Source organism: Verrucomicrobiia bacterium, assembly GCA_035574275.1.
Taxonomy (GTDB): Bacteria; Zixibacteria; MSB-5A5; order DSPP01; family DSPP01; genus DSPP01.
This window is the reverse complement of sequence record DATLYY010000070.1, coordinates 1-49477: the sequence shown is the minus strand read 5'-3', so window position 1 is coordinate 49477 and position 49477 is coordinate 1. Positions and strand designations below refer to the sequence as shown.

Here is a 49477-nt window from a genome sequence, read left to right as displayed (position 1 = left end):
CACCAATATTTTTAACGTCGGCGCAGGCGGCGCGGGAGGTTCGTCACCCGGAGTTTCGGGTGCGCCGGGAATATCGGCCCCGATAGTGGGAGCGGCAACGGAGGCCACCCCCAGCATCACTTTGGTCAGCCCGGATTCGGGAGAAGCGGGGGATACGGTTACGATTTTAGGTTCAAATTTCGGCCCCACACCGGCTGACAACAAGGTTTGCTTTGGTTTGGGACAGGCCGCTGTTCTTTCCGCCAACACCGATTCACTTACGGTTGAAGTTCCCGCCGGCGCTTCTTCGGGGCGAATTAAGGTGACCGTCGATTCATTGGAGACGTATTCGCCGGCTTTTTTCACCGTCGGTTCGGGCTGTGCGGGAGCGAAGGGGGATATGAACGCCAGCGGGGGGTTGTCGCCGGCGGACGTGGTGCTGATGCTGAACTGCGTGTTTCTGGCCAGCGGGAGCTGTGATTTGTGTTTTGCGGACGTGAATTGCAGCGGAGGCTTGAGTCCCGCCGATGTGGTCATCGAGCTGAACATGGTGTTTTTGGGGGCGGGGGCGGGGTGTTGAGGAGATTCGGGATTTTACTGGCGGTGGCGGGAGTCGCAGGCGCCGAGGCGGAGGAGGGAACCAGCGGCCGCGTCCAAGCGGACGCGGTGCTGAAGCAATTTGGGGGGACGAGCGGGATTGTACAGCATGTAAATTTGACGCAAGGGAACACACCTGAAAAAACGGCGGCCGCCTTCACGGTCATCACCACGGGGGATAATTCGGATTACCTCGCGGGGGACGGGCTTTGCGGGAAATTTCAAATTTCCCCGCCGATTTTCGTCCCCTGCTCCTTCCGGGCGGCGATTGAGGAGGCGAACGCCAATCCGGGATTGGACATCATCAACTTTGGCATCGGCTCCGGACCGCAGATGATTGCCCCGGCCAGTCCCTTGCCCACCATAACCGATCCGGTGATTATCGACGGCACGACCCAGCCGGGGTTTTCCGGGACGCCGATTATCGAGTTGAACGGCGCCAATGCAGGGATAAGCGCCAATGGTTTGCACATAACTGCCGGGAACAGCACGGTGAAGGGGTTGGTTATCAACCGATTTAACGGCGGCAGCCTTTCTTCAAGCGGGATACTGATTGAGAACAACGGCGGCAACCGGATTGAAGGAAACTTCATCGGTACGGATGTGAACGGGACAACGGCCCTGAGCAACCGGAATGGCGTTATCATCGACGGCTCGGACGGCAATATGGTTGGGGGAACGGCGGCGGGCGCCCGCAACGTTATCTCGGGCAACCGTTTTTACGGCATTTTTTTGGACAGCTCGTCCAGCAACGACATCGCCGGCAATTTCATCGGGACGGACGTGAGCGGCACGGTGGCTTTGGGGAATGATCTGGGAGTTCGTCTATTGAACAGCAGTTCCAACCGGATTGGGGGATTGGCGGCCGGGGCGCGAAACATCATTTCGGGGAACACCAACACGGGCGTTTACCTATCCTTGGGCGGCGACAACGACATTTTGGGAAATTTCATCGGCACGGACGTTTCCGGCACGGCGGATTTGGGTAACACCGCCAACGGCGTGCGAATCGACAATTCGACTATAAACGATATTTTCTACAACGTCATATCGGGGAATGACGTTTTCGGCATTTTTATCGCCAGCCCCGGCTCGACGCGCAACGAGATGCTGGGGAACTTAATCGGCACCGACGCTTCCGGCACAATGGCACTGGGTAACGGCAATGGCATTCTTATTGCCAGTTCCTCCAACAATGTCATCGGGGGGTATTCCGGCGAGTATACGAATACCATCGCTTTCAACAACTATGAAGGTGTTCGGATTTCCGGCTCAATTTCATTTCCGGCCACCGGCAACTTCTTCGTCCAGAGCTCCATTCATTCCAACGGGGGGCTGGGGATTGATTTGCGGCCGGAAAGCTTCGACGGCGTGACGGCGAATGATTCCGCCGATGCGGATTCCGGAGGCAACAACCTGCAAAACTATCCGGTTTTGAGCGAGGCGTTTGGCTGGGGGGGAAGTACAACCGTCATCGGAACGCTCAACAGCTATGCCAATGCGCCTTTCCGCATCGAGTTTTTCTCCAACGACTCCTGCGACACTTCCGGCTACGGGGAGGGGCAAACCTACATCGGGACGGATACGGTCATAACGGATGGAAGCGGAAACGCGGCCATCCACGTTACTTTTCCACTTCCTCTTCCGGCGGGGAAATTCATCACCGCCACGGCCAGCGATTCGGCGGGGAACAGTTCGGAATTCTGCAAATGCCTGGCCGCGTGTTCGGCGGAGAAGGGGGATTTGAATGTTAGCGGGGGGCTTTCGCCGGCGGACGTCGTTTTAATGCTCAATTGTGTGTTTCTGGGCACGGGAAGCTGTGATTTGTGCTTTGCGGACGTGAATTGTTCCGGGGGGCTCTCCCCGGCGGATGTGGTGATTGAGCTGAATATGGTGTTTTTGGGGGCGGGGGCGGGGTGTTAACCTAACCCCTTCCCGACACGGGAAGCGGAGGGCACAACAGCGTTGTGCCCCTACAAAAAGGCCCGCAACTGAAGTTGCGGCAACCAAGGGGAAAGACGGGCGAACACGGAGGTTCGCCCCTACAAGAAACACTTGGAAGGGGATTTCGGCTTGACAAACAGGGAATCGGGGCGATATTGGGCGGGTATAAGAATAGGGTTGAAAAATTGTTGAAAAGGAATCGGGAGGTACAATGAAGCGGTTCGGATTAGTATTGGCTTTTTTGGTTGCGAGTTTCGGCCCGGCCTTCGGGCAGGAGAAAACGAAGGAGGCGCTTTCCCCCCTCACGAGTTTGAAGCCGTGGGAGGTGCCGTACGTCCCCATCCGCATCAACGACACCATCGGCGCGGTGGACACCTTCTATATGGAGATGCAGAAAGGGGGCAAGGAGGGGGAGTGGGTGCTCCACTGCTCCATTTTCAACGACGAGCCGCTTTTTGCCCTGTCGTTCCCGATCCGGCATGATTCGCTTCTTTCCTTCGATTCCATCAGCCTTTTGGGGACGCGGATCGATTTTTTCCAGACCAAGATGGTGAACAAGCCGCAAAACGTGCCGAACACGGTGACCGTGGGGCTTTTTTCGGCCCTGAATCCCGAGGCGCCGCCCTTGGAACCGGGGCGGGGGCTAATCATGAAAATGTTTTTCCGGGCGCCTGCGGCGCGGCCGGTTTCCATCCGCTCGGCAGCCCCCCTCAACATGCCGCCGGGGCTGGAGTTCGTCACCCCGAAGGGGCTGCCCATCCACCCGGCCGTGGTGCGCGTAGGAGAAGCGGCAGCGGCCGCGCCGGCAACCAAACCGGCCAAACCGTCCGGCAGTTCCGTCAAGAATAAGAAGGGATAGTTTTCGGCGGCCACCGGCCGCCTTGGAAAATCCGTTTCAGACGAGCAACAAAAAACGGCCCGATGACGGGCCGTTTTCGTTTTTATCCGTGCGGGGCAGGCCGGGCGGGCTTTACTGTCCCGTGAGCATCCGCAAAAGGGGACCCGCCTCGGCCGGGGGGATTTCCCCCTCATAGAGCTTGGTTATTTTTTTGTCCGGGCCGACCAGAACCAAGGTCGGGAAGGTCACCCGCCGGTAGTCCGGCACCAGTTTTTGTTCCACATCCAACAGAACCGGAAATATCAGGCCGTGGCGTTTTTTGAAGGCCAGAACGGCCGATGCCGAATCCTTTGAAATCCCCAAAACGTTCAACTCCGGGCGGAGCTGGGCGAAGCGCTGGATTTTCCGGGCCTCCTCCGCGCAGGCGGGGCAGGCGGCGTCCAGAAGCAAAACGACGTTTTTCTCCCTGGAAAGGAGGGCGCGAATCTCGTAGCGGTTCCCCAGGTGGTCGGCCACCGTCAGGCGGGGGAACTCCAGCCCGGGGGCCAGGCGGCTTTTGACCTCCAGCTCGAGCGAAGCCTGTCCGGCAACCGGAACCGGCGGCGTTTGGGCCGTTTCTTTCTTGTCCCCGGCACAGGCCAAAAGCAGAAGGAGCGGGAGGGACAACCCGGCGCGCACCAACGTTTTCACCGGGGGTAAAGATAATGGTTTTTTTTCCGATACTCAAAGGGAACCGTGGGGGAGAGATGAACATTTGCAAAAGCTGCGGCGTCACCATACACGAAGAGGGGAAAAGTTTCTGCCCGGCGTGCGAGGTTTCCGCCCGGGAGGCCAAGGAAGTCGGCCTGGCCGGGGAGGGGCCTTCGTCCGAAAAACGGGAAATGAGTTTTGATGATGACACGGCGCGGGTTTCGGTTGTAAAACTTTCCAAAAATCCGGAAGAGACGGGGTCCAAGGAAGAGGATACGGACAAGGTCAAGGCGGAAGCGTCTTCGGAGGGGGAAAACAAGAGCGACGTCCCGCCGGCGGTGAAACCGGCCGAGGAGGATGACCGGCTTTCCTTTTCTGAATCCCCTTTTTCCGCCGGCTATGGCGCTTCCGAAGCTCCGGGGGAGCCGTCCAGGGAAATTTCCAAGGAGGAGCCGGCCACCCTTTCGGACGCCATCGAAAAGAGCGGGCCGAAAAGCTATCTTTCCGCCGAGGAGCGGAAGGCGCTTCTTTCCGATTTGAGCGCGGCGCGCAAGGCGTCCGGCGCGGCCGTCAAGGAATCCCCGGCGGCCCTGCCTTCCAAGCTGAGCCTCAAGCGGGGGGAGGCCGCCAAACCGGCCCGCGAAGCCCATCCTTCCGGCGGCGCCGCCGAGCCGCTCCGCATGGAGCGCCCGGCGCTCACCGCGGTGGCGCGGGGGATCGCCTATTTTTCCGGCACGCATATTCATTTGGTCGGCGGGGCGCATTTGGCCTCCGGCGAGGAGCTCGTCTTCAAGGACCGGGTTTACGTTTTGAAGGAGAAACCGGGATCGGCGGGAGGCGGGCGCTGGATGTACGTTTTTCCGATGGTTCTTTTGCTTATGGCCGGGGCCCTGCTCTACTTGATTTCCCGCCCGAATCCGGGCGGCATCGCCGGGCTGGCCTTGGACAGCCGGACCCGTTCCACCCTGCCGGGGGCGAAAATCCGCCTTTTGGAAAAGGGGCAGACCGCCGTCGCCAACGAGGCGGGATTTTTCGTTTTGCCCAAGGTCACGGCCGGGAGCTACAATCTCCAGGCGGAGGGGCCGGGGGTGGAGGGGCGGGCAATCGTCGAAGTTTCCGAAGGGGGAATCGCCCCCATCATTCTCACCCTTTCCCCCACGCAGGAGGAGGTTTTGAGCCAGCTTCCGGTGGTGGAAGCGCCCCCCTTGCAGCCGCCGCCGGTGGAGGCGCCCGCGGCGGAACAGAAGCTGGCCGGTTTGACTTTGACCATCGATCCGCCGGACGCGGAGGCGTTTTTGAGCGGGCAGCCTTTGGGGAGCGGCGGGATTTTCAAGGATTTGCCGGCGGGAAAGCATACGCTCAACGTCAAGCGGGAGGGGTATCAGGACTGGCAGAATCAAGTGGAGTTGAGGGCCGGACGGCCGAACCGGGTGCGGGTTTCCCTCGTGCCCATCAAGACCGTCCCCGCCGTCTCCCAGCAGCCGGAGCGGAAGGGGTTCGACGAGTATTACAAAGAGGGGCAGAATTATCTGGGGAAAAACGAATACGCCAAGGCCGCGGAGGCCCTTTCCGAGGCGGTGAAAATCCGCCCCGGCTCGGCTTCCGCGCACACCCTGCTCGGGGAGGCGTACTGGGGGAGCCAGGACGTGAAGAGCGGGAACAACCATTTCCTCAAGGCCGCGCGGATTTACCGCGAGGCGGGCTCGTATCCCAAAGCGGAGGAGCTTTACTTGAAGGTTTTGGACGCGGACCCGAACCTGGCTGCGCCGCTTTTGGAACTGGGGAACCTGTACGAGGGGATGGGGAACACGAAGGCGGCCCGGGAGACCTATCAGCTTTACAACAAAAACTTCGGCAACACGCCGGACGGCTATTACGCCCTCGGAAAACTGGAATACCAGGAGCGGCGCTTTAAAGACGCCGCCAAGGCGTTCGAGAAGGCGCTGGACTCCAGCACGAAGCCGGCGATGATTCACGGATACTTGATTTTGAGCCACATCCAGTCCAACAACAAACGGAAGGCGCAGGCCTCCTACGACACGTTTATGAAACTGGCGACGCCAACCGAGCTTTCCACGTTGAAAAACCACCGGGACTGGTCGCGGGTTTTGGCGGAGCTTTCCGTGCGGGAGTGAAAATTTTCGCTTGAATTTGAAAAGGCGGCGGAAGCCGCCTTTTTTGTTGGCATTTTGTTTCGTTGCCGTCCAAGGGCGGATTTTTTATACTGCCGGCTTGAATTGGATTGAAAAAAGTCCGCACTTGAAAATTTCCGCGGCGGCCGGTTCGGCCGCTTTGCTTCTCGCCTTATGGACGGCTTTTTCCCATCCGGGAAGCTGGGAGGATGACGCCTACATTTTTTTCCGCTACGCCGGGAATTTTGCCGCCGGGGAGGGGCTGGCGTTCAATTCCGGCGAGCCGAGCTTTGGGATAACCAGCGTTTTGTGGACGCTTTTGCTCGGCGTTTTTACTTGGGCCACCGGCCTGGAGAGTCTGGCGGCGGCAAAAATCCTCTGCGCCTTGTTGTTTTCCGCCGGGGTGTGGATTTTTGCCGGACTGGTCCAAAAGCGCACGCAAAATCCGACTTTTGCTTGGTGGGCCGGTTTGCTTACGGCTGCCTGCCCGCCGCTTGTTTTTTCCTCTGTATCCGGGATGGAGATTGCTCTCAATTTTTTTCTTTTGACCGTTCTTTCGGCCAGTTTTTTTCTTTCGCCGCAAAAAAAGTATTGGGCCGGGGGGATTTTGGCCGGGTTTTTGTTTCTGACGCGGCCGGAGAATTTGATTCTTCTGCCCGTCTGGGGATTTTTGGCTTTTCTTGAAGCGGAAGGCCGGGGCAGAAAGATTTTGGGGCTTTTCTTGGGGTTTGCGGCGGTTGCGCTTCCCTGGCAGATTTTTCTTTATTCGCAGACCGGGCTTTTTCTGCCGCCGACGCGGACGGGAAAGCTTCTGCTTTTTCTGCCGGGGCAGTTCGGCGTTACGCTGGAACAGTTTGTCCGGCTCGGGCTTTTGGAGCGGCTGGAAATCGCGTTCCGGTCGGTTGCGGTTCTGTTCAAGACCAAGAATTTTTTGGTCTTCGGGCCGTTTTTGGTTTTGACCGGATACTTTATTCTTCGGGGGCGCATCGTTTTCACGCGGTTCTGGCTGGCGGGGAGCGTGTATTTCCTCGGGTTAATTTTTATGTTCGGGTTTTTCTTTCCCCTAATCAAGCTGCGGTATTTCATACACGTCTATCCCTTTTTGATATTCGCCTCGGTTTTGGGGTGTTATCATCTATGGTTGGACATCCGAACAAGATGGCCGGTTTTTGCCCGACCGGTCTGGGCGCGGGCCGGACTGGTATTTCTTTTCTTGAGCGTTCCGGTTTTGGGATTTCTGACGGCGCGGAAATTCGCCGCTTCGACGCAACAGCAGGATATCCGCCGCGAAATTGGAGTTTGGCTGAAAGAAAACACGCCCGCGGAGGCGCGGATTGCCCTCGAGCCGATCGGGGCGGTTGGCTATCATTCGGAACGGTTCATCCTCGATTTGGGTGGATTGGTGCAGCCGGAGGTATGGCCGTATATGAAAGAGGGGGCCAATTCCAACCCGGATTCGCTTTTGGCGTTTTTAGAACGAAAGAGGGTTGATTACGTCATTGACTACAGCCATCATCCCTGGGCGGGCAAAGTGGTGGATGTCTTTCCGGGAAAGTTTGAACTGTCCGCCAAAATCCAATCCCCCCATCCGCCGCCGGGGGCCGATTTGTACGATATTTTCCGCCGGTAAAAACGAGGGCCGGCGGGGTCCGGCCGTCTCCGGGAATTTATTTTTGGTAGGCGAAAACCAGGTTGCGAAGCGGAAGATAGGAAGCCCCGATTTCGCTTTCGTCCAGCGGCCTGAAGCGGGCGTCCAGCCCGGCTTTAATTGCGTCATCGACCCTCGGCAAATTGCCGTTCAAAAGCCAGATTCGTGCCGGGGCTTTTCCGATTTGCGCCTCGACGCGGTTCAACAGGGCGTCCGCCTCGTTTTTCAAGTACGGCTCCGTCCAGCGGTTCAAGTCGGGCCAGCAGGGGTGGGCAGCCACCTCGGCGGGAAAGGGGAAACGGATGAAGCGGTTTTGTTCACCCAGCCGCTTGAGATAGTACTCCGTTCCGCCCCAAGCCGAAGCGGGAAGCAAAAGGAGATCGCCGGGGCGGCTTTTTTCAAGCAGAAATTCGGTCAACGAGCGGATGGAATCGGGAGGGGGGTGCAGGCGCCGGCCGGTAAAGTTTCCAACTGTGACCATAAACAAGAGGGTGCAAAAGGCGGGGAGCAAAATCCGGTCGCCGAAGCGGGCCAGGAAGGGGGCGATTAGAAGCAGAACGGCAAAGAGGGCCAACATCGTGTACTTGGTCGCTATATAGATTGGATTGAACTGGGAGATCAGCCAGGGGGTTCCCAGCGAAACGGTCAAAACGGCAAGCAAAATCAGAATTTCCTTCCGCCGGAGGAACTCCGTGAAGCCGGCCGGGAGGCGGAATTTCAGCATCCCCCCTTCCAGACGGATGAAGAGCAGCGCCAGAAAAGCGCCGTATAGAAAGGCCGCTTTTTTCCCCCCGCCCCAAAAGATGAGCAGGGTTTCGGCCAGGACTCCCGCACCGGGGCGGGTGATTCCGGAGGTGCCGCCGTTGGTGGCCTGCATCCACAACACCGGCGTCCAGAGCAGGAAAAAGGGGGCCAGCGAGGCCAGCATCGCCAGGGCGAAGGACTTGAAGGAGGATTTGGAGAAGAGCCACAGATAAACGATTCCCTGCGCCAGAAGCAGGAAGAAAAACCAGTAGTGGGTGAAAGTGCCGGCCACGTTAACGGCCACATAGACGGCCCAGTTCTTTTTTGATGCTTGTCCGGAAGAAAATTGCTGCACAAAGAAAAGTGTAGACAAGATGGCCAGCAAGCCCAACAGAGAATACATCCGGGCGAACTGGGCGAACTGGACGGCCATCGGGTTTGCCAGAAAAAGAAAGGCGGCGAGGAGGCCGGTTTTCCGGTCAAAAAGGGTTTTTCCGAGAAAGTAAACCGCCGGGATGCTGAATAGATAGAAAAGGGCCGAGAGCGAACGGGCGCCGGCCTCATCGGCGCCGAAGAGGGCCATCCAAACCTTCAGCAAAAAATAGTATAAAGGGGGGGTGTGGGCGTTGGTTTTCAGGTTCTGGATGATTCCCGACCAACTGGTGTTGGCAATCTCCACGCTGCAGCATTCGTCAAACCAAAAGGAGCGGTGGATGCCGAAAAAAGAAAACCACAGGGCGGCGGCGGCCAAAACCGAAACGGCGGCAAACCGTAAAATCCTGCGCGCTTTTTCGTTTTCCATCGTTGGAAAGTCCGTCCGCCGCTCCCACCGCGGACGGGGCGAATATCCGGCGGGGGGTTCTGCCTGTCAAGCCAAAACCCCCCTTTGTTTTCCGGCTTCGACGGCGGCATCCGGCTTTTCGCCTTCGAGGGGCAGCAACAGCAATTCCGCGAATTGCCCGCTCAAAGCCCGGTTCATATATTCGGCCCGGTGTTCAAAAAGCAGGCAGCGTTTATGGGCGGACTGGCGGGGGTTTTTCTCTCTCCCTTTCTTTTTGAACCGCTGGCTGAAATCGTTCGGAATTACGCCCCTTCGGGCGCGCGGCCCTCCGATTGGTGGACGTACCACCTCGTATTTTGGATGCTTTCTTTTGTCTGGGCAATTTATTTCGGGGTCTGGGCCCACCGGTCGGAGTGGGGCTGGTTTTCGACCGGAGATTTGAAAAAGAAACTCCTCTGGATTTTGACCCTCGGGACGCTCCTGCGGCTTTTGGTGGTGGTTTTCATTGACATCCCGCCGGCCTCCGACGCCAAGGCATACGACTTATTGGCGCAGGAGCTGGCGCAAACCGGGAGTTTTCAAGACGGCGGCGTTTCCACGGCCTTTCGGCCGGTGGGATATCCGGCTTTTTTGGCGGGGATTTACAAGGTTTTCGGTTACCACCTTTTTTTGCCCAAACTGGCCAACGTGTTTTTCGATTTTCTATCGTGGCTTTTGCTTTGGCGGCTTTTTTCCCGCTGGAAGGATGAGCGCACGGCGTTGAAGGCCCTGGCCATCGTCGTTTTTTTCATCCCCGAGCTGTATTCCACCCAGTACCTTTTGGCCGAACAGCTTTTCGTGTTTCTGTGGGTGCTCAGCCTTTACTTTTGGGAAACCGGCGGCACGCAGAAATATCGACCGTTCCTTTCCGGGGCGGCTTTCGGGCTGGCGGCTCTGGTGCGTCCGGTGGTGCTTTTCTGGATTGGGCTGCCGGTTCTATTCGACCTTTTCAAGAAACGGCGGCTGGCGGCCCTCGCCCTTGTTTTGGGTGTATTCGCGGCCCTCGGCCCCTGGATTTACCGAAACCACCAAAAATTCGGGATCTGGGGTTTGTCCGGACACGCGGGCATAAATTTCTGGCTGGGGGCCCATCCCGGGGCCACCGGCTCGGGCTATTTCCCGGAGCTGGAGAAGTACCCCTTTGACGCGTCCACCCAAAAGGAAATGGACCGGAACGCCTGGAGGCTGGGATGGGAGTTTGTCAAAAACCATCCCTGGGAGTATGTCCGACTCGGGCTCATCAAAGAAGCGATGGTTTTCGGTTTTGAGCACAACTTCGTTTTCGACCTCTGGGAACTTCCCACCCACGGGCAGCTTGTCTGGGGGATTTTTGGGCAGGCCTACTGGTGGATTCTTCTTTTTTTTGCGACCGTCAAAGGGGCACGAGTTCTTTTCAACCGCCAAGAGCGGGCAGAAATGGGAAGCTGGCTGCCGTTCTGGACGCTTCTATACTGGGTCGCGGTTCATTTCTTTTTTGTCGGGGCCAGCCGCTACCACCACCCGGTCGTTCCTTTTTTCGCCTACTTTGCCGCACTCACCGTTTTATCACGTCCCAAAGAAGAGAATTCAGGCCGCACGTCCAGTTAGAAGGTCGCGCTTAGGCCAACTCCAGGGTGTTTGGAAAAGGCGAGGAGGAACATGAAGGTGAAATTCCGATACGACCAGCTTGCGGTGGGGTGGAGTTTGACCCCGTCGTAGATAATCAGCGAGGAGAAATTTTTGGGAAAGCGGATATTGACGCCGCCGATGGGGCGGAATTTGTCCTCGTAAGTCCCAAAGGCAACTCCGGCGTAGGGGGCTATCGGGATTTTGGTGTGCGGTTTCAGGTCTTTGCTCAAGGTGCCGTAGAAGGATTGTCCGGTGGGGGTGCCGATTCTATCGGAACTGGTGCCAAAAATCAGGGCGGGGCGAACTTTCGTCTCCTTCACCGCCAGCCAGTTCGCCAGCGGATTTACTTTTTCCTCTTCCGAGAGAAAATTCATCTCAATTCCGGCGGTAAACGTCGGCAGAAACCTAAACACAAGCGTGTTGCGCCAGCGGGCGCGCTTGATTGCGTCCGGAATCACCCGCACGGCGGCAATCAGCCGCCCCTCGTTTTCCCCGGCAGTCCCACGGACCGCCCGACCCTCGCCGGGTCAGAGGGGTCAACTGGGGACCTCCGAGCCCGGCTCTGCGGCGTGCTGGTCGTGGGCGTGTTCATCTTCGCTCTCGCCTTCACCTTCTTCCATCGCCAAGAGATGTTCCTCCCAATGCTCCTCGGTCATTCCGGGGGGCAAAGAGAGTTCCACCGGCATTGAGTCCGTGCGGTCGGAAAGCAGATAATCGAGGCGTTCAGTCAAAACTTCGCGGGTGGCTTCGCCGATGATTCTGAAAACTTTTTGGCCGTTTGTGTCGAAAATGGCCGTGGCGGGCAAAAGCGTGCCGAGTTCCAGGCCGTCCTGGTCGTCGGGGGTGGCGCCCGTCCAGATTGGGAAATTGATTTGGTACTGCCTGGCGAATTTTTCCACTTTCTTTTTGTCCTTGGCGGGGTCGGTGGAGGCCGCGATGAACCGGACGCCTTTGGCTTTGTATTCATTTTGCAATTCGACGAAGAGGGGCATTTCCTTGCGGCAGGGGACGCACCAGGTGGCCCAGAAGTTCAAAACGACGATTTGGCCGCGGTAGTCGGAGAGCTTGGCGGATTCTTTTTTGAGTGTTTGGAGTTCCAATTTGGGAGGGGGAAAGGAATCGGCCAAAAATCCGGCGGCGAGGGTGAGGGCGGTTAAAAGCGGCACGGAAGGAATTAAAACCGAAGTTTATTGACGGTCAAGAAAAAGTTCGGCAGAGCCCTCCTCGCGCACTTTGGGACGTTTAACCTCCCCTTAATCCCCTCCTTCGTAAGGAGGGGAGAAAAAAATAGGAATTCGAAATTGATTGATGTGTCGGGAGTAACTCCCGACACAACGGGTAAATACAAGAATTTTGGTAGGAGTCTTTAAATACAACGGTCCGGGACAGAATACCTTGTAATAAGCGAGGACTGAAAAAGTATGTGCCTGCCTCCATCGGTGGTGAAGCCGGTGAGAGTTTTTTGAACTCCAAAGGAATCATATTGGACGGTGAACTCCAGGCTGAAGCGGGTCGAATAGCCGAGGGGTATGGCAAAAGTCGCAGGACTATTAAGCAAGGTTGAATCCGGTTTAAATTTTACATCACTTTCCCGATTGGGAAGAGATTCGACTGTCAATACCAAGCCCTGACTATAGTACCCAGAGTCGAGGTAGATGAATGCTCCGCTTTTCGGTTCTCTAAGTCTTCCACCGGTTAACACGGAGATGGAACCGGAGATTGTGCCAGCTGGAGGGTTGGGGCATTTTGGCCGAGTCGTATCACCACAACCGAATGCGACCAAAGTTGGAAGTAGAAATAACAAAGTGCGCCGGTTTGATTTTGGCCTGCCCATACGGGAGAATATTCATCAATTATTGTGCCAAAAGCAAATGCGAGAAGGGGTGTTGGCGGACAAGGGGATGGAAATGGAAATCGAACACATCCGGCAAAGGTGCTGGCGGATTTTTGCCGGGGGCGGTGGAATTTGGACGGGATTGTCTTGGGGCACGTTGCAGACCTCACCCCCTGGCCCCCTCTCCGACACGGAGAGGGGGGATGGGCGGTTCGCGAAGTGCCCCTGCAAAGACAAAGGCAAAAACGGGCAGGCACAAGACCTGCCCCTACAAAAACAAACGCAAAGACGGGCAACCATGGTTCGGCTACGCTCACCACAAGCGGGGGAGTTGCCCCTACAAAACACCCCCCTTTCAAATACAGTGATTGGTGATTAGGGATTCGTCCGCCCGGCACAACCCAAGTAAAACGAGGGACAGGAAAGGCAACCTCTCCCTGACCCTCTCCTCAAGGAGAGGGGACAAGACAGGGACACCGTCTTTAGTCAGGCCAAGCGTTGAACCTCCCCAATTCCCCTCCTTCGTAAGGAGGGGACAAAGTGGGCGGGCAGGCAGGGAGGGTTGCCCCTACGAAAAAACAGACGGGCGATTCGCGAAGTGCCCCTGCAAAACACCCCCTCCGGCCCTGCCGCCTCGTCCCCCTTGGCAAGGGGGACAAAAAAAACAGGGCAGGTGGCAACGTGCCCCTACAAAAACAAGAAGAATGGGCGAACGCCGTTCGCCCTACGAAAGTGTCGGGAGTAGCTCCCCACACAACGGGGGGACGGAGGCGCAAAAATTGCGCCAACGAACGGCTTGAACGGGCGTATAACATATGTATGAATGCGCATATGAACAACTCAAGGGGGGCGGCGGCGCTCCAAGAGGGAATCGAGACCTTGAAGGTTCTGGCGGAGCCGGTGCGGCTTCGGATTCTGCGGCTGCTTCTTTCGGCCGGGAAGGAAATCTGCGTTTGCGAGCTGGCGGACTCTTTGCTCGTGCCGCAGTATGCCGTCTCCCGGCACGTCAAGGAGCTGGAGCGAGAGGGGCTTGTCCGCTCGCGGCGGGAGGGGAAGTGGGTCTATTATTCCGCCGAAAAGCCGGGGGGCGGTTTTCACAAAAAGCTTTTGCAGGCGGTTCTGGCGCTGCCGGAGAACTCCGCCCGGGAGGATCAAAAGAATTTCGCCAAACGGCTGAAATTGCGGGCGGGGGGGAAGTGCATTCTCGGAATCCAAAACAAAAATCTTTTGCCCAAAGGAGCATGAAATGAAACAATCCGTCGTGATGGGGTGCGCCCTCTTGATATTTTTTCTGCCCGCTCTTTCCCACTCCCAGGACCAGTGTGGAACTGTTTGTCCGGTGTGCACGGGGGAGCTAAAAAATCCGCAGGAACAAAAGGGTTATCAAGGAATCATACCCCCCGGCCGATTCAATTGGTTTTCGATATACGTTCCCGCCGGACACGACGAGGAGGAAAATGGGTCCACCACTTTTTCCGTGGGGCTTTTTAACCGATTGGAAACCGGAATTACACTTGGTCTCGGCAGCTGGGACTGGAGAGGAAAAACGAGGGTTCTATTGGTGCCGGAAAAAAGAATTACTCCCGCTTTGCTTGCCGGTGTCGGCAATCTAAAACCCTCCGGCTTGGAAACCAACGGCTATGTAATGCTGGCCAAAGGAGCGCCCCTGGGTTCGTCCTATTTTCTGCACGGATACCTTGGGGCCGCCAAGCCCTTTGACGGCCGGCCGGCAGAAGCAATTTTCGGCGCATCCATAGGTTTCGGAAGCCGGATTGCCGCCATGTCGGCTTATGACGGGCAGGAGTTCCATCTTGGCGCGGCTTATCAGCCGTTTTCCTTTTCGAATTTCGGCTTAATGGTTTTGGACGTGGAGGGACACCCGGAAGCGGCTTTGATGGGGGCTTTTTCCGGAAGAATTCCGTTTATGTCCAGCAAAAAGCCGGAGGAAGCGCCGAGCGATTCCTCCAAAATAGAATAGAAACCTTTTAGGGGTTGGAAGTTTTGGATGGGTCGGGAGCGGTTCGGCTTCGCTCACCATAAATGACTCCCGACACAACGATAAGGATTACCGCGCGTCAGCCGTCAAACCGAAAGTTTTTTGCCTTTGGTTTCGGGAAAGGTCCAAATCCAGAGGCCGGTCAGAACGGCAAAGAAGGCGGCAATCGAAATTCCTCCGCCCAGGCCGTAACGGGTCGCCACATGGGCGATAATCACCGGGGTGAAAAACTGCACGCCGCGGGCCAGATTGAAGGCGGAGCCCATGGCGGTGTTGCGGACATCGGTCGGGAACAGTTCGGAGAAAAGCGGGCCGTAGCCGCCGAACATGCCGGTGCCGAAGCCGACCAAAAACATACAACCGAGAATTACCGGCGGGGAGACGGCAATCGTTTCCCAGAGCAAAGTTATCATCACCAGTCCCCCGGCCATCAGGAAGGAGTAAATGGTGTAGGCCGGGCGGCGGCCCAAGCGGTCGGCCACGAAGCCGAAGGTGAAATAGCCCAAAAAGCCGCCGGTTTGGGTGACCAAAATCCAGGCGGCGGATTTGGCCAATGAAAACTGGCGCTGTTGATGCAGATAACCCGGCAGCCAGGAGTAGGTGAACCAATAGGCGGACATGTCGAAAATCGCCAGAACCAAAGCGAGCATGAAAAATTTGCGGTGTTCGCGGGAGAAGAGAAGCAGAAATTTTGATTTTTCCTTGATTTTGGAAGCGTCCGCCATTTCGGAAGTCCGTCTCTTTCTTTCCAGCCAGAGGTCGGATTCGGGGAGCGTGCGCCTAATCACGACCACGAGAAGGGCGGGGAGAACGGAAAGGAAAAAACAGGCGCGCCAGCCGATTTCCGGAGCCAAGAATCCGCCGACCACCGAGGCCAAGGCGATGCCGATGGGGGCGCCGGTTTGCATATAGGCGCCGTAGCGGCCGCGCACGTTGGGCGGGAACGTTTCCCCCACATAGGTCTGGCCGGTGGCCCATTCGCCGCCGACGCCCAAGCCGGTGATGACGCGAAAGAGAATCAGTGTCGGCAGGTTGGCGGAGAAGCCGGAAAGGAAGGTGCCGACGCTGTAGGTCAGAATCGTTCCCTGCAAAACGGCCTTGCGGCCGAAGCGGTCGGACAGGATGCCAAAGACCACGCCGCCGACGGCGGTGGCGGTCAAGGACGCGCCGAGCACGTACGAAAGCTCGACGTTGGAAAGATTCAGCTCCTTGCCGATGGGAATCAAAAGGAAAGTGTAGAGCACCAAATCGTAAAAATCGAAAACCCAGCCGGCCCAGCTTAAAAGCAGGATTTGGTAATGGGAGCGGGTCGGTTTTTCGTATTCGTTCAGCAGTTGCGGAGGTGCAGTCGTGGAAGTCCCGCCCATTGAAGGGGAAATAAGATTACGGAGGGGAGGGCGTCAAGCGGAAAGACACCCCCTTCGGCCTTCCCTCGATTTTGCTCGGGACAAGCCGGCCTCGTCCCCCCTTGGCAAGGGGGGCAAAAAAAACGGGCAGGTGGCAACGTGCCCCTACAAATGCAAAACAAAATGGGCAGACCCTAAAGACAAATACGTTCGGGCAAGCACATCGGTCTGCCCCTGCAGAGACAAACGCAAAAGGGGGCAACCACGGGGAGTTGCCCCTGCAAAGACACCCTTTCCGGCCTGCGGCGCCGTCCCTCTTAAATACAGGGGGAAAGAGAAAGTTCCGGTCAGCAGGCGCAGAGGCGGCCTTCGCGCCAGGTTTCGTACCCTTCGTACAAAAGATAGCCGGCAATCAAAAGGCCGGCGGCGGGGTCGGCCCACCAGATTTGGAAAGAGTAGTTCAGCCAAAGTCCGGCCAAGAGGGCGGCGGAGAGGAACATACATGCCAAAGTTTGCTTGGAGTCGGCCACCAAGCTCTTGCTTTCCAATTTTTTTCCGGTGCGGTATTTCAACAAAAAGAGGACGGGCATTACGATTAAGGAGACGATGGCGATGGCGATGCCGAGGAGGGAGGGTTCGGCGCCCCGGCGTTCGTATAATTTTTGGGCGGATTCGAAAAGGACGTAGGCACCGAGGATGAAGAAGGCGGCGGCGACCAAGTGGACGGCTTTTTTCTCGGACTTCATTTCCTCTTCCTTCGACGCCCATTTTTTGCCGAAGCGCCAGACCATGACGCCCCCGGAGAGGGATTCGACGAAGCTGTCCAGCCCGAAGCCGACCAGCGCGGTGCTTTGGGCCAAAATGCCGGCGAAAACGGAGACGAGCCCTTCCAGCAAATTGTAGCCGAGGGTGAAATAGGAGAGGCGGAGGGCTTTTTTGTGCAGGGCAGAATTTGCCTGGGATTCGGAATTCATACGGGCGCGGTTTGAATTAAGAGGGGTGGAGGGGGGGCGTCAAGGAGAAAATGGAGGTTGAAAGGCAACCTCACCCCCTGGCCCCCTCTCCGGCATGGAGAGGGGGGATGGGCGGTTCGCGAAGTGCCCCTGCAAAGACACCCCCTCCGGCCCTGCGGGCCTCGTCCCCCTTGGCAAGGGGGACAAAAAAGACAGGGCACGTGGCAACGTGCCCCTACAAAGACGGGCAGGCACAAGACCTGCCCCTACAAAGACAAGGCAAAGTTATTTAGGTTTTTTGGGGAGCCAGCGTGGAACAGCTTTCAGATACGATTCGTATTCCGCGCCGAATTTTTGTTTTAAGGCGGGTTCTTCGTAGAGGATGACGAAGAGGTGCTGGATGGCCCAGACGCAGGCGGCGAAGATGAAAAGCGTCCAGGATTCGAAAAAGATTGCCTGGCCGATGATGATGAGACCGAGGGCGAGGTACATTGGGTTTCTCGTCCAGCGGTAGAGGCCGCGCGACACAAAAACTTTGGGCGGGTCGATGGGGGCGGGGGTGCCTTTGCCAAAGGTTGCGAAATCCCAAAAGCACCACAAAAGGAAGATTGCGCCTGCGGCGATTAAGGGGATACCCGCGAGATACCAATTGCCGATTTCGAAGGAGCGGTTCCAAGCCGAAAGGAGAATCCAGCGGGGAATCAAAATCACGCCGGTGACGGGGACGAGGAGGAGGAAGAGCAGGGTTTTTATGATTGGCGACATTTAACCTCCCCTTAATCCCCTCCTTCGTAAGGAGGGGACAAAAACAATAAACCTCACCCTAACCCTCTCCTTGAGGAGAGGGGGCAAGACAGAAGCACCCCCTCCGGCGCAGAGCGCCTCGTCCCCCTTAAGTACAGGGGGACAGAAAGACGGGCAGGCACAAGACCTGCCCCTACAAAATCAAAGGCAAAGGCGGGCAACCACGGGGAGTTGCCCCTACGAATACAAAACCAAAAAACGGGCAGGCACGGAGGCCTGCCCCTACGAAAAACCGGACGGGCGGTTCGCGAACCGCCCCTACAAATGCGAGAAAAGAAACGGGCAGGCACAAGACCTGCCCCTACAAAGACAAAGGCAAAAGCGGGCAGACACATGGGTCTGCCCCTACGAAAGACGGGGCGGTTGATTTCGCAAAACGGTTTTCCTATCATTCCCGCAACCTTGGCGGCCATTGGCCGTAAAGATACAACATAATGAAAGGAGGAGCAGTATGAAGAAACGCCTGGTTACCACCGGCGTGTTTTTGCTTTTGGGGCTTTTTTTGGCCGTTTCCACCTCGGCCAAGCGGAGGGGTTCAGCGAAAGCGGAGACCAAAGACCTGCCGGAGTTGAAGCATGAGAAATACGTTCTGCCGAACGGGCTGCAAGTAATTTTGCACGAGGACCATACCGTGCCGATTGTTTCGGTGAACGTGTGGTATCACGTCGGTTCCAAAAATGAAAAGGTGCGGCGGACGGGGTTCGCCCATCTGTTCGAGCATATGATGTTCCAGGGGTCGGAGCACCAGCCGGGGGAATTTTTTGCGCCTCTCGAAAAAGTGGGCGGGTCGGCGAACGGCTCCACCAACGAGGATAGGACGAATTATTGGGAGAATGTGCCCTCCAATTATCTGGAACTGGCGCTCTGGCTGGAGGCGGATAGGATGGCGTATCTCCTGCCGGCGATGGATTTGAAAAAACTGGACAACCAAAGGGACGTGGTGAAAAACGAACGGCGGCAGGGGTATGAGAATGAACCGTATGGAAAAATTGAGGCGTTGATGCCGGAACTGCTTTATCCCTCCGGGCATCCGTACAGCTGGCCGGTCATCGGGAGCCACGAGGATTTGACGGCGGCATCCTTGGAGGACGTGAAAGATTTTTTCCGCACCTATTACACGCCCTCCAACGCGAGCTTGTGCATCACCGGGGATTTTGAGCCGGCCAAGGCGAAGGAACTGGTGAAAAAGTATTTCGGGGGCATACCCCCCGGGCCGACGGTGGAACGGCTGAAGGACTGGCCGGTGAGTTTTGACGGCGAGAAGCGGGTGACCGTGCCCGACCGGGTATCGCTGCCGCGCCTCTACTACGTCTGGCACACCCCCCCGTTCTATGCGCCGGGGGATGCGGAGCTGGATTTGCTCGCCAATATTCTTTCTTCCGGGAAAACCTCGCGGCTCTACAAGTCGCTGGTGTATGACCGGCAGATTGCGCAGGATGTTTCCGCTTTTCAGGCCTCGCGCCAAATCGGGAGCGAGTTCAGAATTATGGTCACCGCCAAACCGGGGGTTACGATGGAGGAGATTGAGCGGGCGGTGGATGAAGAGCTGGCAAAAATCCGCACCAAGGGGGTTTCCTCGCAGGAACTTTTGCAGGCGCAGAACAACTGGGAGGCGATATTCGTCCGCCAGTTGCAGAACGTCGGCGGGTTCGGGGGGCGGGCGGATTTGCTGAATCAATACAACTTTTTTCTGGGAGACCCGGACAAATTATCCTGGGATATGAACCGGTATTTGGGGACGACCGCGGGGGCCATCAAGGAGACGGCGCAAAAGTATCTGGACCCTTCCCGCCGCCTCGTGGCGTGGGTGGTGCCGCAGCCGGACTTTCGCGCGGAGAAATCGACCGTCGATTTCAGCAAAATGCCCTCCCCGGCGAAGGAGCCGACATTCAATCCTCCCAAAGTTCAAAGAGCAAAACTTTCCAACGGGATGGAGGTGTGGCTGGCGGAGGAACATAAACTTCCTCTCGTGCAACTGGAAGTAGTCGTCAAGTCCGGCTGGGCGGGGGACCCGAAGGGGAAACCGGGAGCAGCGGCTTTGACCGCGGCGCTTCTGGATGAGGGGACGCGCTCGCGCTCTGCGCTCGAAATTTCCTCCGAGGCGAAGAGTTTGGGGGCGCAACTTTCCACCGGCAGTTTCTTTGACGGCTCGACGGCGACGCTCAACGTTTTGAAGAAGAATCTGGACGGGGGGCTGGATTTGCTTTCCGACATCATCCAAAACCCGGTCTTCCCCGCGGAGGAACTGGAACGGCAAAGGCAGATTTATCTGGGGCGCATCATGCAGGAATCGAAGGAGCCGGTGGCTTCGGCCATCAAGGCGTTCCAGAAGGCGCTTTTCGGCGAAGACCATCCGTACAGCCAGCCGTACACCGGCAGCGGGACGGAGGCGTCCGTCAAGTCGCTCCAACGGGAGGATTTGGCCGGCTACTACGAGACCTATTACGCGCCGAACAACGCCGCGATTGTGGCGGCGGGGGACATCACGATGGAGGAACTGCTCCCCAAGCTGGAGAGGGCGTTCGGCGGGTGGGAGGAAAAAGAGGTTCCGGCGATTACGATTCCGCCCGGGCCGGCGATACGGGGCTCCAAAGTCGTCCTCGTGGACAAGCCGGGGGCGGCGCAATCGGTCATCGTGATGGGAGGTTATGGAATGGCGATGAGCTCCCCCGATCGTTATCCCTTCCAGGTGATGAACAACGTTTTGGGCGGACAGTTCACCGCCCGGCTGAACATGAATTTGCGGGAGGAGAAGGGGTATTCGTACGGCTCGTACTCGTTCGGCATCCCGACCAAGGGAACGGGGCTTTTCATCGCCTTTGCGCCCGTGCAGGAAAAATCCACCAAGGAAGCGCTTACGGAGATGAAAAAGGAACTTTCCGGGATTTGCGGCACGAAGCCCATCACGGCGGAGGAGCTGAAAAACAGCAAGGACAATCTCATCAAGGGATACTCGCAGGAGTTCCAGACGGTGGGGGCCATCGCCGGGAAGCTGGCGGAGATGGTGATCTTCGGGCTTTCGGAGGATGAGTTTTCGCGCTACGTTCCCTCCGTGGCCGCCGTGGACGGCAAGGAGGCGCAGGAGATGGCGAAGAAATACATCCGGCCGCAGGCGACGCTCACCGTGGTGGTCGGCGACAAGGCCAAGCTGGCCTCCATCGTCAAGGAGCTGAATTTGGGGGAAATCAGCCAGATGGAGGAGGAGTAGTTAAACTCACCCCTGACCCCCTCTCCGACACGGAGAGGGGGAAGGGGCGATTCGCGAATCGCCCCTACAAAGACAAAGGCAAAAACGGGCGGGCGGAAGCCCGCCCCTTTTTTTCTTGACCGGCCCGGCGGGCTGGTTATCTTTCAGGCATTAGAAATAACGTCAAGCGGTGAATGGAGGGAGGGAAGTTTGCCGAAAGGGTTGAATTGTGTCCGGGAAAAAAAACGGGCAGACAGACCGGTCTGCCCCTACAGGAAAGACAGAGATTGGAGACCGGAGATTAGAGATTCGTCCACTCCCGGCTCCGACTCGAAGAGCGGGCACGTGCAACGTGCCCCTGCAAAAACACCCCCTCCGGCCCTGCGGGCCTCGTCCCCCTTGGCAAGGGGGACAAAGAAAGCAGAGACTGGAGACCGGAGATTAGAAATTAGAAATGAAGAAACAAAAACCATACTAAAAAAGGAGGAGCGATGAAACGCATCCTTACAGTATCCATGCTGACGGCGCTTGCGGCACTGTGGACGATGGCGGTTTTTGCGGCGGTGCCGCAGTTGATCAATTTTCAAAGCATCCTGCGGGATGGGAGCGGGATCCCGGTGGCGGACAGCACATATTCGGTCACGTTCACCATCTACAATGCTGCCAGCGGGGGAACCAACCTTTGGACCGAAACCCAGAGCGTGACCACTGCCAACGGGCTTTTCGCCGTGCTTTTGGGGAGCGCCAACCCGGTTCCGGATTCCGCTTTTAACGATTCCGTTCGCTATCTCGGGGTCCAAGTCGGGGCGGACCCGGAGATGACGCCGCGACAGCAAATCGTTTCGACGGCCTATTCGTTCCGAGTCGCCCATTTCATCCCCAATTATGGTATTAACAACACCTTCATCGGTCAGTATGCCGGCAACTTGGGGATGGCCGGGCGCAATAACACCGGCAGCGGGATCGGTGCGCTCGTTCGCAACAACACCGGCTCCGAAAACACCGCCAACGGGACATTTGCGCTCTTAAACAACAACGCCGGCTCCTCCAACACCGCCTGCGGGTACAGTGCGCTCGCGTACAACATTTCCGGCTACAATAATACAGCCAGCGGGGCAGAGGCGCTCGCCAATAACACCAGCGGCTTCTATAACACCGCCAGCGGATACCGAGCGCTTTACAACAACACCACCGGCTCCGACAACACCGCCAGCGGGGTAGGGGCGCTCTTCAGTAACACCACCGGCTACTCTAACACCGCCAACGGGAGTGGAGCGCTCTACAGCAACACCACTGGCATCGACAATACCGCCAGTGGTGACGATGCGCTCTCGAGAAACACCGGCGGCAACGGCAACACCGCCTACGGGGTAGCAGCGCTTAACAGCAACACCACCGGCGGCGCCAACACCGCCAGCGGGAAGGAGGCGCTCTTCAACAACACCATCGGCAACCACAACACCGCCAGCGGGGCCAGTGCGCTCTACAGCAACACCACCGGCATCGACAACACCGCCAGCGGGTATCTGGCGCTCGGAAACAACACCACCGGCTCCTACAACATCGCCAGCGGGTTCAGTGCGCTCTCGGGCAACACCGGCGGCGGCGGCAACACAGCCCTCGGGTACGGTGCGCTCTCCGGTAACGCCACCGGCAATCTCAACACGGCGATAGGTTACGGGGCGAATGTGGCTATCAGCACCATGACCAACGCCACGGCCATCGGCGCCAACGCCATAGTGGATGCCAGCGACAAGATTCGACTGGGGAACAGCGCTGTCACGGTTCTCGAATGCCAGGTGGGGCTGACGGTCGTCTCCGACAAAAACGAAAAGGAAAACTTCCGGCCGGTGGATGGGGAGGAAGTGCTTGAGAAACTTCGCAAACTTGAGCTTTCGAGCTGGAACTACAAGGGGCATGACCCGAAGCAGTTCCGGCACTATGGCCCGATGGCGCAGGATTTCTTTGCCGCTTTCGGGGATGACGGGGTGGGGAAGATTGGGACGGAGACGACCTTGAACTCCGGGGACGTCGCCGGAATTTTGATGGCGGCGGTGCAGGCCTTGGGGGACGAGAATGCCGAGCTCAAATCCCGGATGGAACAGCTTGAGAAAAAACTGAAGGAACTTCAGGCCGAAAAGCCGCAGGCGGAGGTGCGGTAGGATAGACCTCACCCCCTGGCCCCCTCTCCGACACGGAGAGGGGGAAGGGGCGATTCGCGAATCGCCCCTACAAAGACAAAAACGGGCGGGCGGCAGCCCGCCCCTTTTTTTTGCGCGAGAGGGGGGTTAAAAAGTTATTTGCAACTGCAGGCCGGGGGTTTTGCTTTTGGCAAAATACTTTGGGGCGAGCTGCCAGCCGGTTTGCGCCATTTCCTGGTTTCGTTTGCGCACGGCGCCGTCCACCTGGGCGATATCCACGATGGCGTGGACGATGATGAACGTGGCGATTGCGCTGGCAACAAGTTCCTCGCCGTCCCCCCGGCTGTTCTCGGCCTCATTGGCGGCCAACAGGAAAAATCCGGTAAACACGCCCCGGATGGCGCCGCCCGTCCAGCCCCTTTTGTGAACCCCTCCGTAAAAATAACCCACCGAGGGGCCGAGCACGGTTCCGGTGTTGGCCACCACGGCGGCGGCCATTTCCACATCCTCCTTGTCCGAAGCCGCATCCATGGAAATCCCGATAATATTCGGCAGTATCGTCGCACAAAGCGACCAGGCGAGCGCCCTGCCGGGGGATTTGAGTTGGGGTTGAACATCCGTGGTGTCCGCAAAAGCGAGTTTCGGTAAAACGCAAAGAACAAGGAGCCGCGCTGCACAAAACAGGAACTTATTCATCGGCCCTCCTTTTTTCCGGGCGGTTTTTGTTTTCGCTTTGTTTCGCCTGCAAGGCCGTTTGCCTTCACGGCAGGCGGTAGCCGACGCTTACGCCGAAGACGAAGTCCAAAATGTCCCCCAAGTCATCGTCCATCGGGACGCGGAAGAGGAGGCCGGGGATAAAGTTGCCGAAGGCGTAGCTGCCGGAGAGGCCCAGCTGCTGGATGGTGCGCTCGTTGAAGCTCAAATCCCCCTCAGTGATAAGGGCCCGGCCGGTGAAGCCGCCCAAGAGGGTGACGCGACCGCTCCGGAAGCCGACTTGGGCGCCGTAGTCGCCGAAGAGCTGCGCATCGCCGCCCCCCTCGGTGACGACCATGAAGGCGGGGCCGGCTCGGAGATTGATCAAAAGTCCCGTCGGCCCCGTGTAGCGGTAGTTGGCGCCGGCGGTGAAGGTCATGACGTCCGGGAAGAAGGCCTCGAAGCGGTCGTAGTCCGTGAAGAAGGCAAATTCGGAGGCGAGGAGATGCTCGTCGTCCACGATTGGAAAACGGACGGCGAAATCGGCGGCAAAGCGGGAGCCGGGGGGGGCGATTTCCACGCCAATCTGCGGATTACCGAGCTGGTTTTCGGAGTAGCCCTCCACGCTGACCGTGTCGCCAAAAAAATCGATGAAGGTGTAGTCCTTCAGCCCGGCGTTCGTGAAGGGGAGCTCGGCCTTGAGGGTCAAAAGGCGGCCCAGCCGGAAGCGGCCGGAAAGAAAGAAGGTGGCGGTGGAGAAGGTGGTTTTGAGAGGCGGGGTCAGGAACCCGCCGCCAAGATACTCATCCGTAAAATTCGGCTTCTGGATTTCCAGAAAGATGGCGCGGTCGGCGGTTTGGTCCAGCCAGGGGGACTGGGGGAAGGCGCCGGGGGTTAGAAACAGAAAAAGAAGGAAACCGAGCGGGGTTTGGAGCCGGTTACGTTTGGTCATAGTACCTCCCGTTATAAAGGTGCATTCGCTGATGAAGCCCGCCCGTTGCGACGGAAAGAAAGGGGGCGGGTTTGCGCCTGTCAAGCGCAACGGAGCGCCGGGTTGAAACCCGGCCTACGGGGGCAAATCCGACACTGAGGTGTCGGCTACCTTAAGGAAAAGAGTTCGTTCCTACGTTTTTCCGTTCCATTTGTATATCTCTCTGTCTCCGATTTGCAGAATGCGTTCGTAGCCGCTTTGGCGCATCAGCTCCAACAACTGCGAACGTAGCGGTTCGCGAATCCAGATTTCGAAGATAATCAGGCGGGTTTTGCGCGCAGCGATGGCGTCGGCCAGTTCGGTTACGGAGAGGATGCGGTATTTTTCCCGTTGGGCGTCATGCAGCCGGGAGGAGATAACCACGCCGGAGTGGTTTTCTATTTTCGGCAGGACAGCCGCCTTGGAGCTTAACAGATAGCCGGGCCAGAAGGCCAAAACCGGCTCGCCTTCGGTTTCTATGTTTGAATCCAGCGTGCGGGCGACCGATTCGAGCGTTTCGATTTTCCAGTTTATGGCATTCTCGCGCCCGCCGCCGACGCCGGGCACGGCTGTTCCAAGGGCGGTGTAGCGGTGGTAATCGAACGGCCAGGCGAGGACGTAAGCCGTCAAAGCAATAATGGAAAGAGTTCGCCAGCGGCCGGGGGATTGCATCAGTTTCGAAGCAAGCAGAATCAGGGCGATTATCAGAAACGGAATCATCGAGGAGAAGTATTGAATGTGCGTGGGGGTGGGGATAAACAGCATGAACGGCAGAACGAAAGTCACCACCAGAAGGGAGGGAAGTTTTTGTCCGGCGCGAATCGAAATGTAGAGCAGGTAAGCGCCTGCCAAAAGGAGAAGCGCGAACTGCAGACCGATGAACCCCTCCGTCAAGCCCCAGCCCAAGAGGCGGGGGATGGACTGGATTTTCTGCGTTAGGGAGCCGGCGAAGTCGAAATCGGAACGCAAGAAGTGGTAGCCGATGTTGTTGAAGTAGAAATTGTCCGGGTTTTTGAGGAGGAAGTAAGAACTCGGCGCCAAGCCGAGCAAAAGGCCGGTTATATGCTTCCAAAGGGGGGGGAGTTTTTTTCCGTCCCGGTAAATCAGATAGAAAAAAACGGGAACCAGCCCAACGAAATAGAGGCGGGTGCTTATCGCCAATCCGAGAAAAACTCCGGCCAGAAGATATTTCCAATCCTTCCAGCGGTCGGCATAGAGGGAGAGGTAGGCGGCGAAAAGGAGAAAAGTCGAGAGCGCGTAGGTTTTCGTGGTGGCGAACCAGCCGATGGAGAAGCTGCTGGCGGCAAAAAGGATTACAGCTAAAAGTGCCCAGGATTGTTTACCCGTAAGATTTCTGACGTGGAGGAAGAGGAGAAGGCCCATCAAAACGCCCAAGAAGCCGGAGAGGGCGCGGGCGGAATACCAGTTCATCCCGAAAATTTTCATCCAAGCCCCGTAGGCATAGGGCAAAAGGGGCATTTGGGGCCAGAAGAAATCGGTATAGAGCGATTGGCCTTCCATCACCAGCTTGGCGGCCAGAAGGTAGGCCCCCTCGTCGGGGTCCACCAGCCGCTCGCGCGACGAAAAGAAAAAAACGGCGGCCAGGAGGGTCAAAGCAATCAAAACATAAAACCAACCGCTTCGATTACGAGTTTCGGATTTTTCCACCATTGAGAAGCGCAATAACTTGCACGACAATTTTCCCGTCAAGCCAAAAATTTTTCATTCACCGGCGCTTGACAAGGAAAGGGGGGGGGTTCATCTTTCCGGCAGGCAAAAGGAGTTTCTTACCAAGCCGGGGAGCCGGGTGGGCTTTTCGAGGGGAAGGGTCCAACGGGCGGGCCGGGGGAGAATCGGAAACCGCGCATTTCAAAAGCAGACCCCCGACCGGGAGGCGTTATGAAAAAATCAATTCTTTTGGCCGCCGTTTTGACCGCTTTTCTGAAAAAAAGCGTTGTTTTTTAGTTTTTACATGCTTCGGAACCGATAAAAAACCCCGGCTTGTGATGAAAAGCCGGGGGATGGGGACAGCCCATCGTGTTTTAGAGGGTGAGTTTGATGTTGTTGTCAGCACAAATCCGGCGGATGTTCATTTCGAGTTCATCCGGGTCGGGGCTGACCTGAAATATGATGGGATCCCCCAACTGATGGGTGCCGGGGCTGCCGCCTTTGACAATGGCGCCCTCGTAGAAACGGAAGGCCTCGCCCGTGCGCGGGTTAACGTAAACCCCCTGTTCTTTTATTTGGCTCCAGCGCAAGCGAGGAAGATTTCCTCCCACCAGGGTTTCGGCGGTAGCGACTCCCACCGCAGCCGTTTTTTCGAACATTGACTTTCACCTCCTTTCCTGCCGGGCTCGGTTTCGTTGTGAAACCGGCCTTTATTTCTTGTTTCCAAAAAATATTTTATTTTTTTCCGGCCAAAAAGTTCCCACGGGCGCGAATTTTTTCCTTTACTTTTTTCGTTCTTGAATAATAAAACGGGGACAATAGGATTTTTTTGATTGTCAACGGGTTATGAAACCGATTTTTCAGGAGTTTTTCTGTTTCCCGGCGGTTGAAATTCAACCAGTTAAAAAATTACCGAAATCAACGGGTTTTGGTTCGCCCCCCATTTCCAAAGGCACAAAATTGGCGCGGCGAAACAAAAACCCCGCCTCAAACGGCGGGGTTTGTACAGGTTGCTGAATTAACGCGTCAGCCATCTTTCGGTCGTGGTGCAGGGGTTTGAAGCCGACTTGCCGGGCTTCAGTCCCTTCTTCTGTTCCCATCCCGATACCGGCCGCGTTTTTCGGCATCCTTCACCTTCGCTTTAAGCAAGCGGGTTTTGGCCTGTTTGGCCGGACCGTAGCCCGGCTTGACCTTCAGGGCGCGGTCGTAGCGCTCGACGGCGCGGTCGGGCTTGCCGGTTTTTTCGTACACCAGGCCGATGTTGTAGTTCACCTTCGAGACCCAGACGGGGTCTGTGTGAATCACCAGCACGCGGTCGTAGTAAGTGATGGCGCGGTCGTAATACCCGAGGTTGTAGTAGCAGTCCCCGAGGTAGTAGTGGGCCTGCCAGTAGTCCGGCTCCAGGTCAATCGCCAACCGGAACTGCACGATGGCGCGGTCGTAGTAGCCCAAACGATACAGGCGCAAACCGTCCCGGTAGTACCAACCGGCGTCGTGATAGCCGCTGGAATAGCGTGCTTCCACGCTCGTGCCGTGGTACCCGCCGCACCCGCTTGAGGCCAGGGCGGCGGTCAGCAGCAAAACCAACCCCCCCACCATGGTCCGTTTCATGTTACCTCCTTTGTTTTGCCTTGCGCTCCGTGCGCAAGACCACTTCGGAAGTACGCGCTGATTACTTATACAATCCTGTCCATTGCGGAGTTTTTTTTGGCGGAAGCCCGTTCGCACACAAGCGCTTACAAAATGGAACGGAGCGGCTTGATTGCGGCAATTAAAAAAGAAATTTTTAACCAAAACAAAACCCCCGCTTCCAATTTGGCGGAAGCGGGGGTTAGCTAAAGTCCCCTTTTTTAGAATCGTTCAGTCCGGAATCGGCAGGTTGTGATCGTCGCACATATCCTGGATTTTGGCGAGTTCCAGCGAGACATCCGGCGAGATCCGGGCGACGATGAATTCCGAGCCGTGAATCACCGGGCTGCCGTCCGGGATAATCGCATCCCGGCTCACACGGAAATAGCGGGGGTATTCGGTATCCACGTACACTCCCGGTTCGTGAATGTCGTTCCAGTTGCAAAGGATAATCCCCTGCTCGGCCAGACGGTCGGCGTTCGGAGCGGGTCTTTCTTCCTTCATCCGATTCACCTCCTTTGACGTGCGGTTTCGGCGGAAACCGGTTACAGCATGCCTTTCCTTCATAAACCGGGAAGGGGGGCCGGGTTCCCGAAAAAAGAGGGGGCGGGAAAGTTTTTTTGCCCGGATGCGGGCCAGGAAGCGGCCGCCTACAACTTCCTTTTAACAAAAACGGAACAAGAACGGAGTGAAAAACGGGCGGGGGCATTGAGCAGAGGGATTGCAGATTGCACGGAAACCTCTCGTTGTCCCTCTCCTAAAGGAGAGAGACAAGAGAGAAACACCCCCTCCGGCCCTGCGGGCCTCGTCCCCCTTAAAATACAGGGGGACAGAAAGGGGCAGCAAAAACACAATGAAATCGAAGGGAAGGGCGCAAGGGGGCCGTTAGCAGAGAGGGACCATGATAACAGAAATGAAGAACGAAACGGCGCTTTTGGCGCCGGAAAGCAACGCGGAAGCGGAACTGGTTGAGCTCATCAACCAAAAAGTAAAGCCCAACAAACCGTTGGAAGGGAAGGAGGTATTCATCCGGAAGATGTTTTTGGTTTCCGACCAAATCAATTCGTTCGGCGGCCGGTTCGACCGGAAAGAGCTTTTGAAAATGGCGGAGCTGGTCATCGACGCCCCCGTTCTGGTCGGGCATAATCACCAAAAATTGCCGATTGGAAGGAGTTTTTCGGCGGAAATCGTGGAAAGAAACGGGGCGGCGTGGCTCGCGGCGCATTTTTACTGGCTGGCGGAGGCAGCCGGGGCGGAGAATTTGGCAAAAAACATCGACGGCGGCATCTATAAGGAAGTTTCGGCGGCGTTTCTCTTTGAGACGCCGGAGTGCTCGGTCTGCGGGGGGAACATCCGAAGCTGCGAGCATGTTCCGTTCCGGCGGTATGCCGTTCCGAACGGTTCACTAAAGCCCGCTTTTTTCTGGTACCGGAACGTTTCCAAGTTTTTGGAGGCGTCGCTCGTTTTTCGCGGGGCGGTGGCGGGGACGGGGATTGCGGCTCCAATGGGGGCGCAAAAAGGGGAGGTTTTTACCACGAAAGTTGTCGAACGAAGAACCGTTCAGAGTCGTCGAAGACGGTTGCCTCGGATTTATCGGTAGATGGGGAAAAGACACCCCCTCCGGCCTTACGGCCTCGTCCCCCTTGGCAAGGGGGACAAAAGGAACGGGGAAAGCAACCTCTCTCTGACCCTCTCCTAAAGGAGAGGGGACAAGAGGGTGAACCTTTCGGTTCACCCGGGCGAATCTGAAGATTCGCCCCGACGCTCAAGGCAAATTCATATGGAAAACAAAAACGCAATCAAATCGGAGGGAATGGCGGGAGGGGGGACAATAGTGGAGGGATGGTCTGAAAAATCACCCCCCAATAGAGACAGGGATTAGAGATTGGTGAATAGTGATTAGGCCGCCCGGCACAGCCCAGATTCTTCGCTCTGCTCAGAATGACAAAAGGAAGGATGGAGGTCTGAAGACCTCCGCTACGCAATATTCAGAGGAAAAGATGGACGGCAAAAACGCAATCAAATCGGAGGGAATGGCGGGAGGGGGCTTTAAGTGAAGGGAGCGTATGAAGCAAAAAGGAAAAACAAACGGGCCTTTGAGTTTGGTGACGGCGGAGGGGCTTTTGAAGTTCCTCTTCTCGTTCGGGATGACGGCGTTCGGGATTTTGGCGGCCTATTACACCACGGTTTCCGGGTTGAAGCTGGAGCTGGCGGGGAAGGCGGACGGGGCGGCCGTCGTTTCAATGGAAAAGAAAGTAGCGGCAGTCGAGGTGCAACTGGCGGAGCGGTTCATGACCAAGGAGGATTTTTACCGGATGCGGGACGAGATGCTGGAACGCTTGGGCAAAATCGAGGCGAAGCTGGAGCAAAATTCGGAGAGACGATGACGGAAAAGCAAATCGAAAGGGAGCATTCCGTTTTGAAGGCGGAGCTGATCCGAGAAGTGAAGGGGCTTTATGCCACGCTGGTTGTTTTGACCACGGGGCAGGGGGCGGAGGTTTCCGGCGAGGTGGAAAATCTTTCGGCGGAAAAGCTCGTTGAGCTCAAGAAAAAGTTGAAACAGAAGTTAGACGCGGCTTTGGCTGCGGAGCCAAGCGCGGACGTGCGGTTTAAAGTCCCCGGAGCGGGAGCTCCGGGGCTACCCAAGCGAATTTTGAGCAAGGGGCCAGGGAAAAGCAACCTCTCCCCAACCCTCTCCTAAAGGAGAGGGGACAAGAGGGTGAACCTTTCGGTTCACCCGGGCGAATCCAGAGATTCGCCCCTACGTTGAAGCAGCAAACGAAAGAAGGAGGGGGCGGTTCACGAACCGCCCCTACGGGAAATGCAAAAAATTGAAACGAAACGAAAGGAGAATAAATGGGAGTACGGGATTTGGCGCTGGAGGGACTGGGGGCGGTGTTCGGCACGTTCTTAATCAAACAGACCGCCGGGGTGGATGACCTCAAAGATGCGGACATCGGCAAGGCGGTCACCATCACCGCGGGATACACGGTGGGGCCGGCCACGGACGGGTCGGTGCTTTTGGGAAAATTGGTTGATTTATCGCTCACGGACGCGGACAACGGGAAAAGAGTGGCGACGGTGCAGATTGGGGGAATCGTCAATCTCAACCTCGCGACGCCGGCGCCGGCGGTCGGGAACCGGGTCGTGGGCGGGGCTTCCGGGACCGTCAAGCAGGCGCCGGCCTTGGCGGGGAATGACCCGGCGGGAGGGAACGTTGCCCGGGGGACGGTCATCGCCGTCAACGGCACGACGGACTGCACGGTGGTTTTGAATTAGGAGCAACCCCTCCCTAACCCTCCCCTAAAAGGAGAGGGGACAAGAGAGAAACACCCCCTCCGGCCTTCCCTCGACCGTGCTCGGGACAAGTCGGCCTCGTCCCCCTTAAATACAGGGGGACAGAAAGACGGGGTTTGAAGATTGCAGGGAAACCTCTCCCTAACCCTCTCCTGAAGGAGAGGGGACAAGTTTCAGATTTGTCTGCCGGATGGGAAGAAGATTGAGTGATTGACGATTGAAAGAGAAAACCCCCTGACCCAAAGGGACAAGCCCTTTAGGTTTGTCCCCCTTCGTAAGGGGGACAGGAAAAAGGGGGTCTTTTTGACAAGGGAGAAAAAATAAGAAAGGAAAAGAATGGAACTGGAAAAACTTTTGGAAGAGCCGAGCTGGATGTCGCTCGCGCTGGCGGAGAAACCGAGGAAAGGGGCGGCGGATTTGACGCGGGCGGCGCAACTGGAGATTTCGCGCGAAACCTATCTGGAGGCACAGAATTCGGGGATGACGCTTTCGGAATTGCTTGAAACCGAACCGTATGACCCGTCGCCTTTGGGTTCGGCATTGGACGCCTTTGAGCGACAGTTGGTCGTGCGGGGGTTGAAAACCGAAGGGAAGAACGCTTCCACGGTGGAGGAGTTTTTTGCCGCGGCGCCGGTTTTGATGCCGGAGTTCATCCGGCGGGAAATTCTGGCAGGCCAGCGGATGCGCCCCGGCCTCGAAACGCTCGTCGCGACATCCACGCCGGTGTTTGCGTCCCGCTACACCCCTTTTTACATCAACGTATCCCCGGCGCAGACCAAGCTTTCACTCAAGCCGGTCGGGGAGGGGGCTTCCGTGCCGCAGATGCTGGTCACGGAGCAGCAGCATACCATCACCGTGCCGGAGTATGGACTCGCGCTGGCGATTTCGTATCGCGCCCTGCGCTACCGGTCGATGGCGCAGTTCAAAGTGCTCTTGTGGTACGTGGGGTTCCGGCTTTCGGCGGATAAAATCGGTTTGCTCGTCAACACCATCATCAACGGGGACGGGAATTCAAACCCGGCGACGGTCATCAACACGGCGGTCACCGGCACGCTGGCTTACACCGATTTGGTGAGCTTTTGGAACGAGTTTTATCCGTTCGAGATGAACACCTTGGTGGTGGCGAAGGACAAATTGAAAACGGTTCTGACGCTTTCCGAATTCAAAGACCCGATGGTGGGGTTCCGCTTCCAGAAGACCGGGGAGCTGGTGACGCCTTTGGGCACGAAGCTCATCCGGTCGGATGATGCGCCGGCGGATTTGCTCATCGGGCTGGACAACCGGTTTGCCATCGAGGAGGCGGTGTCGCAACCGTTGATGGTGGAGTTTGACAAGGTCATCGAGCAGCGGCTGGAGGAGGCGGTCGTTTCGGAAGCGGTGGCGTATGCCAAGGTCGTCAAGGAAGCGAGTCTGGTTTTGGACGTTTCGTGGTAGGGATGTCTTTTCCCGGCCCCGCCCGATTCCGCGCCAGCGGAGGGGCCGCCCCCGCCGGCTGGTCTGCCGGCCGGGTGAGCAGGAAGACATACCCGGCAGGGGGACGGCGCGCCGTCCCCCTGCAAAAGTTCAATCGCCGGGAGCGCCGATTACGAAAACCAATCGGCGCCACCGGAAAATGAAAGAAGAAAGGATGTCCCCACCCCTGTAAAGACAGGGATCAGGGATTGGGGATTAGTGATTCGTCCGCCCCGCACCGCCCAGATTCTTCGCTGCGCTCAGAATGACAAGAAGAGGGAGAAATTCTGAGGCAATTTCACAGGGGGCGGTTCACGAACCGCCCCTACAAGAGAAACGGTTGGAGCGAACCTTCGGTTCGCAGGGGCGAATCTGAAGCCTGCCCGGCCAGGGATTCGCCACTACAAAAAAAGGATTGAAGGATGCAAAAACTATTGGACACATCATCCGCGCTTAATCCGACGGGGCTTTCGACGCAACGGAAGATTTTCAGAGCGCCTTCGGGCGTGTATGCGGGAAGAGGGGCGGCGCTTTACCAGAAAACGGCGGGGACGATTGTTCTGGTTTTCGCCGATCCGCCGTTCGTCAATTGGTCGGCGGCACAAAACGTCGCCACGGATTCGGCGGATTTGCCTTTTTCGGCCACGATGGACAAGGACGGGAACATCTACGTCATCTATACGCAAGCGACCACGCTCGCTTTACTGATGGTGAAGCTGTCGTTTGCCAACGGAAGTTGGAGCGTCGGCACGGTGCGGCAGGTTTTGACTGTGGATTCGAATTACTACCCGGTCATCGTCAAGGACCGCACGGACCGGCTCTGGGCGGTCTGGACGCGTTTTGTTTCCGCCGAAGGCAAATATTATCTCTCGGCAAAAAGCTCCATCAACGACGGGGCGACGTGGGGAAGCGGGGGGACAGATGTTGGAACCACGCTCACGTCCGGAGTTGCTTCGGCGGTTTACGGCCAAGTGGAGATTTTCAATGACCGGGTGTATGCGGTTTACACGGAGGGGGGAGCGAAGTTGGCCGCAAGATATTTTCCGATCAGCGGGTCGCTCTGGGGGGCGGAGGAGATTCTGGCGAGCGGGACGGGGTTTGATGCCAACTTCGCCGTCAAGAGTTCGGCGGACGGGAAATTGGGGGTTGCTTATGCCAGTTCCTCCGGGCTTTTCTACCGGGAAAATGACGGGACGGTTTGGGGCGGGGCTTTGCAAATCGATACAACCGGTGCAGCTCCGTTGGTCGTTTTTCCCAACGGGAAACCGACGGTACTATATCTGAAAAGCTTCGGCAGTTTGCAGAACCAGCTTGTTTTGGCGCAAAAAGGGGAGAGCGGGTTTGGAAGCGCCGTGCCGCTTTTTGCGGGAGAGGCGGCGTTTGCGAAAGTTTTTGTTTACGACGCTTCGGCAACCACGAAATTCCAGGACAAGACGGCGGAGGGGGCTTCCGCAACGGCGGGGGATGTTTTGCATTCCACTTCCGCGGCGATGCTCAAAGATGTTGGGGATGCCTTGTATTTGGGAATGGAGGAGGCGTTTCATTTCTTCCGCGTTCTCTTTTCGGTTGCCGGTGTGGGCGGAGTCGTCACCTATGCCTACTGGAACGGGTCGGAGTGGACGGCGTTCGTTCCCGATTCCGGCAATTACAACTTTACCGACAGCGGGGCGGGGGTCTATCTGTGGAGTGACAAATCGCAAATACCGGCGGAGTGGAAACGCGCGAGCGTCAACGGCACGGTCAAATACTGGCTGAAGATTGAAGTCGCCACGGCTTTTTCCACGGGCCCGGTCGGAACGCAGCTTTCGGCCCTTCCGGAAACCATTTATCCAAACGTGACGGAGTGATATGCCTTTTACCAATGCGCAACTGGTGCGGAAACATTTGATTGAACATTCGGCCGCGGGACAGGCGGTGGAGAATTTCGCTCTGAAATTGAGCGGAACTTCCCCGGTGAAACTGCCGGGAGCGCCGGTTTTGGCAAGCTCGGAAAAAGTCAAAGGGAAGGAGGAGCAAACTCCCAAGCAGGAAACGGTTCTGCTTACGCCGGCGGGGGTGCAACTGCAGTCGACCGATTTGATACCGGAGTCGGTGGTCGCGGCGTCCGATTCGTCGCTGGGGACGGTCTATATCGAGCAGGTGGATTTTGCCGTGGATTATCCGGCGGGAAAGGTGCGCCGACTGGCGGGCGGGGCGCTCGCTTCCGACGCCACCGTCACCGTTTGGTATGTGCCGTTTAGAATTTACACGCGGAGTACGGATTACAAAATCGACTACGGCAGGGGGGAGCTCTCACGTTTGGCAACCGGGGTCATCGAGGACGGGCAGACGGTTTATGCCGATTTCAAGCTGGATTTTGCGTTTTTGGGGGAAGAGATAATCGAGAATGCGGTAGCAGAGGCGGAGGCGCAGGTTGTCTCCCGAATCGACGCGGCGTATCTGGATTCGTCCGATGCGGGGCTTGCGGCGGGGGCGACTTATCTGGCGGTTTCCATTCTGGCGCACATCAAATCGCTCGAGTCGATGCAGGCAAACGTTCCATCGCACCAGCTTTCGCGGTCGTGGGCGATTATGTCCAACTTTTACCGGAGGCGGGCGCAGGAATTTTTGGCGCCTTTTGCGAAAAAGGCGGGAGGGTTGAAACCGATGACGATTCCGGGGAAGGTATGACGCAAACCTTAAACTATCTCAAATCGAAACGCATTTGGGCGGTGCCGGGGGTTTCCGTTTACGGCACTTTGGGGGCAGCGGAACTGCTATTGCTCCGGACGGAAATCACGCCGAGCGCGAAGCGGATAATTTTTGAGACGGCGGTTCTGGGAGGGATGGAGCAGGTTTTGTTTTACAAAGACCTGGTGGATTTTCGGGGGAACCAACTGCCGCAGCGATTGAAAAATCCGAAGGTGGCGGTTTTGCAAAAGTCGGCGGTTTTTGCGGTTGTGGTCGGGAGCGAGGGGGAGGAGGTTTTCCGGCTGGCGAAGGTTGCCGGTGCGGAGAATGCGGTGGTGGATTTGCTCATAATCGAAATGGGGTGACGGAAAGGCAACCTCTCCCTAACCCTCTCCTAAAAGGAGAGGGGACAAGTAATCATTGCTTTTTGATATGATCAGAGATTTTGTCCAATACTCCCTGCAGGTTCGTGAGAAATTCATGACCGGAAAATCGCAAAACAGTAAAGCCGTATTTCCCAAAGAATGCGTCGCGTTTCCTGTCTTCGGTTTTTTCCTTTTTCTGAAAATGCTGACCGCCATCCAGTTCGACGAACAGTTTCGCTTTTACGCAGAGAAAATCAACAACGTAAGGACCAAAGGGAACCTGACGACGAAAATGCGCTCCTATTCGATTCGAACGCAGACGCCCCCACAGCAGTTTTTCGACGGCGGTCATTTGCCTGCGCAGTTGACGCGCCCGGTTGACACCGGTTTTGGAGTAAGCGAGATAGTTCTTCTTTTCGGGCATTCAGTCCCTTCCAATCCCCTCCGGAAAAATAAGGGACAAAATATAAAGCGAAAAAGAGAGGATAGAAACGATGAAAAATAAATGGCGGGTGATTGCCGGTTTGGCGTTCGGCGCCGCGGCGGCCTTTGCCGATGATACGGGATACAAAAGCCCGGGTTCCACGGCGGGGCAGTTTGCCAATCCGGGGAACGCGGTAAGCTCGAACGATGCGCGGGCGATCGAGGGGGCGGTCAATGACACGATGGGGTGCTGGGATTTTTCGTTCAACGTCCCCGCCGATGCCCAAAGTATCAACGGCCTTCAGATTGAAGCGGAGGGGCGGCTTTTGGAAAGCCCGCCGCAGGGGGGCGGGTCCACCGGGGATTTGCAGATACGGCTTTCGTGGAACGGGGGGACGAGTTGGACAGCGGCCAAAACCGAGGTTTATACGGAAGGGGAGGGGGAGTTTTATCACGCGTTTGGCGGGGCGGCGGATTTGTGGGGGAGGGTGTGGACGGTTACGGAGACCAATAATTCCAATTTCCGCGTGTCTTTGAAATACAGCCGGGAGGATATAGCGCAGAACCAGATTGAGATTGACCACGTGCGGGCCAAGATTTTTTACACGCCGGCATCCGGGGGCGGTTCGCCGAGGCGGAAGCGGCTGATCAAGAAACCGTAAAAGTGAAAGCGGAGAATCGTCCGGACTTAGACACCCCCTCCGGCCCTTCGGGCCTCGTCCCCCTTGGTAAGGGGGACAAAAAAAACGAAATCATCGGATTCGCACCTAACTAAAAGGAGAACTGTGATCAAAACATTTCTATTAGCCGTTGCGTTGCCGGCTTTGTCTATCGAAATCGCCCGGGCGGATTTGTGGGGGGAGTTTCGGAATTCAAGCGGGGCGAAGTGGGACACGCTGTATTTGTCCGGCAATTTTCATGATTCGCTGGGGCTGAAGGAGCAGGACGGGGATTCCATCGGCTACTGGCGGTATTATCAGGGGACGCTTTTTGAATCCACGTTTGTCGCTTTTGCCACCGATAAAATCTGGACGGGGAATTTTAGGCGGGCCTTTCGGGCCTCCAAGTCGGACGGCTCGACGGGCGCTTATGCGGTGCGGGTTTTGGTTTGGAAAAACGGGGGGAGAATTTCCCATAACTTTGACGAAGGGGGATGGTTCACCTACACGGTTACCTCCGCCTTTCCCGAAGTGAATATTGTCTCGGCGGATACGATTGCGCAAGTGTCGGCTCTTGGCGCAGGTTCGAATCCGGTGACGGTGAGCGTGAAGCAGGGGGCTCTCCCGATTGCGGGGGTGCAGGTGCAAGTGGTCGATTCCTTGACGCAACTGGCGACGCAGGGGATGGGGAATACGGACGCGAACGGGGTCATCCGGTTCAATCTGAACGCCGGATTTTATTTTGTCCGGCTGTTCAAACCGGGATATTTGTTTGCCGCGCCGGAGACGCTGGTCGTTTCGGGCGCTACGGTCAAAAATTACGCCGGGACGCTTTTTGACCCCGGGGCGCCGGCGAGCCCCTCTTTGTGCCGGGTTTATGGGTGGGTGTTTGGGCTTTCCGCCGATTCCTTGGCGGGGGTGACCGTCACGGCGGAGATAAAAACAGCGCCGCTCAAGGCGGGGTTAATCGTCGTTTCGCCGTATTTCAGAGCGGCGACGACCAATTCTGCCGGTTACTGGTTTTTGGATTTGTATCCGAATCTTAGTTTGACGCCCTCGACAACAAAATATGAGTTCACGGTTTATCTGAACTCCGCGCCGATTGCCAAGCGGACGGTGGTTGTTCCCAATCAGGCAAGCTGGCAGTTTACGTGGTGATTTGCAGGGGGCGGTTCACGAACCGCCCCTACAAAGACAACCTCCCCTTAATCCCCTCCTTCGTAAGGAGGGGACAAGAATGGATATGCAATTCAAGCAGGAGAACCTGCGGCGGCAGTTTTATGATTTGGAAGCGATTGACCCGCGGGTGCGGGCGGTTGCGGTCGAACTAGATTTCTTTTTTCAGAAAAAATTCGGGCGGGAGCTGGTGGTTACTTCCGTCGGCCGGACGGAGGTGGAGCAGAGGGAACTTTATCCTGAATTTTTTGCGCGGGTTGGAAGAGTCCGTCCCAGCCCGCATTTGGATTTCCCCTGCCGGGCGGTCGATATCCGCTCGCGGGATTTGTCGGCGGAGGAAGTACAGGCGCTGCGGGAGTACTTTGCAACCTGGTGGGAGGAGCTGCCGGGGTGGGTGATTCTGGTCAATGACCGGGGGACCGCTTCCCCGCATATTCACATTCAAGTAGGGAAGAGAAGGGAATAAAAAAAACCCCCCGCCAAATTGCGGGGGGTTCTATTTTAATTGGGGAGTGGTGGAGGGGGGATGCCCGACTCTAACGTCAGGTGGCTGGGGTACAATTCCAGCGCGGCACCACTCACCCAAACTTTTATTCTACTCTTCAGTAAAACCCGCTAAAGCAAAAGGGTAAGTGAAGCAATTCCTATGCCGTCAATCAATTAACCCAATTCTTTCCATTCCAATGGAAGTTAATTCCGAACTGTGACTGGAATATGATGAGCCAAAATAAATTTGTAAAGAAAAAAATGTGAAGAGATTAGGAAAAAGCGGAGGGTTCGATGGGGTCGAAAAAAAGAAGCCGAAAAGAAGTTGTCCACAACTTTATACAAAAGGATGGATGTCGAGCAGGTTGCAAAACGCTTCATACTTGGTGTTGCATTTTGCAATTAAGCCGGGCTAAGAAGTTTGATTTTAAGCGTTTAGCGGTTCGGTTTCGAGGGTTAAATGGAAGGTTGTGCGAGGGTTTGTTTTTTTATCCGTTTTTCCGTCAGCCACCAGCAGAAGCCGGAGCCGCAGGTTTTGCCGAGGACGGCGAGCGCCGTCAAGCCGTGGAAATCCCAAAGGGGGTTCAGTTCGTGCGCGGAGGCGAAGTTCAAGGCGGTCCAGCCGGAGAAGAAAAGAGTCGAACTGATGAAAAACTTCCGCGCCTTGGGCAGATTGTTTTTGAAGAGCAGACTCATATCCGACTAAAAGTATCGGCAATTCGGAAAAAAATGTCGCTGACGGGGGTCATATCTCTTGACAAGAATCGAGGGGGGGGTAACTTTAAACAGATAGGATAGTGGTGCGATGAAAACAGAGGCCGCCTGCCGAGTGTTTCCAAGCTTGGGAGGGGGCTTTATTCATTTTTGGGGTTGTTTTTCTTCCAACCAGCTTCAATGCAAAGGGAGGGTATTATGAAAAGATTATTGGCGCTTGCGCTTTTGCTGGTAGCTTCGGCTGGGGCTTTTGGGCAGGCCCGTCCGGGGGATTCGATTATCTTCGAGTCAAAAACGGTGGCGCCCGGGTTTTATCCGGGGAGCACTTCAGACACGGCGGCATATCTGTACGTGAAAATGTACCTCACCAGCCAGGATTCGCTCACTTTTTTGACTTTGCCGTTAAAGGAGGTTTCAACGTCCGGCGGGGCCTACGGCGTCTTGGGGTATCCCCGTACATTCTTTGGCATACTATCACCCTTGAGCAACTACTTTCGGAACCCACCCGCCTTCACTTTATGGTACGACAACAGCAGCCCGGACACTCTTCTCTTGGCTGCCGGTTTTGACCCGGCTGATCCCTCCACCATTGCGCCGCCCTTTAACGTCCGAACGCCCATCTGGGAGATAAAATTTGACTCCGTCCGACCGAATGCGGGCACGTTTGAGCTGGATTCCGCCACAGTTATGGGGCTTAAACCCACCTTCACCAATACAGGGCCGCAGGATTTGCCGGTGAATTTCGTGAAAGGCATCATTACGGTTCGCCCGCAGGCCGACCCGCGGGATTCGGTGATTCTGGAATCGAAAGTTGTCTTGCCCGGTGTAGGCGACCCGGCTTTTACGATGAAGGTTTACATTACCAACAAGGATTCGTTGACTTTTCTTACACTAGCTTTAAAAGAAAGCACGCTTACCAATGGGGCGTATGCCCAGCTTTCCGGGCCCTGGTGCCCGCCCCGGAATTTTATGAGGTTTTTGACCAATACGTTGAATAAAACGATAGATGTCTGTCCCTTTCCATACGAGGGAGAAAGTCCAGATAAGTTTTTGATATCCGGTGGTTTTGACCCTGCCGACCCAACAACGATTGAGCCGCCCAATGTGACCCGGAAGGCGATTTGGGAGATAACATTTGATTCCGTCTTTCTGGATTCCGGTACCTTTGAGATCGATTCGACCCATGTTCAAAATTTGCCTACCACATTCACGACCACGGAACCTCGTGAACTACCGGTGAATTTCGTCAAGTCGGTCATCACCGTGCGGCCGAAAGGGGATTTCAATTTGGACGGGAGTTTGAGCGGGGCGGACGTGGTGGAGCTTTTGAACTGCGTTTTTGATATGGGAATGCCGGGTGGCGGGGCGTATCCCTGCGATTTGAACTGCGACAACAAGCGGAGCCCGGCGGATGTGATTTTGGAGCTTATGGCGGTGTTTATGGGGCGGGGGTTTCCTTGTTAGACCTCACCCCTTTATCCCCTCTCCGACACAGAGAGGGGGAGGGAAAAAATTCCGTGCTGAAAAAGTGGGGAGTTCTCCTGATTTTTTCGATGCTAACGGCGGCGACGGCGTTGGCCCAAGTGCCCGACCCGTGGGATTCCATCATACTTGAATCGAAGACCCTGGCGCCCGGCCTGACGGGCAACCCGGCTTTCACCATAAAACTTTCCATCACCAACAAGGATTCTATAACTTTTTTGACCTTTGTCTGCCGGGAATCTTCCCTGGTTGGCTCGGCGTATGTTTTGTTGAACCGAAGCCCGGGCGGAGCGCTCACGTTTGGGAGCGTTGTGACTCCCTTGACCAATACGCTGCGTTATTTTGCTAACATCAGCGTCTCTTCTTACAACGACCACAGCCCCGACCGGTTCCTGATTGCGGCGGGTTTTGACGGGAGCACTCCGGAGACGATTGAGCCGCCCAACGCGGCCCGCAAGCCGATTTGGGAATTGAAGTTCAGGCACAGTTCCGACTCTGCGGGGCAGGTGATACTGGAAAACAGCACCATTGCCGGTCTTGTTTCCCTTTTCACCAACACGGCGCCGGTGGATGCGCCGGTCAACTTTTTACCCGCCATCCTCACGCTTGCGTACAGGGGGGATTTGGATATGAGTACGGTTTTGACGCCGGCGGACGCGGTTTTGATTCTATACGCCGTGATGCAGAACCTGCCGCCGCCGGCGGGGTTTGGGGCGTGCGATTTGAACTGCGACGGGGAGCGGACCTTAGCGGACGTGATGCTATTGATGAACGCCGTGTTTGGGGGGGAGGGGTTTCCGTGTTAGGCAATACCCGACACTAACGTGTCGGCTACCGGGGGAATTCTCAAGGGGTGTTTTTTTTCGTTGACGGGGGGTGGGAATTAGTTAACTTTTACCGGAAAGGAAAACTACAGAAGAATGAAAGGGCTTGTTGCCGCAATTCTGCTATTAACCGCTTCCAACGTTTTTGCCCAGCCGGATGCGCGGGATTCGGTGATTATCGAATCAAAGACCGCCGCAACCGGGCTGGCCGGTTCCGGGGCTCTTTTAATCAGGGTCGACATCACAAACAAAGATACACTGGCAAATTTTACCTTGCCGGTGGAGATACGCACTCTTTCCGGCACAGCGTTTGTCGTCCTCGGCTATCCACGCACGTTTGCCGGGACGATGAACCGGCTGACTTCCACTTTGGGAAACAATCTGACCTTTTCTCCTTTCCTAAACAACGCCAGTCCGGATTCAGCGATTTGGTCGGCTTTTTGGGACCCGAGCGATACGGCCACAGCAGAGCTGCCCAATTCGACTCGAAAGGTATTCTGGGAGATGCGATTTGATTCGACAAAGGGAGCCGGCCAGGCAGCAATCGATTCGGCGGTAATTTTTGACAACCGGGTCGGTTTCGTAAGTATTGGCGGAACTTCAATTGGTGTCAACTTCGTTTGGGGCGGAATTTTCATGAGTGACGATTGGGGTATTTTGAATTGTGCAGGCGCGGGAGGCAACGTTTTGTATGGCCGACCTTACAATTATGATTTTGATGCCGATGCATCGGTGACTTGGTCGGTGACCAGCGGCCCGGGTTCCATCAACTCCAGCGGGGTCTATACATTTTCCGGACGGTGCCCGCTTGGAGCTATTCCGGTGACGGTTCGCGGTGTGAGTCAATCGGGTACCGTTAACCAATGTAGTTTTACGCTTAACGTCATTGACAATGCGCCTTCTTGCTCTCCCGCACAAAGCACGGTTACGGTTTCGCACGGGGAGATGGCAACCAACCAGTTCAACGGCTCGGACCCGGATGCGGGGGATTTGTTGTCGTTTTCCAAGTTAAGCGGGCCGGGGACGGTTGGCTCTAATGGAACGTGGTCGTATCAAACCTCCTGCTCCGACGTCGGTTTTTCGCCGCAATTCGTGCACGCGCTTGCGATTGACAGTTTTGGGGGCTGCTGGCCGGGGCCGGAGTCCACGAGCTGTCTTTTTGCGCTGGTGGTAACGAACGCCGCGCCGACTATCAACAATTGTCCTATGGATGTGGTGAAGGGGGATACGGGGGCGGCGTTTTCGTTACAACTTTCCGGTGCGGATATCGACCCGGTGGATAATGGAAATTTGCAATTCTCGCTCGTTTCCGGGCCGGCGGGGCTTACGGTTTCCCCCTCCGGGCTGGTGCAATGGACGCCAAGCGGGTCGCAATGGGGTTTGCGCTCTGCAACCGTGCAAGTACGGGATTTATGCGGGGCAACGAGCAATTGCCAAATCGATTTTTCCGTGTCCGTCCGGAAGGGGGATATGAACGCGGACGGCTCGCTGACACCCGCGGATTTGATACATATCCTAAACTGTATTTTTCTCTTGACCCCGCCGCCGGTGGGTTTTCAAGGGTGCGATTTGAACTGCAGCGGGAGCAACACGCAATCGGACGCGGTTTTGCTTTTGAACGCCGTTTTTTCGGGGGCGGCGTTTCCGTGTTAGACCGGGATTGCTGACATTTCGTGAGGGCGAGGCATGCCTCGCCCCTACATTTTTTCTTTTCAGCTAATATGCACCGACCGCCGTATAAACATACAGTGAGGAGATGTAGGACGTTGTTCGGGACGGCTTTGGCCTGTTTATGGGCGGCCGTCCCTGTTTTTTTCCCCCATACCCCGGCGAGCGGGGGGACGGTGCCGACGGGGTTTGTTGACCAGCCGATTGTAACCGGACTATCGCAGCCCTCGGCCTTTGCTTTTTTGCCGGATGGCAGGATTTTGTTTGCCGAGCAGAAGACGCGGAGAATCCGGATGATTGTCAACGGAGCGATTTCCACCACCGACCCGATTGCAACCATTGCGGACGTGAACACGGCCGGGAACGAGCAGGGGCTTTTGGGAATTGCCATCGACCCGGGGTGGCCGAGTCGTCCGTACGTCTATGTTTACTTCGACCGGACGCCGGGTTCCGTCATTTATCTTGCGATGTTCACGGCGACGGGGGATTTGAGCAATTCTTCGAGCCATAATCTGGCGCTGGGGAGCCGCTACAACATCATCACCGACATTCCGGACAATGCGGACAACCACAACGGCGGGACGATACGGTTCGGGCCGGACGGGATGCTATATGCTTCGCTTGGCGAGGATGCCGACCCCTGCGCCGCGCAGGATTCCACAACCTTCAAGGGAGTCATTTTGCGGCTTTCCGTTGACAGTTTGCCGGGGGGCGGTTCGGGCCCGGCCTCCAAGTCGGCTTTAATCGCGCCGGGCAATCCTTTTCCCGGCCCGGATGCCAACGCGCGGCTGGTGTGGGCGTATGGGCTGCGCAATCCGTTCCGGTTCAACATCGATGCGCAGACGGGAAATTTGTATATCGCGGACGTGGGGCAGGGGACGTGGGAGGAAGTGAGCGAGTGCGCGGGGGGGGAGAATTTTGGCTGGCCGTTCCGGGAAGGGCCGGCCTCCCGCGTGATTGCCGGATGCAACGAGCCGGGAGGGTTCGGAAACGGCAGTTTTGACGCGCCCATCGCCTATTACAACCGCTCCGGCTTCACCGCCTCCATCATCTCCGCCGGCTTGTATCGTCCGGCAAGCGGGCCGAATTTTTACAATTTTCCCCCCGAATATGACGGGGACTTCTTTTTCATCGACTACTATGAGGGATTTTTGCGGCGTATCAAGAAAACCGGAGGCATCTGGAGCGGGGCACCGGATGTGCCGGGGCAGCCGGACACGGCGAACTGGGGGGTTGGTTTTGTATCCGGCTCCGATTTCCAAGTGGGGCGGGACGGGGCTTTGTATTACCTTTTGCAGTTCGTCAATTTTGCCCCCAACAGCGGGCAATTGCGGCGAATTGCGTATTTGAAGGGGGATTTGAATCTGGATTTGGCGGTAACGCCCGCGGACGTGGTTCTGCATCTCTTATGCGTTTTTTCCGCCGAGCCGCCGCCGGGGGGGGATTCGGCCTGTGATTTTGACTGCAGCGGGACCAGCACGCCGGCAGACGTGGTGATTCTTTTAAACCGGACGTTTTCCGGCGGGGCGTTTCCGTGTTAGTAGTCCTTGCACTTTTGGTGTAAGGGCGAGGCAGGCCTCGCCCCTACAAGGGCTTGACAAAAAAAAAGGGGGGGGTTAGCTTTAACCGGAAAGGAAAAGTTAAAAAATGAACGGGCAGGTTCGCCGGTCGGATTTTGCAACCTTCCAAAGGAGGGGCGCGTGAAAATCTTGATTGTGGTTTTGTTGTCTTTAGTTGCCGCAGCAACGGCTTATGGGCAGGCCCGGCCGGGGGATTCGATTATCCTTGAATCAAAAACGGTGGCGCCCGGTTTTTATCCGGGGAGCGGAAGCGATACAGCGGCCTATCTGTACGTGAAGACGTACATCACCAGCGTGGATTCACTTACTTATCTTACTTTGGCCTTGAAAGAGGTTTCCACCTCTGGTGGGGCATACGGCATTCTGGGCTATCCCCGGAGTCTTCCCGGGATAATCAACTTTTTGTCTCCGTATTTTCGCGCGCAAATGGCGGTTGCTTTAAGCAAGTATAACAATTCCAGTCCGGACTCTTTCCTAATTGCCGCCGGCTTTGACCCTGCCGATCCTTCCAACATTGCACCGCCTTTTCCCGTCCGAACGCCTATCTGGGAGATAAAATTCGACTCGGTTTGGAATAATCCGGGGACCTTTGAGCTGGACTCCGCTACATTGTTCGGTCTTTCTCCCACTTTCACCGACACGGGCCCGACCGATTGGCCGGTGAATTTTGTGAAGAGCGTGGTAAGGGTAGTTCAGCCGCCGGACCCGAGAGATTCGGTGATTCTGGAGTCGAAGACGGTGGTGCCGGGGGCGGGGCATCCGTACACGACGGTGACCGTTTATATAACCAACAAGGATTCGCTCTCTTTTTTGACGCTGGTCTTGGTTGAGAAATCCACTTCCGGCGGGGCGTATGGCATTTTGCCACGGCACTCCAATGGGAATCGAACTTTTAGTGTGGTGATAACTTCGTTGGTGCCGGGTTTGCGGTATGGGGCAGCTTCTAATTTCTTTAGATATAACAGCACGAGCCCGGATTCCTTTTTGGTGGGGGGCGGGTTTGACCCGGCGGACCCCATTACAATAGAACCACCCAATGCCGTGCGAAAGGCGGTGTGGCAAATCAAATTTGACACGGTTTGGAACAATCTGGGAACGTTTGAGCTGGATACCTGCACCATACAAGGTTTGCAAAACACTTTTACCAATACCGAACCGCGGGATAGGCCGGCGAATTTTGTCAAAAGCGTCATAACGGTGGCTTATCCGAAGGGGGATTTGAACCAGGATGTGGCGCTTTCCCCGGCGGATGTGGTTTGGATTTTGAACTGCGTGATGCTGCAGATGCCGCCGCCGGGGGGAGTTTCCTCGTGCGATTTGAATTGTGACGGGATGGGGACGCCGGCGGATATTGTTTTGGAGCTGAATGCGGTGTTTTTGCAGGAGGGGTTTCCGTGCTAACGAAAGGCAGTAATTAGTTATTAGTGGTTGAAAAACGAGATTCTTCGCTTTCGCTCAGAATGACAAAATAGAAACAAAAAAGCCCTTGCGGGGCGCATCGATTCTTCGCTTGGGAGTTTCCTTTTTTTGCCGGAGCGTTTCCTCCGGACAGCGTCCCAAATTTCCCCCTTCCCAGGCGAGCCCCCTCGATGCTTTGGCCGCAAAGGCCTTTAGTTTTTCTATCGGCAGGAGTTTGGAATGGTTAACAGTTAGGCAGCATTAAAACGCTGCCGAAGAAAATGGTTTTTTGAAAAATTAATCCGATTTACGGTTCGGTGGAGGAGTGGGTGAGCGGGCAGCCGTCGCCATCCACACGGGTGCCGTAGGGGGTTTGGGCGCACAAGTCCAGCCAGTCCACAATGCCGTCGGCGTCCTTGTCCAGCGTGCAGCCGTCGGAATCGACAATTTCCCCCGGACGGTTGTTGTCGCAGGCGTCCCGCTTGTCCGGCACGCCGTCGCGGTCGGAGTCCCTTTCGCGCCCGAAGTAGAAATTCAGCCGGGTGTGCAGACTGGTTAAAGCGTTGAAAAGGCCGTAGCTGTTTTTGTTTTTGATGTTGCGGTCGCCCTGAAATTGCGAAAGAATTTTGGTGTTGTAGTACAAATCGCCGCCGACATCCAGCGCGATGTAATCGGAGAAGAAGATTTCGCCGCCGGCGCCGACGGCGAGGATGATGCGGTCGTCCTTGGCGTCGAACATCCGGCCGTTCAAGTCCTCCAGCTGCTTCAAATTCCCGTTTGCATCCGTCATCTTCCAACTGTTCAACCCCAGCCCGAAGGTCAAATAATTGTCGAACTTCCAGAAGGATTTGACCGGATGCTCCATGGACAGAACGAAGAAATGGTTGGTGAGCCGGTCGGCATCCTCCCTTGCCGCGAAAGTGAAACCGGCGCCGTCGTTCGGGCCGTCCGTTTCGGCCCAGCGGGACTCGGAACGGAAGTAATGGAAGGCGAGAATCTGATTATAAACGTCCCGCTTGACCAAAAACCCCTTGGGAAAGCTCACGGTCCAAGCGTCCGCCTTTTCGGTCAAGGTCGGTTTGGCCAAGCCCGATTCAAAAGCCAAGCCGGTGCGGCCGGCAAGCCCTTCGCGCAGGGAGAGGGCTTTCGCCTCGGCGGTCCAAAGCAGGGCCGCCAAAATAGGGCCGCAAAGAAGGAGTTCCCGGCCGGCTGAAATTTTCCGTTTTAAGGGCTTCCCCCAATATGGGGAAATTCCCATAGATTGAAAACGTCTCATTCCACTTCTTATTATCGGCAAAAAAAGGGGCAATTTTTAACGGCTTGGCGGCCGATGAAGAGGGAAGAGGGAGGCCGGGTTGGGCAAAGGGCCAAAAAGGGCTATCCAGAAAGGGGTTTTGGGCGTATATTCCTACAGCCGCCCGGAGGTTGGGCCCGGTACAAAAACTTAGGAGCGGCTTGGGCTGCATGCAGGCGAGGGAATTCAAATGAAAATGAGAGCGTTTTGGGGGAGTTGTTTTTTGTTTTTAACCGCCCTCTCCATTCACGCCGCGCCCCCCCATCCCGATTTGGAAGCCCGGTGGAAAGCGGAGGGGAAGTGGGGGGAGTTCGTTGCCCAGCAAAAAAACTGGAAAATAAAGGAGGGATACCGCAACCCGAACCCCTACCGGGCCAAGGCGTCCCCCTCCGGCACGATGGGTAAAGCGGCGGTGGTGCTGCCCGACACGCTCAAGGTGGTGGTCATCTATGCCGCCCCCTCCGACCGGCCCACCTCGGCGGACGGCCTCAACGTCACGCAGGCACAACTGCAGACCAATTTGTTCGGCGCCAACCCCACGAAAAACATGACCGATTATTTCAAGGAGGTTTCCTACGGGCAGACCGTGATCCTCGGCGACGTGTACGGCCCTTACACGCTGCCGCAGACGAACGCCTATTATACCGGGGGGTACTACGGGCGGGGGAACTATCCCAACAACGGCCAGAAGTTCGCGGAGGATGCCGTGGCGGCGGCGGATCCGTTCGTCGATTTTTCGCAATACGATGCCGACGCCGACGGCGCGGTGGACGGACTTTTTGTCATCCATTCCGGCCCGGGGGGGGAGTACACGGGGAACGTGAACGACATTTGGTCGCATGCCTGGACTTTCGGGACGCCGCCGCGGGACGGGAAAACGATGAACCGCTACGCCATCCAGCCGGAGCAGCAGCCGGGGCCGATTCCGATTCAAATCGGCGTGTTCTGCCACGAGGCGGGGCATTCCCTCTTCGGGCTGCCGGATTTGTACGACACGGACGGGAGTTCCTCCGGGCTGGGGGTCTGGTGCATCATGTCCGGCGGGAATTATTTGAACAACAGCCGGACGCCGGGGCATCCTTCCGCGTGGTGCAAAAAGGAGGTGGGGTGGCTGGCCCCCATCAATTCGACCGCCAACCAGACGGGGGTTTCCCTTCCCACCGTGCAGTTCACCCCGACTGTGTACCGGCTGTGGACGCAGGGGACGGGGGGGTATCAATACTTTTTGGCGGAGAACCGCTTCCGCCGGGGGTTTGACTCGTTCCTTCCGGCGGGGGGGCTTTTCATCTGGCACATCAACGACGACGTGCCGGACAACGACGACGAACAGACCTACAAAGTGGCGCTGGAGCAGGCGGACGGGCTTTTTGAACTGGAGAACGGCTTTGGCGGGTCGGACGGGGCGGACCCGTATCCCGGGAGCACGAACAACCGCACGTTTGACGAGTTTTCCTCCCCGAACAGCAACAACCGGAATTTAAGTCCCACGCAGGTGGCGGTCCGCAACATTTCCAACTCCGATTCGGTGATGAGCGCCGATTTGCAGGTGATTTATCCTTCCCCGTACATCCGGCTGGGGCAGAACGGGTTCATTTTCAACGCCATTTACAAGGGAACGCCGCCGGCGGCGCGCAATTTGAACGTCTATAACGACGGGGGGGGAAGTTTGAACTGGACGGCCTCGTGGAATCAGAGCTGGCTCGCCGTTACGCCGGATACCGGCACGGCACCCACAACGGCCTCCGTTTCCATCGCTTCCACCAACGTT

Annotated in this window: 44 protein-coding genes; 27 read left to right on the top strand and 17 right to left on the bottom strand. The window is 56.6% G+C overall.

Features of this window, described 5'->3' with window-relative positions:
• The 3 genes from VNL73_09580 to VNL73_09570 form a co-directional block, all read left to right on the top strand.
• The coding region (locus VNL73_09580; GenBank protein ID HXF49656.1) for an IPT/TIG domain-containing protein at positions 1-559 on the top strand (559 nt) is incomplete at its 5' end.
• Complete coding sequence (locus VNL73_09575; GenBank protein ID HXF49655.1) at positions 553-2499, top strand: NosD domain-containing protein; 1947 nt, start codon at positions 553-555, stop codon at positions 2497-2499. The genes VNL73_09580 and VNL73_09575, both read left to right, overlap by 7 nt.
• Positions 2500-2731: 232 nt before the next feature.
• Positions 2732-3379, top strand: a complete 648-nt coding sequence (locus tag VNL73_09570; GenBank protein HXF49654.1) for a hypothetical protein — start codon at positions 2732-2734, stop codon at positions 3377-3379.
• Between the two features lie 111 nt (positions 3380-3490).
• Here the strand turns inward: VNL73_09570 and VNL73_09565 are convergent, their stop codons facing one another.
• Entirely contained in the window at positions 3491-4048 is a 558-nt protein-coding gene (locus VNL73_09565; GenBank protein ID HXF49653.1) for a redoxin domain-containing protein, read from the bottom strand.
• A 56-nt stretch (positions 4049-4104) separates the two neighbouring features.
• Between VNL73_09565 and VNL73_09560 the strand changes: the two genes are divergently transcribed.
• Together VNL73_09560 and VNL73_09555 are read left to right on the top strand one after the other, a co-directional pair.
• Entirely contained in the window at positions 4105-6183 is a 2079-nt protein-coding gene (locus tag VNL73_09560; GenBank protein ID HXF49652.1) for a tetratricopeptide repeat protein, read from the top strand.
• 97 nt (positions 6184-6280) lie between these two features.
• Positions 6281-7810 carry a hypothetical protein gene (locus VNL73_09555; protein HXF49651.1) on the top strand — a complete coding sequence of 510 codons (1530 nt, stop codon included), beginning with the start codon at positions 6281-6283 and terminating at the stop codon, positions 7808-7810.
• 37 nt (positions 7811-7847) lie between these two features.
• Here the strand turns inward: VNL73_09555 and VNL73_09550 are convergent, their stop codons facing one another.
• Entirely contained in the window at positions 7848-9374 is a 1527-nt protein-coding gene (locus VNL73_09550) for a glycosyltransferase family 39 protein (GenBank protein HXF49650.1), read from the bottom strand.
• Positions 9375-9458: 84 nt separating this feature from the next.
• On the opposite strand from VNL73_09550, the gene VNL73_09545 reads away from it, so the two are divergent.
• A complete protein-coding gene (locus VNL73_09545) occupies positions 9459-10979 on the top strand; it encodes a glycosyltransferase family 39 protein (GenBank protein ID HXF49649.1) in 1521 nt (506 codons plus the stop codon).
• Here the strand turns inward: VNL73_09545 and VNL73_09540 are convergent.
• Together VNL73_09540 and VNL73_09535 are read right to left on the bottom strand one after the other, a co-directional pair.
• Positions 10976-11458 carry a hypothetical protein gene (locus VNL73_09540; protein HXF49648.1) on the bottom strand — a complete coding sequence of 161 codons (483 nt, stop codon included), beginning with the start codon at positions 11456-11458 and terminating at the stop codon, positions 10976-10978. The two genes, VNL73_09545 and VNL73_09540, sit on opposite strands and share 4 nt — an antisense overlap.
• A 78-nt stretch (positions 11459-11536) precedes the next feature.
• Complete coding sequence (locus VNL73_09535) at positions 11537-12166, bottom strand: TlpA disulfide reductase family protein (GenBank protein HXF49647.1); 630 nt, start codon at positions 12164-12166, stop codon at positions 11537-11539.
• Between the two features lie 1499 nt (positions 12167-13665).
• Here VNL73_09535 and VNL73_09530 point away from each other — a divergent pair.
• Together VNL73_09530 and VNL73_09525 are read left to right on the top strand one after the other, a co-directional pair.
• On the top strand, positions 13666-14079 hold the full coding sequence (locus VNL73_09530) for a metalloregulator ArsR/SmtB family transcription factor (protein HXF49646.1): 414 nt from the start codon (positions 13666-13668) through the stop codon (positions 14077-14079).
• A gap of 1 nt (position 14080) precedes the next feature.
• Positions 14081-14812, top strand: a complete 732-nt coding sequence (locus VNL73_09525; protein ID HXF49645.1) for a hypothetical protein — start codon at positions 14081-14083, stop codon at positions 14810-14812.
• Positions 14813-14916: 104 nt separating this feature from the next.
• Here the strand turns inward: VNL73_09525 and VNL73_09520 are convergent, their stop codons facing one another.
• The 3 genes from VNL73_09520 to VNL73_09510 form a co-directional block, all read right to left on the bottom strand.
• Entirely contained in the window at positions 14917-16197 is a 1281-nt protein-coding gene (locus tag VNL73_09520; GenBank protein ID HXF49644.1) for an MFS transporter, read from the bottom strand.
• 326 nt (positions 16198-16523) lie between these two features.
• Positions 16524-17150: a cation transporter gene (locus VNL73_09515; protein HXF49643.1), complete on the bottom strand. Its 627-nt coding sequence runs from the start codon at positions 17148-17150 to the stop codon at positions 16524-16526.
• Between the two features lie 264 nt (positions 17151-17414).
• The gene (locus VNL73_09510) at positions 17415-17894 is read right to left on the bottom strand and encodes an isoprenylcysteine carboxylmethyltransferase family protein (protein ID HXF49642.1); all 480 of its coding nucleotides are present in this window, start codon (positions 17892-17894) and stop codon (positions 17415-17417) included.
• Positions 17895-18384: 490 nt separating this feature from the next.
• Here VNL73_09510 and VNL73_09505 point away from each other — a divergent pair, with 490 nt between their 5' ends.
• Complete coding sequence (locus tag VNL73_09505) at positions 18385-21141, top strand: pitrilysin family protein (protein HXF49641.1); 2757 nt, start codon at positions 18385-18387, stop codon at positions 21139-21141.
• 470 nt (positions 21142-21611) lie between these two features.
• Complete coding sequence (locus tag VNL73_09500; GenBank protein ID HXF49640.1) at positions 21612-23282, top strand: tail fiber domain-containing protein; 1671 nt, start codon at positions 21612-21614, stop codon at positions 23280-23282.
• A 126-nt stretch (positions 23283-23408) separates the two neighbouring features.
• On the opposite strand, the gene VNL73_09495 is transcribed toward VNL73_09500, so the two are convergent.
• The 7 genes from VNL73_09495 to VNL73_09465 all read right to left on the bottom strand — a co-directional run bounded on the left by VNL73_09495 (position 23409) and on the right by VNL73_09465 (position 28725).
• Positions 23409-23957, bottom strand: coding sequence for a hypothetical protein (locus tag VNL73_09495; GenBank protein ID HXF49639.1), 549 nt, complete (start codon positions 23955-23957; stop codon positions 23409-23411).
• A gap of 64 nt (positions 23958-24021) precedes the next feature.
• Positions 24022-24906 carry a hypothetical protein gene (locus VNL73_09490; protein ID HXF49638.1) on the bottom strand — a complete coding sequence of 295 codons (885 nt, stop codon included), beginning with the start codon at positions 24904-24906 and terminating at the stop codon, positions 24022-24024.
• A gap of 171 nt (positions 24907-25077) precedes the next feature.
• Positions 25078-26595 (bottom strand): glycosyltransferase family 39 protein, encoded by a 1518-nt coding sequence (locus VNL73_09485; GenBank protein ID HXF49637.1) that lies wholly within the window; start codon positions 26593-26595, stop codon positions 25078-25080.
• 371 nt (positions 26596-26966) lie between these two features.
• A complete protein-coding gene (locus VNL73_09480; GenBank protein ID HXF49636.1) occupies positions 26967-27251 on the bottom strand; it encodes a hypothetical protein in 285 nt (94 codons plus the stop codon).
• Between the two features lie 234 nt (positions 27252-27485).
• Entirely contained in the window at positions 27486-27692 is a 207-nt protein-coding gene (locus VNL73_09475; GenBank protein ID HXF49635.1) for a hypothetical protein, read from the bottom strand.
• Positions 27670-28203: a tetratricopeptide repeat protein gene (locus VNL73_09470; GenBank protein HXF49634.1), complete on the bottom strand. Its 534-nt coding sequence runs from the start codon at positions 28201-28203 to the stop codon at positions 27670-27672. Before VNL73_09470 ends, VNL73_09475 begins: the two co-directional genes overlap by 23 nt.
• A 249-nt stretch (positions 28204-28452) precedes the next feature.
• Positions 28453-28725 carry a hypothetical protein gene (locus VNL73_09465; protein ID HXF49633.1) on the bottom strand — a complete coding sequence of 91 codons (273 nt, stop codon included), beginning with the start codon at positions 28723-28725 and terminating at the stop codon, positions 28453-28455.
• A 409-nt stretch (positions 28726-29134) separates the two neighbouring features.
• On the opposite strand from VNL73_09465, the gene VNL73_09460 reads away from it, so the two are divergent.
• The 8 genes from VNL73_09460 to VNL73_09425 all read left to right on the top strand — a co-directional run bounded on the left by VNL73_09460 (position 29135) and on the right by VNL73_09425 (position 36005).
• Positions 29135-29821, top strand: a complete 687-nt coding sequence (locus VNL73_09460) for a hypothetical protein (protein ID HXF49632.1) — start codon at positions 29135-29137, stop codon at positions 29819-29821.
• 466 nt (positions 29822-30287) lie between these two features.
• Entirely contained in the window at positions 30288-30608 is a 321-nt protein-coding gene (locus VNL73_09455) for a hypothetical protein (protein ID HXF49631.1), read from the top strand.
• Positions 30605-30922 carry a hypothetical protein gene (locus tag VNL73_09450; protein HXF49630.1) on the top strand — a complete coding sequence of 106 codons (318 nt, stop codon included), beginning with the start codon at positions 30605-30607 and terminating at the stop codon, positions 30920-30922. Before VNL73_09455 ends, VNL73_09450 begins: the two co-directional genes overlap by 4 nt.
• Before the next feature lie 155 nt (positions 30923-31077).
• Complete coding sequence (locus VNL73_09445) at positions 31078-31500, top strand: hypothetical protein (protein ID HXF49629.1); 423 nt, start codon at positions 31078-31080, stop codon at positions 31498-31500.
• A 354-nt stretch (positions 31501-31854) separates the two neighbouring features.
• A complete protein-coding gene (locus tag VNL73_09440; protein HXF49628.1) occupies positions 31855-32952 on the top strand; it encodes a hypothetical protein in 1098 nt (365 codons plus the stop codon).
• Between the two features lie 440 nt (positions 32953-33392).
• A complete protein-coding gene (locus VNL73_09435) occupies positions 33393-34817 on the top strand; it encodes a hypothetical protein (protein ID HXF49627.1) in 1425 nt (474 codons plus the stop codon).
• A gap of 1 nt (position 34818) precedes the next feature.
• On the top strand, positions 34819-35640 hold the full coding sequence (locus tag VNL73_09430; protein HXF49626.1) for a hypothetical protein: 822 nt from the start codon (positions 34819-34821) through the stop codon (positions 35638-35640).
• Entirely contained in the window at positions 35637-36005 is a 369-nt protein-coding gene (locus VNL73_09425) for a hypothetical protein (protein ID HXF49625.1), read from the top strand. Before VNL73_09430 ends, VNL73_09425 begins: the two co-directional genes overlap by 4 nt.
• 52 nt (positions 36006-36057) lie before the next feature.
• On the opposite strand, the gene VNL73_09420 is transcribed toward VNL73_09425, so the two are convergent.
• Entirely contained in the window at positions 36058-36429 is a 372-nt protein-coding gene (locus VNL73_09420) for a DUF559 domain-containing protein (protein HXF49624.1), read from the bottom strand.
• Between the two features lie 70 nt (positions 36430-36499).
• Here VNL73_09420 and VNL73_09415 point away from each other — a divergent pair, with 70 nt between their 5' ends.
• From VNL73_09415 to VNL73_09405, 3 genes are all read left to right on the top strand, one after another.
• Positions 36500-37090, top strand: a complete 591-nt coding sequence (locus tag VNL73_09415; protein HXF49623.1) for a hypothetical protein — start codon at positions 36500-36502, stop codon at positions 37088-37090.
• A 123-nt stretch (positions 37091-37213) separates the two neighbouring features.
• Positions 37214-38245 carry a hypothetical protein gene (locus tag VNL73_09410; protein ID HXF49622.1) on the top strand — a complete coding sequence of 344 codons (1032 nt, stop codon included), beginning with the start codon at positions 37214-37216 and terminating at the stop codon, positions 38243-38245.
• 79 nt (positions 38246-38324) lie between these two features.
• Positions 38325-38729, top strand: a complete 405-nt coding sequence (locus VNL73_09405) for a hypothetical protein (GenBank protein ID HXF49621.1) — start codon at positions 38325-38327, stop codon at positions 38727-38729.
• A 476-nt stretch (positions 38730-39205) separates the two neighbouring features.
• Here VNL73_09405 and VNL73_09400 read toward each other — a convergent pair whose 3' ends face one another.
• Entirely contained in the window at positions 39206-39445 is a 240-nt protein-coding gene (locus tag VNL73_09400; protein ID HXF49620.1) for a hypothetical protein, read from the bottom strand.
• A gap of 216 nt (positions 39446-39661) precedes the next feature.
• Here VNL73_09400 and VNL73_09395 point away from each other — a divergent pair, with 216 nt between their 5' ends.
• The 5 genes from VNL73_09395 (at position 39662) to VNL73_09375 (ending at position 46418) form a co-directional block, all read left to right on the top strand.
• Positions 39662-40927, top strand: a complete 1266-nt coding sequence (locus tag VNL73_09395; GenBank protein ID HXF49619.1) for a hypothetical protein — start codon at positions 39662-39664, stop codon at positions 40925-40927.
• A 53-nt stretch (positions 40928-40980) separates the two neighbouring features.
• Positions 40981-41751 carry a hypothetical protein gene (locus VNL73_09390; GenBank protein HXF49618.1) on the top strand — a complete coding sequence of 257 codons (771 nt, stop codon included), beginning with the start codon at positions 40981-40983 and terminating at the stop codon, positions 41749-41751.
• A gap of 114 nt (positions 41752-41865) precedes the next feature.
• The gene (locus VNL73_09385) at positions 41866-43422 is read left to right on the top strand and encodes a putative Ig domain-containing protein (GenBank protein ID HXF49617.1); all 1557 of its coding nucleotides are present in this window, start codon (positions 41866-41868) and stop codon (positions 43420-43422) included.
• A gap of 191 nt (positions 43423-43613) precedes the next feature.
• A complete protein-coding gene (locus tag VNL73_09380) occupies positions 43614-44978 on the top strand; it encodes a PQQ-dependent sugar dehydrogenase (GenBank protein HXF49616.1) in 1365 nt (454 codons plus the stop codon).
• 159 nt (positions 44979-45137) lie between these two features.
• Positions 45138-46418, top strand: a complete 1281-nt coding sequence (locus VNL73_09375; GenBank protein HXF49615.1) for a hypothetical protein — start codon at positions 45138-45140, stop codon at positions 46416-46418.
• Positions 46419-46722: 304 nt separating this feature from the next.
• On the opposite strand, the gene VNL73_09370 is transcribed toward VNL73_09375, so the two are convergent.
• Positions 46723-47691, bottom strand: a complete 969-nt coding sequence (locus tag VNL73_09370; protein HXF49614.1) for a hypothetical protein — start codon at positions 47689-47691, stop codon at positions 46723-46725.
• A gap of 241 nt (positions 47692-47932) precedes the next feature.
• On the opposite strand from VNL73_09370, the gene VNL73_09365 reads away from it, so the two are divergent.
• Positions 47933-49477, top strand: a 1545-nt coding sequence (locus VNL73_09365) for a M6 family metalloprotease domain-containing protein (protein HXF49613.1), incomplete at its 3' end; no start/stop codon positions are given.

Bases quoted from the DNA above. Each gene is read 5' to 3' on its own strand.
- VNL73_09465 (HXF49633.1), bottom strand. From the start codon at position 28,725: ATGAAGGAAGAAAGACCCGCTCCGAACGCCGACCGTCTGGCCGAGCAG.
- VNL73_09395 (HXF49619.1), top strand. From the start codon at position 39,662: ATGAAAAGATTATTGGCGCTTGCGCTTTTGCTGGTAGCTTCGGCTGGG.
- VNL73_09475 (HXF49635.1), bottom strand. From the start codon at position 27,692: ATGGGAACAGAAGAAGGGACTGAAGCCCGGCAAGTCGGCTTCAAACCC.
- VNL73_09400 (HXF49620.1), bottom strand. From the start codon at position 39,445: ATGAGTCTGCTCTTCAAAAACAATCTGCCCAAGGCGCGGAAGTTTTTC.
- VNL73_09525 (HXF49645.1), top strand. From the start codon at position 14,081: ATGAAACAATCCGTCGTGATGGGGTGCGCCCTCTTGATATTTTTTCTG.
- VNL73_09450 (HXF49630.1), top strand. From the start codon at position 30,605: ATGACGGAAAAGCAAATCGAAAGGGAGCATTCCGTTTTGAAGGCGGAG.
- VNL73_09570 (HXF49654.1), top strand. From the start codon at position 2,732: ATGAAGCGGTTCGGATTAGTATTGGCTTTTTTGGTTGCGAGTTTCGGC.
- VNL73_09520 (HXF49644.1), bottom strand. From the start codon at position 16,197: ATGGGCGGGACTTCCACGACTGCACCTCCGCAACTGCTGAACGAATAC.
- VNL73_09560 (HXF49652.1), top strand. From the start codon at position 4,105: ATGAACATTTGCAAAAGCTGCGGCGTCACCATACACGAAGAGGGGAAA.
- VNL73_09515 (HXF49643.1), bottom strand. From the start codon at position 17,150: ATGAATTCCGAATCCCAGGCAAATTCTGCCCTGCACAAAAAAGCCCTC.
- VNL73_09445 (HXF49629.1), top strand. From the start codon at position 31,078: ATGGGAGTACGGGATTTGGCGCTGGAGGGACTGGGGGCGGTGTTCGGC.
- VNL73_09550 (HXF49650.1), bottom strand. From the start codon at position 9,374: ATGGAAAACGAAAAAGCGCGCAGGATTTTACGGTTTGCCGCCGTTTCG.
- VNL73_09430 (HXF49626.1), top strand. From the start codon at position 34,819: ATGCCTTTTACCAATGCGCAACTGGTGCGGAAACATTTGATTGAACAT.
- VNL73_09440 (HXF49628.1), top strand. From the start codon at position 31,855: ATGGAACTGGAAAAACTTTTGGAAGAGCCGAGCTGGATGTCGCTCGCG.
- VNL73_09485 (HXF49637.1), bottom strand. From the start codon at position 26,595: ATGGTGGAAAAATCCGAAACTCGTAATCGAAGCGGTTGGTTTTATGTT.
- VNL73_09500 (HXF49640.1), top strand. From the start codon at position 21,612: ATGAAACGCATCCTTACAGTATCCATGCTGACGGCGCTTGCGGCACTG.
- VNL73_09510 (HXF49642.1), bottom strand. From the start codon at position 17,894: ATGTCGCCAATCATAAAAACCCTGCTCTTCCTCCTCCTCGTCCCCGTC.
- VNL73_09530 (HXF49646.1), top strand. From the start codon at position 13,666: ATGAACAACTCAAGGGGGGCGGCGGCGCTCCAAGAGGGAATCGAGACC.
- VNL73_09495 (HXF49639.1), bottom strand. From the start codon at position 23,957: ATGAATAAGTTCCTGTTTTGTGCAGCGCGGCTCCTTGTTCTTTGCGTT.
- VNL73_09425 (HXF49625.1), top strand. From the start codon at position 35,637: ATGACGCAAACCTTAAACTATCTCAAATCGAAACGCATTTGGGCGGTG.
- VNL73_09435 (HXF49627.1), top strand. From the start codon at position 33,393: ATGCAAAAACTATTGGACACATCATCCGCGCTTAATCCGACGGGGCTT.
- VNL73_09470 (HXF49634.1), bottom strand. From the start codon at position 28,203: ATGAAACGGACCATGGTGGGGGGGTTGGTTTTGCTGCTGACCGCCGCC.
- VNL73_09480 (HXF49636.1), bottom strand. From the start codon at position 27,251: ATGTTCGAAAAAACGGCTGCGGTGGGAGTCGCTACCGCCGAAACCCTG.
- VNL73_09370 (HXF49614.1), bottom strand. From the start codon at position 47,691: ATGAGACGTTTTCAATCTATGGGAATTTCCCCATATTGGGGGAAGCCC.
- VNL73_09385 (HXF49617.1), top strand. From the start codon at position 41,866: ATGAAAGGGCTTGTTGCCGCAATTCTGCTATTAACCGCTTCCAACGTT.
- VNL73_09455 (HXF49631.1), top strand. From the start codon at position 30,288: ATGAAGCAAAAAGGAAAAACAAACGGGCCTTTGAGTTTGGTGACGGCG.
- VNL73_09490 (HXF49638.1), bottom strand. From the start codon at position 24,906: ATGACCAAACGTAACCGGCTCCAAACCCCGCTCGGTTTCCTTCTTTTT.
- VNL73_09405 (HXF49621.1), top strand. From the start codon at position 38,325: ATGGATATGCAATTCAAGCAGGAGAACCTGCGGCGGCAGTTTTATGAT.
- VNL73_09420 (HXF49624.1), bottom strand. From the start codon at position 36,429: ATGCCCGAAAAGAAGAACTATCTCGCTTACTCCAAAACCGGTGTCAAC.
- VNL73_09415 (HXF49623.1), top strand. From the start codon at position 36,500: ATGAAAAATAAATGGCGGGTGATTGCCGGTTTGGCGTTCGGCGCCGCG.
- VNL73_09505 (HXF49641.1), top strand. From the start codon at position 18,385: ATGAAGAAACGCCTGGTTACCACCGGCGTGTTTTTGCTTTTGGGGCTT.
- VNL73_09460 (HXF49632.1), top strand. From the start codon at position 29,135: ATGAAGAACGAAACGGCGCTTTTGGCGCCGGAAAGCAACGCGGAAGCG.